Genomic DNA, 57,671 nt, shown 5'->3' on the forward strand with positions numbered 1-57,671 from the left:
CGGATTTCGCTGTGCTTCATCCGGGCTACTTATGATTTGAGGGTATGGGTCAAGATGACTCCTAGCCCTCATAATAGTAGCCTGGATGAAGTGCGAAGCACGTAATCCGGGAAGTCCCGCGAAGCGAGCACTGATTAAAAAGGTACTATGCTGCGCATAGGCTTCCCGGATTTCGCTGTGCTTCATCCGGGCTACTTATGATTTGAGGGTATGGGTCAAGATGACTCCTAGCCCTCATAATAGTAGCCTGGATGAAGTGCGAAGCACGTAATCCGGGAAGTCCCGCGAAGCGGGCACCGCTTAAAAAGGTACCATGCTGCGCATGGACTTCCCGGATTTCGCTGTGCTTCATCCGGGCTACTTTTGATTTGACGGGTATGGGTCAAAAACAAACCTTCTTACTGCTTCTTTCAAATATCTTTAAGGATGACGTACTTATTCTAATTAATTTCTTTGATTGAACGTGAAAATAACTCAGGTTCATAGTAAACCTGAGTTATTTGATTTGGAATTTAGGCAGTAGCTGTATCTGAATTTTCAACTTCACTGGGAAGGTTGCGTATGCGTTGCGCTTCGATTACCAGAACTTTGAAATAATCATAAGACATATAAAAATTACCTTTGTCTCCATACTGTTCACCCCATGAATTGCGAAGGGTAAATAATCCCTTGTGTTGACGGCCTTGATCATCAATTGCAATGGCATCATCATCATATCCGGTAATAACCATTTCATGACCACCAAATAGTGGATTCAAATAGATGTCACGTGCTATTTCAGGAGTAAGCACCCAGGTATCGAATTTGGAGTTATGAGTTCCTATTGCTCCCATGGTACCCAGATCAAAATCCAATAAAAGAACGGCGAAGGTTACCCGGTCGTTTTCATTAAGGGCTGCTTTAATCTCATTAATCGTTTTATTCGTGTCAGTACGTTCCATAATTGCTTGATATATATCAAGAATAGGCGAGAACAATACGGTCTTTTCATTAAGATCCTCGCTTAATTCATGGAATTTTTCTAATGGCATTGCAGTCTCTGGACCTGGTTGTTCACTTTTGGGATACTCAGTTAAACCACCACAACCAATAGCTTTCTGTTTTTCTTTGCTGACTATTCCGAAATGTTCCATTTGACTTAAAGCCAATCGACCAAACGAACCATCCCAACCACTTGGTGCATATCCATTTTGTTCCAGATACATACCTAATTGTAATTGGCATAATTGACTGATGTAATCCCCTTTATTCAAGGCTGCATCAACTGCTGCCGTGGTTGCAAAAGTAACGCAGGAACCAAAGCTTCCTTGATTTAAAACGGGTACATTATTCATGCCCAATTCAATCTTTTGTGGTAAATGTGAAGGGGAGATCAGGGCATTGGATTTGTTGATAGTTGCTATACTTCGCTTATTCAGCGTCTGGATAGCATTTGGAGATAATTGCATTTTAAGCAGTTTAATGTCTTGTTGTTCTGCTTTTGTATTGAGGGATTTATTCTGTGGCGCTTTAAGAGTCTGAGTTATTGTTCCAACTATCTTAAGATCCTGGGCAAATAGATTTGTACTAAGCGCTATAGATAACAAAAACAACTTAGATGTTCGCATTGAGTTAATCTCCGAAAAACGGTACAAGCTTAAATAACGGAGAGCGATCATACTTGATGGATTAAAAATAATCAATATAGCATTTTAATGATCACAGGGTTATTGAACAGGAAAATTAAAGTACTTATGGGGAAAAGGTTCATTGCGTAACGTATAATGCCACCATTCAGAATAATAAGGTTTAAACCCATTACTGATCATCAGTTGTTTTAAAAGTGATCGATTTGCCTTTTGAGATTTACTTAGATTGGTATAGTTGCTATTGGCCGTCACATCAAGGCAATCAAAGCGAGTACCCATGTCGATGGAATTATCATTTAAATAATCCGGTGATTTATCATAACACCGAGTAATAGGATGCGTGGGGATAGTACGATTCGCAGTATCGAGTTGTACCAAGGTTAAGTCTACCGTGCTGCCTCGTGTATGACCGGATGTAAGAGCTATATAATCTCGTTTAAACAGATCTTTTTTAATCTCACGAGGATAATATTCTGGTTTTTGGCGCTCGTCCTTTGAATTTTGACTCCACTTATAAAAATAATTAACCGCTTGTTGCGGTCTGTAACAATCATAAACCTTCAAGGTATAACCTTTGGTCTTGACAGCCTGTTCTACTTTTTTTAATTGCTCCGCAGTTTGTCGGGTAACGATGCAAACACCTCTGAGATAACCAGGAATGGGATTCCCAATAAAATTATTTGAAGTGGCATAACGCATGTCCTGCAGGATGTCTGGAGCAACTTCATGCAGATACACAAAACCTTTCGGCAGGGCATAGAGACTGGAACTTGCAAGCATAATAAGAAGAGAAGCTATTTTTTTCATACAGGTACTGGTAAATATCAATGAGTCTTTCTAACACAACTGGTGATTCTATGTCTAGGATTGGCGATATCATTTAATCGTTAAATGATCTGGCTGTTTTTTATTAAGGAAAGGTTTACTTAATATTTCTGGAGTATAGTTAACATATAAACCGCATTAATTGAATCAGCGAGGCTACCCGCATGCCACACTCACAGTTATATCAAACGATGGTGAACGAAGCGTCTTATCGTGATGAAACAGAGAATAAGTTAATAAAGGAGCAACGTCTTGATAGTGAACGTGTTGTTGACTTAATTAACAACACACCTAACGCTGGCCTGCAGGATTTATACAGCGAGATGGGCGATTTGTTACGTGAAACAAATGACGCTCAATTTGGTATCGTGTCTCAACTTGTTCAAGTAGATGGTGAAGAACAATGGGTACGGGATGCAACTCACTCTGTACCTTTAGAAGAGCGTATGCCCCATAATGCACCCGTTATCGAAGCAAATAATGCCCTGTTGCGCTGTCTTTCCCGTTTACGCCCCATTGATTTTGCCATTAACCAAAAACTGGGTGATCAGGATCCCGGACCGGCATGCCGTGACCGTTTAAAAGTCAATTTTCAGGAGTTAACTCGGGCGGTTTTGGAGACAGCTCAAAGTGGGAAGAGTAACTCTGAGAAATTAAAAGCAATAACAAAACTTGAAACAGAATTTAACAGTACTTTAGTTAAAGAACTACATGAAGCCAATTTAACTCAAGGTTGTGACACTGCGGAGCAAGCAGAGAAACTGTTATTTCATTACCGTAATTTATCAAGCCTGCTGGAAAATCCCGCACGAACCATGGTTACTTTAACCTATGATAAAACGGCACGTGTTTTTCAGCGTGAAACTCAATACCCTGTTACTGAAAAAACACAAGCGCAGCATGATGCAATAAAAGAATTAGCAAAAATTCAGCCTTATCCTTTTAGTGAAGAAAAAAATGCCCACAATTCAAAAAATACAGCCATTCAGGAAGCAGATGCCTTGTTTGTCGATCTGATGGATCAGGACACCACAGCACTCTCTGCTCAAGCGCGAAAAACACATCCTGTTGGAGCAAAAAATGCGTTCATAGTCAAAAATGAACTGATTCCAATGACGGAGGAAGTGTTAGAGGAATCCGATCTCAACACGGTTCATGCGGATCAGGAAAATACTCTTTGGCTGGCACGAATGGGGGTTCCTGTTTATGTGGGTTCTGGTGAATCCAGTAAGGCTGTTGAAGCGCATACCATACAGAATTTAGAGCAAATGCGCATGGCTGCTGAGCGACGAATGAACATTGAGTCTCCAAGGTTACATGTTACTTGCCTGAATACATACAGTCCTCTGGAAAATCAGACGACGATGATTAACAATTTGTACAAAGCAACTCGTAAACAAGGGAATGGTGATGATATTACTTATGCACCAACGAATCCGGACGGCACCTTTCGATCCATGGATGTAGCGCCCAATTTACATTTTGCCGAAGGAGAAGCTCCGGTTGGTACCTTACCCCTTCAAAAGGCTAATCGACTGGCTCAGGTCACTAAAGTTGTACTGGCAGCGGCTCAAAAAGATGCCACGGTAAGTATCGTTCAATGTGCCAGTGGACAGGACAGAACTGGAACTGCTGTTGAAAAATCAACTCAGATTTGGATGCAAAAACGATATGAGCAAATGGGTAGAAATCCAGCCAATATTGAAACAATGCGTGCTGAGGGTGGCAATGCTGCCGAAATAACCACTCATCATATTCATGGCTCTCCAGGAATGAAAACCGATTCCATGGCGAATAATTTTTTTGGAAGCAGCACAGCGTTTTCATCAGCTTCTTCCGAGCAGTTTTATCTTTCCAGCGCAAAGACTAATAAACAGAATAAAGTGGGTAACGTTGATTTTCTTAAAATACCTTCTGATGAAGCCAGGAACCAATATGGAACAAATTTGCGAGAATTTGAACTAAGCCTTGCTGATTTTGCGCGAACCATTTCAGGTGATCAAAAGAAACAGCAGTTATACGACAGTGGGCAAGATGTGTTACGCAACATAAAAAAAATTGCCGCTGAGAACCCTGATTCACGAAGTTTGGCTGATCTTAATGCAACCCTTCCACATTGTACTTATGTAATACAGAATCATGATCAACCTGATAATCCTGAATATCAGGAGAGTATGAGGCGATTGGCCAGTCTCTCACAGCATGTATCAGGAGCAACTTCACCAGGATGGAAAGCTTTGGGTGCAGGATTAATGACTTTTACTTGTTTGGCATTAATTGTAGCGGGTGTTTTAGCCGCAATTCCTACTGGAGGAACCAGCCTGCTAATGACGGTCGTAGGCGCAGCAGGACTTAGCGTTGGGACGGCAGTCGGAATAGGCGTTGGAGCGGTCGCTGTAACAGCGGGGACGGGATTTGCAGCATATAAAGCGGGAAGTGAACATGGGCTTGCTCATTCAATTTCTGAATTCAAGTCCGCACTGCATGAGATTAAGCATGATGAGAAGGTGAATGAAGATCCTTCTCCTCCCAATGATGATATAAGCTATAAACATTAGATTTCTACACTTCATCGTTCGAGATGACGTAATCCGCGTTATGAGAAGATACTATGTCTCAAGCGGGACTTAATTAACTGGATTGTGCCTCTTTAGTTGAACAGAGGACAATCCTTTTATTGTACTGAAGCTTCAATTGTTCCCATTAATAAAAATCAATGGTAGTAGTCGTCACATCTAATGGCCCCGGATCATCGTAATCAAACATCACTGTTTCAACGACCGGCGCGACAGTAACCTGTCTGTATTCAACGATTTCCGTAGATGTATAAACACAACCGGTAGATAATAAGGTAACTCCTATTAACAATATCCATTTCATAGTGAAACCTCTTGTGGTTATTATAAGCAAATTGTAGATTAATTAATCATTAAATGCCAGTTGTGTCATCTCCTTTTATTTTCTCGGATTTTTTTCCATCCACATAATAAAGAAAGGCCAATATCTGAGCGACGGCAGCGTACAGATCCTTGGGAATTTCTTCATTGATATGAATGTTAGCCAGCAGCGATGTCAGTTCCTCATTCTGTTCCAGAGGAATCCCATGCTCTTTTGCTGTAGCAATGATTTGTCGCGCTATATATCCTTCCCCTTTGGCAGTAACTCTGGGGGCGGAAGTCCCATCATACCGTAATGCTACCGCCCTGGTTTTATTTTTTTTCATATGCGTATGTCCAGTAATCGTAAATTCGCAACATCAATGTGATTTTCTTCCAATCCTGCTTGAACATTCCAGTTGCGAAGTTTTAGTCCTAAATCAGCAAGTACCTGTTTCATTTCCAGTTGATATTCATCAAGCGTTTGTAAGGCGGATGCATTTTGGGTATTGATTTTAATATCAATGTGTTTCGCATTAAGAGTTATTGTTGCCTGCAAGGCTCCAAGATGAGTCAGATTGAGGGCAAACGATAGAGACCATCGAGACTGTTGCATAGGCTCTGCTTTATGTTGTTTGATCATCAAAGGAATGACGTCTATGTTTTGCTCGGTTTTTACAGGCAAATCCAGCATCACGAGGTATCCGTTCTTGTGATCATTAGAAAGATGATTAATTTGATTTGCTGTGATGCGCGCTATTACTTGATTGATTTGATCGCGTAATAGATGCTGCAATGCCTCAAGCGACAAGTCCAAAGTGTTCAGCATCATGCCTCTGGATAGAGGTTGAGGTATCGCCCCTGGTAAAGGCAAAGGATCCTGAGCTAATCGTTTTATTTCTGTATCAGGAACCCTGTAGGGATTAACTCTTCTGTCTTCAGGTAAGCAATTTAATAATTTGAAACATTGTCCTTTGAAATCTGATTTTAGTTTTTGCTGCGTTATGCCCCTTCGCCAATCAAGCAAAGTCGACTCCAAAAAAATACCACTCTGATTAATCGCCTGCATGAATTGTTGCGGTAACTGAGTCAGGCCTGTAATGCTGTTTAACAGGGATTTAATCTGTTGATTGAGCGAGTAGGGTAATTGGTCTGATTTCATTAATTCAGTGAGGGTTTGCAGCATATTTGTAGGAGGAGCCTGTTTGGGCAGCGCCTGGAGCAGAGCATTTTGCAATATGGATAGTTCTGGATTCTTCTGTTGCACTTCAAGTATGGTTTCATGGTGGTTTGCAACTACTTTCACTTCGAGCAGTTCTCCCGGAGTAAAATGATGTGAACTTTTGGCATTGAGATTTTGCCCGTTTATATTAATCAGTACCTGATTATTCGTTAATGCGGTGACGACCACCGTTTTGAGGATTTGACCTACATAAAGTTCCGTGGCTGGTTTTGCTAATTTTATTTCCTGGACAGGGGTTAACCTGACGCTTGAGGATTTATTCATTTCAACAGCCATAGGCATTCTTCCGGTTCAATTTGAATCAGTATATACTCAACGTCTTTGTTATCGGCAGAGTTGTGAATTGCTTTAAAATTCACCAGGAAGGGATACCAGGAATTGAACTGAGAAAATCATTACTCTTAATGTAATTGAATATAGCCTTGAGTTCATCTGGTCATTACGCAATTTGAACAGGGTGTGGTGATGTTAGATAGAGCCAGTGTAGTTGATGAGCAGTTTATTAAGCGAGTATTGCAAGGGGATTTCCCGAAGCCCCACAGTACTATGAGCCCCGAAATGGCAGAATTGGATAAAAAAACTGCCATAGAACTTTTTGATTCACAGATTAAATCCCGTTTGCTTGATTTAATTGCCAGACAGTTAAAAGAAAAAGGGTTGTCATTTTATACCATAGGCAGTAGCGGGCATGAGGGTAATGCCGTAATGGGGCAGGTATTTAAGCATACCGATATGGCTTTTTTACATTACCGCAGCGGCGCATTCTATTTACAAAGGGCGAAACAACTTCAGGGTACGGATGGCGTAAAAGATATTCTTTTGTCTTTGGTTGCCGCGGCATGTGATCCGATCTCGGGTGGTCGACATAAGGTATTTGGTAGTGTCCCATTAAATATACCGCCTCAAACATCCACCATTGCTTCTCATTTACCCAAAGCGTTAGGCGCTGCCTTATCCATAACCCGGGCAAAAGAACTGGGTATATCAGGTAATCTGGCTGCGGACTCAGTCATTCTGTGTTCTTTTGGTGATGCTTCGACCAATCACGCATCCACTCAGACTACCTTGAATGCCTGCTCCTGGATTACGCAACAAAATTATCCTTTGCCCATAGTATTTGTTTGCGAAGATAACGGAATTGGCATTTCAGTCCCTACACCATCCAACTGGATAGAGACTTCAATCAGTTCACGCCCAGGGCTGCATTATATTACCTGTGATGGCTTAAATATTGCCGATACCTATGCAAAAGCTCAGGAAGCAGAATATCTGGCTCGAACAAAAAAACAACCCGTGTTTTTACACATGCGCTGTGTCCGTTTGCTGGGACATGCCGGTTCTGATATTGAATCTCAATACGCTACGCAAACCGAAATAGAACGCAGAGAGGCCAATGATCCGTTACTGCATACGGCCGGTATTCTTTATCGGGAAGGCTGGATGACCCTTCAAGCCATGGTCGATCTGTATCAGGATAATAAAGACCTAATCGAGGCTAAAGCAGTGGAGGCGATCAGAGAGCCTCGAATGAGCAGTGCTGAAGAAGTGATGGCTTCAATAATTCCGAAAGTAGAAAAAAAGAAAGGGTATGCTCTTCCGGATGAACCGAGTCGAATCAAGGCATTCGCGGGTGCTTACAATCAGTTGTCTTTAAAGCGCAATATGTGTCAACACATTAACTTTGCGTTGACGGATTTGATGCTGCAATATTCTAATATGCTGATTTTTGGCGAAGACGTGGGTAAGAAGGGAGGGGTCTATCGAGTTACCGCTGATCTTCAGGCTCGTTTTGGTCAACGCCGAGTTTTTGATACTATTTTGGATGAAACGACGATACTGGGAACCGCGATTGGATTGGCTCATAATGGGTTTATTCCGGTACCTGAAATTCAGTTTCTCGCATATTTACATAATGCAGAAGATCAATTACGTGGTGAAGCGTCTACCTTATCTTTTTTCTCCAGTGGCTTATATAAAAATCCCATGGTGTTAAGAATCGCATCTCTGGCTTATCAAAAAGGTTTTGGTGGACATTTTCATAATGATAACTCCATTGCGGTATTGCGCGATTTACCTGGGGTGATTGTGGCTTGCCCTTCAAATGGCCCAGATGCTGCGCGTATGTTACGAACCTGTATGCGCCTGGCGGCTCAGGAAGGTCGGGTAGTCGTGTTTTTAGAACCTATTGCTTTATATATGACTAAAGATTTGCATAGCCCGGGAGATAATGGCTGGCTATTTGATTACCCAGCGCCGAATGAACTGATTGCTCAGGGAAGTGTAGGGGTTTTCGGTGAAGGCGATACGGTTATTTTAACTTATGCAAATGGGTATTATTTATCGCGTCAGGCTGAGAAAGTGTTGCGTGAAAATCATGGCATCAAGGTTAAAATTGTCGATTTACGCTGGCTTAGTCCTTTGCCAAAAGAAGCCATCTTAAACGAAGTGGCTAATGCAAAACGAATTTTAATTGTCGATGAAGGTAGACAAAGCGGCTCAATTAGTGAAGGATTAGTGACATTATTGATGGAAGAAGCTTCATCAGGTTTGAAAATAAAACGTCTCACCGGTAAAGATTGTTTTATTCCATTAGGAACTGCCTGGCATTATTTATTACCCAGTCAGGAAAGTATTATAGAGGCGGTAATCGCATTACAGTCAGATAAAAGGGAGAAGGAAAGTGGACGACTTGTTATTTCTTGATGAACAATTGCATGATGATGAACGCATGATACGTGATAGCGTTGCGCGTTTTGTCAGCAATGACGTAATTCCATTGATGGCTGAATCTTTTGAACATGCCCATTTTCCCCGTGAGTTAATTAAACAATCTGCCGAGCTGGGTTTATTGGGTTTGACTTTGCCCACTCAATACGGTGGATCAGAGGCTTCTTATGTATCGTATGGGTTGGTATGCCAGGAGTTAGAACGGGGCGATAGCGGTTTGCGTAGTTTTGTTTCCGTACAAAGTTCTTTATGCATGTTCCCAATTTTCAAATTTGGAAATGAAGAACAAAAAATGCGTTATTTGCCGGCGATGGCCGCTGGTGAAGTGATAGGTTGTTTTGGTTTAACGGAGCCTGATTCCGGTTCCGATCCAGCAAGCATGCGTACCCATGCTAAAAAAGTAGATGGCGGCTGGATTTTAAATGGCGCAAAAATGTGGATTACTAACGCCCCTATAGCGGATATCGCAATAGTCTGGGCCAAGACGGAGTCTGGGATCAGAGGCTTTATTGTTGATACCCAATCCAAAGGAATGAGTTGTCCTGAGATTAAATTGAAAATGTCTTTACGTGCTTCCATAACGGGTGAGTTGGTTTTTGATCATGTTTTTGTTCCAGATGAAAATCTTCTTCCGGGAACTGAGAAGGGTTTGGGCGCTGCTTTGAGTTGTTTGAGTCAGGCGCGTTATGGAATTGCCTGGGGAGCGATGGGCGCTGCTATGGCGTGTTTTGATCTGGTGCGTGATTACCTGCTGGAACGTAAGCAATTTGATAAACCGCTGGCTTCTTTTCAATTAATCCAGAAAGATCTGGCAGAAATGTATACCGAGATTATTAAAGCACAATGCTTAAATTTACAGATAGGCCGTTTGAAAGATCAACATCGGGAAACACCGACGATGATTTCGCTGGCTAAAGGGAATGCTTGTCGTGAGGCATTGAAAATTTCACGAAAATGTAGGAATCTAATGGGCGGAAATGGAATTAGTCTTGAGTATCATGTCATCAGACATATGCTTAATTTGGAATCGGTCTTTACTTATGAGGGTACTGATAATGTTCATACCCTGGTCATGGGAAGACATATAACAGGTATTAACGCGTTTGGTTAAAGATGTTCTGCTTTTATCGAGTCAGCTCTGATTACCACAAGTTAATTACTTAACAAGTAATTGTTCGATTCAAGTTCTTCTGTCTCTTGATGGAAGAACTTCCAGAGTTTATTCACGTTTACTCTGGAATTAAGTTCAAGATTTCTGAGACATGGGACAGGATTATCCTCTGGATTTACCATTAGTTGTTTTAGGGAAATGCAATATTAGTAAAGGTTTTATTCAGAAAATTACAGGAGTTTATATGATTAATAGATTAAAAGGAGTTTTAATTCTAAGCCTGTCCGTTTTGGCTTTAAATGCAAATTCAAATAATACCTTCGAGAGTAAAGATATTTTGACGCAAAAATGTCGCGATTTGGCGCAGGCTGTTGCTTCTTTAGTATCAAGCCAGGAAAAAAGAGCCTGTGCAGAAAAACTTGCAATGGCATCCATGCAAATTGATATTGCTGGAGACTGGTTAGTCGAAGACGTTTATTCCGCCGCGAAAAAAGAGCTTGATAACGCAGTCTATAGTTTGCAATATGCCGAGTTGAATAATTGCAACAGATACATTCAAATATCTCATTCCAAATTTGAAGCACAAAGAATAAAAAATTCACTATAAAAAATATTTATTTATTTTTTTACCAGATAAAGCCTCTTTAACCGATATTTTGGAGGCTTTACTGCTGCTTAATATCGCACATCATTTAATCAAAAACCATTTTAAGAAATCGAATTAATCAGTGCGTTCTTATTTACCATCCTTCGTCTTAATTGCGCGCATAACTTGTTGAAACAATGAAGTTTTTTTAATATAGATGCCATGGAGCGATTCTTTATCATTTAATTGAATAAAGAGCTGTAATCAGAGTGACGTGAAGTTGAGACCTGATTACGCAGTACGACGTTTTTAGTCCAACACGTTTCTTTGTGAACCTCCAACCTCCGAGCGAGATTAAATCTATTGGATTTTAATTGATGCACAAGGAGGACACCGTTATGTTTAATGGCGTATTACAACGAGTTAAACTGATCTCTATTCTTCTTATCCTGCCTTTCGCGATAAGTTTCGCAACAGCCCCACTAACCTTCACTACTGCTAAAAAAATTGCCTTTGATCTGTTTTCTACGCATCAAATAACGCTGTATTGTGGATGTAAGTATGATAAGGAAAAGAATGTAGATTTAACCAGTTGTACTATGGACACAGCAGCCCCCATTACACGAGCTAGGCGGGTGGAATGGGAGCATATGATGCCGGCATCAGATTTTGGACGCTATCATCAATGCTGGACAGAAAAGTTGTGCGTTAATGAAAAAACAGGCAAAGAATATAAGGGGCGAAAATGCTGTGAAAAAATCGATCCTGAATTCAGAAGAAAGGAAGCCGAATTATATAATCTTTGGCCAGCAGTAGGTGCAGTGAATCAGGAACGTTCCAATTTCAGTTTTGGATATCTGGAAAATAAAAGAGGGTATTACGGTTGTGAATTTGAAGCCGATAAGACTTTAAAAATTGCTGAGCCGCCTGATAGAGCCAAAGGAACAGTGGCTCGAGCCAATCTTTTTATGGCAGATAAATATCAGGTGGAGATAAGTCCTGAACAAAGAGAACTGTTATTGAAATGGAACAGGGAATTCCCCCCGGATTTGTGGGAGTTGGCCTGGGCTGCTGAGGTTGCCAATATTGTAGGGTATGCTAATCCTTACATCAAAGTTGAACAGGTGTCCTGAATGAATCCCCCAATGCCGGAGTCCCGCTCAGGCATTGGGTTGTCCTTTATTGTTCCACACTGTATTTGACCTGCACTATATTAGATCCAAAAGTTTCCGTCTCGATTAGCTTCAAGGTAATGTCTTCTTTAAGTGCACCAAACAAGGGTCGTCCAGAACCGATAAGTACAGGAATGTAGGTAATTGTTAGCTCATCAATCAGTTTTTTAGCTAAAAAACCTTGTACGGTAATCCCTCCATCGATGTACACATGTTTGACTCCTTGTGTTCGAAGTTGCTCAATCAATGCTTCGGGGGATTTTCTGGTTACTGAGACTTGAGAGCTTAAGTGTTCAGGAATTTGAATATTTTGACTGCTCATTACTATAACGGGCAGTTGTCCATAAGGCCATTCTTCGAAAGTTCTGATTTTTTCATAAGATGCGCGCCCCATAATCAGAGTATCAACAGTGGCGATAAATTTTTTATAACCACAATCCTCGCCTTGAGGAACCAGTTCGTGGGACTTCATTAACCAATCAATTGCTCCATCATCTCTGGCAATATAACCATCAAGACTTGTGGCAATAAAAACAGAACATTTGGGTGGTTGCATTACAGGCTCCAATAAATTTCATTAGTTTAATCCAGTGCGGAATCGAATAGTACTTATTTTTCTACAACAAATAGTTCTGAGGGCATAAGGTCTCAATATACCTGAGAAACGTCATCCCGAATGCAATGAGGGATCTCCTGAATGTGGCACTTTGCCTGGATTTGGAGATCCTTCACTACGTTCAGGATGACGTAATACCTAAAGAACACGTCATCCCGAGTGAAACGAGGGATCTCCTGAAGGTGGCGCTATGCCCGCATTTGAATTCAATGCATTCAGAATGACGGAATACCCTGATTTATTGAGCTGTTATCCGATAGAGAATTAACCCTGCGTAAATAATACCTTCTACTGCTATCTCTTTAACTGATTTGAACCTAGAATCATAACATTCCATAAAATTTCATTATTAAAAATGTATATTCAATCCAGCAAGCTCGTGTTTTCTCCTTCCGATTTAACTCAATTCATGGAAAGCCCTTTTGCTTCATGGATGGAGCATTTGGCATTGACTAACCCAGAGTTACTGCCTGAACCAGATGAACGTGATGCTCTTGGAGAGGTGTTACAGGATAAGGGAAATCAACACGAACGAGATGTTTTGGCTGGTTTTCAGCAACAGGGATTAACCATAGCTGATTTACATGACAGCGACGAGCCGTTCCAAGCAACTCGTGAGGCCATGATAAAAGGAATTGATGTGATTTATCAGCCACGATTGGAATTACTGCCTTTTAAAGGTTATGCGGATTTTCTTATCAAAACTGAAGGGGCAAGTCGGTTTGGGGATTATCATTATGAATTGTACGACACCAAATTGTCACAATCAGCCAAACCCTCTTTTTTGATTCAATTATGCTGCTATGCTGAGATGCTGGAAGTGATTCAAGATAGAAAACCCGAGTACATTACGGTTATTTTAGGTACTAAGGAATACAAACGATTCAGAACCGCTGATTACTATTATTTTTATCAAAAACTAAAAGAGCAATTTATAGCTACTCATCAGCACTTTACTCTCGGAAATTGCCCAGATCCGGCTGCATCAAAAAGTTGGGGGAGATGGAGTAATCATGCGGAGCACTTGTTACAACAGGTCGATCATCTGATTCAGGTTGCTACTATTACTTCCGGGCAGATCAAGCATTTGACCAAAGCTGGAATTACCACCATGACTGCTTTGGCGAATACCCATTTGAAACAGGTTAAAGGCATCAAACCTGACATTTTAGAACGCTTGAAGCTACAAGCTAAAGTGCAAATGCAAAGTGAGGGTAAGGCGATACCTGAATTTCAGTTCATTCCACAAGAGCCAGGAAAAAAACAAGGATTGGCTTTATTACCCCCGGCATCAGGCCGCGATATTTTTTTTGATTTGGAAGGTTTTCCTTTGGCAGAAGGCGGTCTCGAATATTTATGGGGCGTGACCTGGCTGGATGAGCAGGGTGAACGACAATACACTGATTATTGGGCACACCATCACGAACAGGAAAAAGAAAGTTTTCGGGCTTTTATTGAGTGGGCATATCAGCGATGGCTGGATGACCCCTCCATGCATATTTATCATTATGCCCCCTACGAAATCTCAGCCTGTCGGAAATTAATGGGCAAATACGGTGTGTGTGAATTTGAAGTAGATCAACTGTTGCGCAATGAAGTTTTTGTTGATTTGTATAAAGTTGTAAAAGGCTCATTAATTATCGGCGAGCCACGTTATTCCATTAAAAATGTGGAGCATTTATATCGAGGCAAACGAGAGACCGAAGTCGGTTCTGGCGGTGACTCGGTTGTAGTTTATGAACGATGGCGGGAAAATCCGGATGGAGATACCTGGCACACCTCTAAAATATTGAATGATATTCGTGAATACAATATTGATGACTGCAACTCAACACTGGAATTGGCCGACTGGCTCAGAACACACCAAACAACTCTGGGAATTACCTATCTTGGTAAAACTGAAATTACTGAAAAAGAAATTACAGAAGAAGTGTCCGAGACGATTAAATTGCGTGATGCGCTGTTGACTCAGGCGGAACAGCTGAGTAATGAAGGACATATAGAACAGGCAAGGATTCATACTGTATTGGCCTGGTCACTTGAATTTCATCGACGCGAAACAAAACCTGTGTTTTGGCGTATGTTTGACCGGTTGGGTTTAAGTGAGGAAGAGCTTCTTCATGACATTGATTGCCTGGCCTATTGCCAGCGTACCAATAAACCCGGATATAAACCGAAACCCACTGCGCGAAATTTGGTTTATGAATATTCCTTTGATCCGGATCAGGAATTTAAAGGGAGTGCGAATGAATATTATATTTTAGGCAAGGAGTATGACGACGGTAAATCTGTTAAAGCCACTCATCATGCAATCGACAGCGATTTGGAACATGGTTTAATCGCTCTGCAGCTCAGGTCTGAGATTAATGAACTGATCACCTTGATTCCCGATGAATATGTGAATCCAGGACCTATACCGGGGGCGATTGCCAAACAGGCTCAGGATTATTTCAAAGGAACACTGTTGCAGTCTGCTTTGCTGGATGTTTTGGCCAGAACTACTCCCAGAATTAAATACCATCCTTCAGGTCAACCAATAGCGCCCAGCCATAATCCGCAAGAGCGTATGCAGCAAATGATTCAGGCAGTAACGCATCTTGATAAAAGCTATCTCACCATTCAAGGACCTCCGGGCGCGGGTAAAACGTATACGGGAAAACATTTGATTGCCGAATTGATTCAAAGAGGAAAGAAAATTGCCATTTCATCGAACAGTCATAAGGCCATTAATAATTTATTAATCAGTACTGCGACCTACTGTGAGAAGGAGGGGATTAAAGGATATTTCTCCTGTACACGCAATACAGACAGCGCGATTGACGTGCTGAATATTGAGGTATTGGAAACAAAAAACATTATTGATTTTATCAGGCCAGGTTGCGTTGTCGGAGCTACAGCCTGGGGTTTATCTCGGGACGAACTGGAATACCAGTTTGATTATTTGTTTATTGATGAAGCGGGGCAAGTGAGTGTTGCTAATTTAATTGCCATGAGCAGAGCTACGGATAACATCATCCTGATGGGTGATCAAATGCAATTAGGACAACCCTCTCAGGGAAGCCATCCGGAAGACAGCGGTTTATCCATTTTGGATTATTTATTACACGATACCCCAACAATCCCTGATAGCATGGGCGTCTTTCTTGGCACTACCTATCGTATGCATTCTGCTGTGAATCACTTTATCAGTGAAGCGATTTATGAAGGCAAACTCGAAACGGCGCCGGCAAATGACAATCAACGAATCAGGGTTCTAGAACATTATCACGGTCCTTTAAATAAAGAGGCCGGCATTGTGACCATCCCAGTGTTTCATGAAGGGAATACACAGGCCAGTGATGAAGAAGTGGAACAAATCGTTCAATTAACCAGAGAACTATTGGGGCGAACGTTTTACACCCATGATGGAAGAGAAAGGATACTTGGCTGGGACGATATTCTTTTTGTGAGCCCTTATAATCATCAGGTGAATAAACTCAAAACAGTTCTGGGAGAACAGGCAAAAGTAGGTAGTGTTGATAAATTTCAGGGACAGGAAGCTCCCGTTGTCTTTTTAACAATGTGTGCCAGCAGCGCGAATGAATCCCCACGCGGCTTAAATTTTTTGTTCGATAAACATCGCTTGAATGTGGCGATATCTAGAGCCCAATGTCTGGTTGTGGTCGTGTATTCGCCCGCGTTATTGGATACAGTACCAAACAGCATTGAACAAATTGCTATGATTAATATGTTTTGTAGGTTAACTGGTTGATAAAAGGTCCATTTGATTGTAATTTGCGCCATTCCCGCGAAGGCGGGAACTTCCAATTAGCCTTAAATTTTTGTTGATAGAATGCTAAATGTACAATTTAAGATGTTTATTGAGATTTCACTAGAATGGCCTTCGCCCTCAGGGAGAAGGTGCCGAAAGGCGGATGAGGGGATCAAACATCATTTATTATTTTCGCGAAGTCGGGAATCCATGCATCAAATTAGCATCTGATTATGCTTACTAAATGGATCATTATGCTCATTTCAGACTGGATCCGCTAGCAAGTAGCGGGAAGTAGGAATAGAAAGTGTAACTATACGCCAAGATATTTTAGTGAGATAAATAGATTAATTGTAAAATTTTTGCAAAATTCATCAGGAACTTTAAAAGTCAAAGATTCTCCTGTATTACTATAAACAAGATATTAATTCCAGGGTTAAATTATGCCAGTACAAAGGAAAAAACTAGAATCACCGAAAGAAGAGCGCGCACGCGCTATAGAGAATAATCCATGCAATATATGCCGATCAATGGGCTTACCCATTTGCCGTGGACATGGCGGTGGCGGAGGCGGCGGCGAATCTGAAAGCAGCAGCCGTGACAGTCAATCGGATGAAGAACAAAAAAATCATGAGATGATGTCTCTGTCATTAAAAAAACCATCATCTTTGGAGAACATTTTTAACAGTGAATTATGGGAATTGACTGCAGATTCCGATTTCATTTATGAATTTAATGATCCCTATGCTTTATTACGCATTACCCTGAATATGGAACTCGGTTCTATAGTGTTCGAGGCAAAAAGAGAGTTGTCTAAAGAAGATCAGGACGCATTGAATGATCTGTTTGATGAAATTGAGAAAGAATTTGATTCGTTTAAAAAGTCACTGGATAAATCCCAGATCCCTCTGGAATCCATGACGCTGACTCGAGAAGCAAATAAATTAACCATCAAGATCCCCAGCCCCAAATTCTACGACACGTTTGTACAACAATTAATGGATAAGAATTTATTGCCAACAAAAACATTCCCATTGCCACAACCAAACAAGTCAGTAGTAACACCCGAGCTGGATCCTGCAGTAGAAGCCCTACAAAAATACACTTCATTACTGCCCAATCCTTTCGACATTACCAATGGCCCTAAATTTACAGGAAGAGATTAGGGGCTATAGGCATTTGGTCCCGAAGCCTGCGTTCCGCGCTTTATGCGCGGAATCCATTCAGTTCCAAATGTGCTAATTGGTCTTTGAAAGCAAGTTCTTAATGGATCCTGCGCATGAAGCGCAGGACGTAGGCAGTGATCATTGAAATGACAACAGCCCCTAGTATTGGAGTTATTTCTAACAAGTTAATCTCATGATTAATCTTCAAAGAGCAAAAATCCAAACATCAAGACATCCCCGGGTGAGAACTACACCTCAATAACCCGGGAAATCAACCCAAGATTCAACACATAGAACACAATCCAGCCTTAAACCCTTGTTATTTTACCCCAACTTAGATATCATTCCCTACCAATCGGGGCGTAGCGCAGCCTGGTAGCGTACTAGCATGGGGTGCTAGTGGTCGAAGGTTCAAATCCTTCCGTCCCGACCATCAATTCCCTTTTAAAATCAGTACCTTGCATCTTCTTAGTTAAACCCTTTAAAAATCAAAAATTCTGCTAGGTGTACTTCTGGGTGTACTTGGGTATTTTTATACTGTTACTTTGTATTTATTAATATTGGAGTTTGATTCAAAATATACCTTTATATGGAAGTACCGTAACTACTTGCACGTCATCCCGAGCGTAGAGAGGGATCTCCATGAATAGGCACTGTGCTACAAAATTGGAGATCCCTCTCTACGCTCGGGATGACGTACCGGGTGAGTAGTTATGAAGTATCAAGATGGAAGTGTTAATTGCTAAAGCTAAGATAAAAATAGAGCTGGCTTGAGCAAGCGTAGGTCGTGCAACAAATTGCCCGACCTACACTAGCTTGTTCCAGATTGACCACCAGGCGATGAGGAATACCGATTAAGTCGTTGTCAGCAAAGAGAACATCGGGCCTTTCATTGCCAATCAATGGAGGAGCCCCACACTGACCCCTATCCGTTTTGTCCCCTTTGATTATTCAGTTTTATAATGCCGGTGTCTATTTTTGATTGCTCTAATATTGAGCCTGTAGTAAAGTTCGCGTCCATTTGTAGTTATGGTAAATATTTAATGAACAGTTTTAAGTTTTTTGTAGAAGAAAGTAATAATCAGGGTTCGAATAGCAAGGCTCCTTGTCAGGTAATTCAGCATGACGACATGGTTCATATTTTATCTCATGCAAAACCAGGTTCCCTGGTGATTTTGGATCTTGATGATACGGTGGGAAGAGTGCCTCAGACTATTGGCCTGGATGCTTGGTTTAGATTTCGAATGCAGCAGTTTATCAATGACGGGCATGACACAGAAGAAGCTTTGCAACGTGCTATTGTTATTTATAATCTTGCCCAGCTCAACTCAACCCACATGATTCAGGTTGATTCTAAAATTAATATTGCCGAACAAATTAACTCGTTAAAAGATAACGGTGTGAAAGTGATTGCCTTGACCGCCAGAAATGGGGCTTTACGAGACAAAACTCTAGAGTTATTGCAAACCCTTGGCGTTTCCTTCAGTGAGGGTGTCTTAAAAGATGGCTCTTTTTCTTTTGATGGTAAAATGATTGAAATTAAAGACGGCGTTATTTTTTCTGATGGAAGAAACAAAGGACTATGTCTAGAGCAGGTCATTGAACAAAATTATTTTGTAATACCTTTCGAATCTTTTATAGAAGTGGATTTTGTTGATGACAGCAAAAGAAATTGTGACTTTGTAGCAGAAAGTTCTACTCGGCTAAAACAACCTGTTAGAGTGTGGCATTACACCTATGCTGAATGCTACCTGGAGTTCGGAGTTTCACACAAAGAAAGAGCATATGTTCAGGAAATTCATTTGGTTGATCATGGAGTCATGTTAGATGATGACGCCGCAGAACGCCTTTTAGACAATCGCTCTCTATAGAAGTTATTACAATTTATTATTAACAATCAATGGGATCAGGCTCGATTGATTATTGTTTCTCATAAAAATTATGATTTAAACAAATTACCCTCAAATCAATCGAGTCTGACCCCATTGATAGTATTTGAGAAAATGTAGGTCGGGCAACAAATTGCTCGACCTACACGAGCTTAAGTGAAAGGAGATACAGATAATATCAACATTATTTTTATCAATGGTTAGTTACATCCTCTCTTGACACAATAGCTTTACGTGATATATTCAGAACTCTTTTCTTAATTTTTGATCTCCATGGTAAATAAATCATCATTGTTGGCTGTTTGTTTGTTTATTTCTCTTCCTGTCATTTCATTTGCAGATAATGCTGATCTAATGAAACTCAATTACAAGAGAGACTTTTGCAATAATCAGGAATATGTAGGGAATCCAGGTTCAAAACGACCACATCTTCATTGCGGATCACACTTTATGTCCTATAAGAAAGCTAATGGAGATCATTCCAATATTGCTGAGGTAGGTAATTGCCTACGCACAAATGCTGTGTTCGATGATATAAAAGCGAATAAACAATCTTTTGCAGATTATCAAGCTATATACAACGCACTAGTTCGCTACCATCAGGCAGGCTGTCCAAATCAATAATCGGAATTGAGGGAACAAGCGTAGCAACTGTCTTGAATTTTCATTCAAGACAGTTGCTACTACTCTTGCTTAATTATGTTCATTAATGAAGGGTAGGTACAAATTTTCCCATCCTTTGGGTGCTGTCATTAACCTATGAATAGATGCCTATTAGAATGAATTCGCTGCGCTCATAGTTTCCTGGATTTCACGTTGTTGCATCCAGGCTACAATTATAAATTCAGGCTATCAAATGCCCGGATGGAATCCGGGAAGTTATGAGCGTAGCGAATTCTATTGTTCATATTCACATAATGACGCTGTCTCTTCGAAAAGAACTATCTTGTATAGTGAAGTGAGTACTGCATTAGAAAAAACAAAAGCAGGAAGTGTATAATGGACATGGCGAAAGGTAAGGTGTGACCTCATTGGCTCCAATGCCAACTGATAAGTACACCAGAGAGCTCTCCAGTGCACTGTGAACCAGGATTACCCTTCATTCCGGTAGCGTTTTGCAGAGAGACTGTCAGAAGAATATAAGTTCCATTCGATAGTACCTAGACTCCCATGACATCCAAGAATTGAGTCATAAACACTGGGGTTATAGAATATCTCTGATTGATTTAAATTCAGGAGTGCATCTTCACCGTCTTTTGATAAGAGAGTAATTATTATCAACCAACCTTGTGCATAGTGTTCTTTCGTAACATTCCACGCACAGTAACAAGAATATCCATCTGAATGCAGACCGCATAAAGTCTGGTCTGATGCTTTGGGAAGGGGTAAATTGAAGTTCTCTTCATTAAATTGAGTAACTCCTAATTCAGACAGGGTGGGGCATTGTATTGAATCATTTTGGGCATGGGACAATATAGTGAAGAAAAATATCCATATTATCATATTGATTTTAATCATTAATTTCATTGTATACCTCGAATTACAGCTAAATTATAACATCTGGAATAGCCTGGTTGGGCAAGGAATTCTACATTGTTGAACGTTAGCTCTCAACTTCAACTCAGTGGTTACACTCGCTAGGTTGACTTGGAGGAGACGTAGCCTGTATTAGACGAAGTCGTAATACAGGAAGCATTACCCCCATTTTTTTTGAATAACATCGAAAAGATCTCTGGTAATGCGGATTTAAAATTATGGGTTGGCCTTGTTTAAGTATTCAGGTTCCATCCTGTATTACGACTTCGTCTAATACAGGCTACGGTTGTTTTCTGCTTTGCAGTTTTTCTTGAATTATTAGAAAAGTACGGTATCTTATTGCCATCATTTTATGGCAAGTCGTGATAAGGAGATCATTAATGTAAACATCCAAGCAGCACACCTGGCTTTAGGAAATTAGCCATTAGTCATTGTTCTTATTAGGGAATAATGAACCAACTTCGATCGATATTATGGAATCAACGATGAAAAAATCTGTTTTATTTATTTGCTTATTATTTACTATCAATATTTATGCTTACAACGTCCGTTTGTTTTTTACCAATAATACGCCCGACACATTCAGGCCTCTCGCGGTAATAAATTATAATAAAGACGGTATCCCCTACGAACAATATATCGAACCTGAAGTCCCTGTAATTGAGGCTTATGCTCAAAATGTAAAAATTGATAAAGATCGAATCGGAATAGATAATTATCTTTTAGTGTGGTTTGAATTAAATGATGAGAACAATCGTTATAAAGACGCATGTCTTGACAGTTATGTACCCATCACCAGAAGTAGTGATATTTATTTTACTTTATCACGTGATTCTGAAGCACCTTATCATTATCTTTGTGAATATAAAATTATTCCACGATAAAGTTATCGGATGGCTTTAACTAAAATAGAACGCGTAGCCTGTATTAGACGAAGTCGTAATACAGGAAGCATTACCCCCATTTTTTTTGAATAACATCGAAAAGATCTGTTTAATGCGGATTTAAAATTATGGGTTAGCCTTGTTAAAGTATTTAGATTCCATCCTGTATTACGACTTCGTCTAATACAGGCTACGGCTCTACGGTTCATAAACCTTTGGAATGCATGGGTGAGGCATACAGACTATAATTAGTAAATCGGTTAGATAATTGTATGTGTTGAGAAAGTTAATGACCGTTCGTGGATTCACTTTTATTGAATTAATGGTTGTGGTTTCTATAATTGGAATTGCTGCTGTATTTGCTATTCCTGCTTATCAAGATTATACAATTAGAGCTCGCGTTATAGAGGGTTTAAAATTAGCGGATACCGCAAAAGTAGCAGTATCTGAGTCAGCTAATTCAAATGGAGTACTCCCTTTGAATGATCTCGGCGCAGGATATACGCCGCCTAATCCTACATCTAATGTATCTTCAATTGCCATAGATAATGGGCTTATAACTATTACTTACACTCCAAATTCAGGTAACGGCACAATAATACTAACCCCGACATTTCATGTTGATTCTAGAGTAATAACCTGGGATTGTACTGGGGGTACATTGGTCGACAAATATCGTCCTGCAAGTTGTAGAGGAGATAATTCTAACGGAAACAGCGAAAACAGCGGAAACAGCGGAAACAGCGGAAACAGCGGAAACAGCGGAAATAGCGGAAACAACGGAAATAACGGAAATAACGGAAATAACGGAAATAACGGAAATAACGGAAATAACGGAAATAACGGAAATAACGGAAATAACGGAAACAACGGAAACAGCGGAAATAACGGAAACAGTGGAAACAACGGTAATTAAGTTCACAATGGAAACGATTAAAGCAAGAAACAAATTAATTAATTATACAATGACTAATTTTCTACCAATAAAATGCCAATAACACTGAGCAGCCTTTTTTGATGAATGTATGAGTACCACATTCTTTATAACTTAAACAATACAGAATTCGAACAATAATGTCATGTTCCCGCTTTATCAGCAAATGTAGCCTGTATTAGACGAAGTCGTAATACAGGGTGCTTTACCCCAAAGCACTTTTTTATATTTAAGAAACGCTTTTCGGGCAAATAAAAAAAGTCTGCAGTACCACTTAACGAAAATAAGTCCAAAACTATGGGGTAGACTTATTCCCGTATTTAGAATCTGTCCTGTATTACGACTTCGTTTAATACAGGACACGTTTGTTGATGACTAAGATATCTTGGCTCGAACTCGAGATGCGATGAATTCCGCAGTTTTATCTACGCTCGTCCTTTTATAATTCCGTGCCAATATAATTTAGGAAATATATATTTTTTTAAGAACCACATGCTTCGGCGTTGTTGGGTCATATCCAACGGAAAGGTTGGCATTAATACGCCATCGTAACCGAACTCAGCAAGAATTACTTTACCAATATCTGTAATTATGGGGCATGCCGAATAACCATCATAGTGAGCTTTAGGAGTCTCGCCTTTGGCAACAGAGAGGATATTTTCCACAACTATAGGGGCTTGTTTGCGAATTGCAGCGGCTGTTTTTGAATTAGGAACACCATTTACATCACCAATACCAAATATATTCTTATAATCGATATGTTGTAATGTATGCATATCTACTTTCAACCAATCTTTCTGAGCACCTGTTTCAACCGCGAGTCCTGATTCTCGAATTAATTTGGAAGCGGTCATAGGGGGAACCACATGCAAGAGATCAAAATGCATCGATATTTGTTGGGTCTCTGATTTCATGACTCCGTCTTGTTCGTATTCACTGGTTTTCTCAAAGAATGCTATGCGTTGTTGGGGATCAAGATTGGTCAAACGATGAGAGAATAGGGTGGTAATTTCTTTTTCAGCAGCAACCTTTGTCAGGCTGTTTGCAAATGAGGGTACGCTAAACATCACTTTTCCAGCGGTTGTAAAGGATATTTTCGTTTGCTGACGTACCCCGTTTTTTCTGAATATAGCATCAGATAAATACATGATTTTTTGGGGTGCACCAGCGCACTTAATCGGGACAGGAGGCATAGTGAAAATAGCCTCCCCGCCTTTAAATTGATTAATCATCTGTGCCGTTTTAGTTACTGATTCTTTATGATAAATACTACAAATTCCATCGCTTCCAATAAATTCAGAACCTGGAATAAGGTCAAAACGAGTTTCCAGTCCTGTAGCCACCACTAAAAAATCATATCGAATCACGGTCTCATTGGCACACTGTACCTGTTGATTTACTGGATCAATCTTTACGACTTGATCAGCAATCCACTCCACTCCTGATGGAATTAAATTCTTTTGTTGTTTTTGGGACGAAGCAAAACTAGTTATTCCAGCTCCTGCCAAAGTCCAAAGAGGTTGATAATAGTGTGTACTTGAAGGTTCAATAAGTGCAATGGTTTGATTTTTCAATGTTCTTCTTAAACGTGCTGCAACTGCTAATCCACCACATCCTCCACCAATAATCAGATAATTATAGTGTTTGTCCATTTAGTTCTCCTGAAAATAATCTATTCCATATGTTAAGTTCGCTGATTTGGCAAAATCCATTTTAATTGGCAATGCTAACCATATAAGGGGTCGGATCCAAATTTTATATTAATAAACAATTTGATACACTAAAAAACATCCTGTTTTTTGGGTTTAAAGTCTCTTGGCAAGCTTAAATTAGCTTCCAGGAATATCATGATTTTTTAAGATATATCAAATTGATGGGGGCAGACTATCACTTATTGGTTTCTTAATTTTTATGAGGCTGAGCTGCATCTTACAAAGAGTTTATATAATCATTTGATTTAATAATGAGTCTGAACTGATTATTATAACAATGATCGCAACTTCAAAAACGCCTCATTAAAATTACCAAATATATTCACACTGAATACGCCCAAATGAGGAAATTCCAAATTCATAATCATAAATATCATAATCGATAATATAAGAGAAAATATGACCAAATGAATCCAGGTTTGTTTTAAATTATCTCTAATTCGATACCCTGCAAGAAAGGAGCTTAAAAGTACAATACAAAATAACAGTAAATAAATAACTAAAGGAGGGTGAATATGTTTATACAGGGTGACTTTATTTTCTAATGCCATCATGTTATTTAAGGTGCGCAAAAGTCCATTGCACGAACTAATCTTTCTTTGAATGCAGGTATCAACAACCAGATGCCATAATTTTTGTTGTGATTGCAAATAAATTTGTCTTTGGTTTTCTTTATCAGCTGCAGTAGAACGATTTTTATACCATTTAATTTGCCCATCCAGGTATTTATTAAATACCTCTTGTGCTTCTTTACGTACAGGCTGAGGCAATACATCTAAAAAATGGCGGGTGGCTATAATGGAGTCAATTTGCTCTATAATTAATTTTCTTTGTTCATCTACTCTTAAATTCGCTCCAGAAAATGTAAATGCTATTAAAAGTCCCATGATGGTATAAATAGTCGCTTCAAATACTTTAATGTCTTCGGTGATTTTGGTTTTTTTTTGAACCTTGACAGAAAATACATTGAATTGATGTGTAGCCACGTATCTGCCTAACAATAAAAACAGCAGAATAATGATAAAGAACATCCCAATAGATATGGAGGAAAATAATAGATATTCTAGATATTCCATAGTTCTATCCCTATATATCAAACAACGTAGCCTTGTTGTAATGCAACCTGAGCAGGGTAACTGTCCTATTGATTCTGATATATTTTATCAGTCATGTAATCACCAATAGTGCATGTATAGTGAATTAAATTATGTTCAATATCATCATTGCACCATTCATAAGTTCACTCTTGTTCATTACAATTCCCTTGATTTTTATTATTTATTGTCGACCCATTAGTGATTATCTTTAACTGGAATGATAGATCATGCCTCTAACATGTGCACTACTAAAGGTAAATATGCTTTGTAATGTTCCAGATTCTTGATTTTAAGGGTGATACAGGCATTTGTATCGGTAAAATATAAAATGTCTAGATCTAATAATAATTCACTCTGTTTTAATTTTTGCCTGCTATAATTAATAATAATATTTATCTGGATTGAATCATGCCTGTTATCTTTTTATCAGAGAATGTCCAAGCTAGTTTGCTGGAAAGTCATAATAAAGGGAAAAGAAGATTTGAAAAAATCCCTTTAATTCAACGTAATTCCACAACCGGATGGCCTCTCTTACAAGTTAGTCTCTTTTCTCCTTCCACAAACGATACCCAGAGATATGAACACGCTTTAGGTGGTGGTAAGTGTCATTTTTTTTATATCGGCGCTTTTAACCTGGCTTGTGCTTTGGCAAAAATACCTGGTCCAATGGAGATTACAGCCGGATATGGTCAAACAGCTAAAAGAGAACAGCTCATAGCTGATAATGTAGGATTGTTCCTGGATAGCTTTAGCATTAAACATCAGGGTATTAATACAACTATAGCCTCTGATTCAGGAGCATATGGAAAAACATTAACTGTTCAGTGCCCAGAGGGAGATTCATCAAAATTACAATTTGCATTATTTGATGTTTTTAGATTTGCAGTAAAGAAAGGCTCAACAATTTCAGATATAGGCCTATGGAAGGATGTTCCTGGATATACTGAAAGGGAGATAAGAGAAAATATAAATGATGACGTTGCTGTATTTGCTGAGGGGCAAATTTTTGTAGATCTTGGCGAATTTCTAGAACAGCAAGTAAAAGATAAAGATATTACCGAATTTTTTAAACATTTATTCAAAGTGGATGAGTTTCTTGCGTTAAATGAACAACATTTGGCATTAGAAAATCCTTCGCCTGTGGTACAAGTTAATGATGTGGTCGGACCAAAGCTGACTGAGCCTGATTTAAAACCAATCCCATCAATTGTTCAGAGGGGGGAAGTCCCTGAATCACAAAGAAGCCATCATGATTTAGCTGAATCTCATCGGGATGTTTCAAATCAACCTGGTGTAAGGAAAAACGAAGGGATTGCATTTGATGATCTTAAATCAACCAACATACACCTAAAAAATATCTATTTTCAAATTAAAATCATGAGAGACTATGGCATATCTCTAACATCCAATGATCTGGATAAAGGAAAAGAAGTTCAGTCTCTTGCGAATGCCTTAGAGACGAAGCTGGATGATTTTTATAAAAATTCCCTGAATAAAAAACCGGATGAGCAGGAGTTATTGAAATTTAAAGCAGATTTTAAAGTACTATTGAATAGTAAAAATGATTTAATGAGAGAACACAGAGAAATTTGGAAACCTATTGTTGCAAATATTCTGATCAGTTTAACTGGAATTGGTTTATTGGCCCTTGCCGGTCATGCTCTATATCAAGCGGCAAAATCTTGGAACAAAAATGAGAAAATTACAGTTAACAAATTAATGTTTTTTGGAAAAACTGAATCAGAGAAGAAAGTTGAAGATATTGAACAAGCAATAGAATCTGCCCCCTCTGATATTAATAAAATAAAATAAAATCAATTCTGATTTCGTTGTCTCACTGTTTTTGTTGTCTGGGGTCTGGTTGTATAACCCCTTTTCCCGTCATGCGGGAAAAGAGGGAGCATGGATAAGGTTTAGTGAGATTAAATCACTATTCCTTCTACTTAAGAGTCATGTTATTAGTAGGTTCAACCCCATGATCTTCTTTCACTCTAGCCACAAATTCTTTGAAAAAGGTGTGAGCAGACTTACCAGATCTGTTATGCAACCTATTCGGATCAGAATTATGGCCATCTGCACCGCTATACGCGGTTTCCATTTTTCTATCACTGCTCACTTTTTTTCTGGCAGCTGTTAATTCTTCGATTTTGCTTGTATCGTTTTTATCAGTAGCTGAAATCAAGCGATCAATTTTGGCTTTTTCTGCTTTTCGCTCATCTGAAAGTCCCTTATGTATAGAGGCATAGTGAGGTATTACAGGATCGTCAATGCGATTTTCTCTTATTTCTTTCCTTGATCTGACAACAATATATTCTCTATATTCTTTGGGAATGTTTTTAAATGCATCAATGGCATCAATTTCCCAATTAGCTAACATAACAGCCAATTTAACGATTGGTTTGAAAATCCACCCTAATATTTTACCTCCAAAGCTTTCTTTATGACCTACAGCATCTCCGGCTTCATTTTTTTCCAGACGTGCATGACCTACCAAAAAATCGGTGATATTTGAAAATGAACGGCTATTGAAGATATTTATAGGTTGACCTAGTTGATGAAAATGATTGGCAACCAAAGATCCAATACCAGCGCCCAGGGAATGGGCCTTCAATGTTATATTTTGTGGGGAAACGCCTTGATCGAGCAAACGTTGTACCTGAGCAATACCATCGGTTACCAAATCATCTTTCGATAAGGCACGACTCGAACTTTGGCCTACGCCTCGAAGATTAAAACCAACTATATTCGCATCTAGGTCTACAGCATCCTGTTGCATCTCATCTACGATATCCTCGTAGCACATGCCATTACCGACAAAATTAATGATATATTTTTGGTATTTAGGCTCAACCTTCTTTTGCGATTCAGGTGTTACCTCAAAGGTATCAAGTTCTGCTCCATCATGAGTAATAACTTTATGTTGTTCGCAGGAGATTTGATCCGTATTATATCGGGAGGCATCTGTAATCTTCCAACGTGAAAAATCTTCGTTTTGAGCTGGTAAAACCAGGCCACTTATAGTCCTTCCTGCTAACTTATTCACACCGAGTTTTAATAGATCCCAGAGTAAAACAGGAGGAAAAACCGTGCGAAGACCAATAAATTTAAACCATTCCCAATTGGTGTATTGAGGTTTTGGTGCTTTATAAATTGCCATTGATTTTGTCCTAAGACATATTAGATGATTAAATTATACACAAATAATATTAAGATAGTATGATGCTCTTCAAGTAATGGTGTGGTACGAAGCTAAAACAAAGTCTTACTTTCTCTGTGTCAAATGTGCATAAACAGACAAATTTATTAATTAATAATTCATACTCCTGAGTTTTTGTAACCATTATTCAATAACATCAATTATTTTTACTTGCTCTAAACCATTCGATGTCGCCAATTTCGCATCATTTAGTCAAGTAAAACATTTACCCTTGCGGAACATATCAATGAGCACCATTTGAATATACAGATACAGTAAAGCTGAGATGGTATGAGAAATTTCGTTTGTCACTTATGAATCACAATGAATTAAAATAAACTTTGTTGATCTGATTGAGGACAATGTGTAGAATCATTTCTTTTTTTATTGGGAAGTTAAAATGCCTAGTTTCTTGAATCTAAAATTATTTAATCCCGCTCTGGTCTATAGTTTTGAGCCAGAGTCTTCACCAGAAGCACTTATCTATGGTGAGGGTTTGAATGAAGCACTTTATAAAATGGAACAATACGAGGACATGCAAGCTGCTTATATTTATGCAGAGGAAATTATATTGCCATGGATTCAAGCAAACGGTCTGGCTGCGCTCACACCGGAAATTTTTGAAGATTGGATACTAAACATACATAAACGAATGGGTAAAACCGTGCTCTCTCTAAGCGAGGAAGGGAAGAGCGGAGAATATTCCAAAATGATGGTGATTCGTTGGCATTTCGGCAGCAATATGATGAATCATTTGGCTATTTATTTCGCAAAGTTATTTAATCCTCAACTGTCAGAATCTGAATTTTTGAATATGCTTGTGAATGAAAATCAGGGCCTTGATTACAACGATGCGAAACAGTTTTTACATATTTTACAACGACTTGAAAAGGATAATACAGCCCCTATTCATTCTACTTTAAAAGAAATTATGAAATTGCAGGAGCCCTTTGTTGGTTTTACTCTTGCTTTAAACCGATTAACCACAGCCGTGCATGATAATCTGTTACCTAAACACGAGCGTGATGTTGTGGAGAAAATAGCCTTATTTGTTGATTATCCGGAACGTTTACCAGGCCAAATGCGCAATTTTGCTGAAACAATGGTTCCACTATGGAAACAACTCAACAACAACGATCTGGTGGCAGTGAGTGAGTTTTGCGCTGAACTTTTTTATCAATTTACTCATATTCACGCGTTTCCGAATGCTAATGGTCGAACTGCAACAGAATTGAATAATATTGTTCTAAGAAGTATCAATTTACCCGATATCCTTATGCGTAAACCCGGTGACCGTAATGCCAATACGGGTAGTTATGCGGAAGCTATAGCCAGCATAGAAAAAGACAGAAGGCCTTTAGCAGCACATATACTTAAATGTATCATTGAAGCACAAACTAAACCATTCGCAGATCCTGCCTTGGCAAAGTTAATTGACACGAGAATGGTGATGCACAAGATTGCATTGCAAATAAAAGCAATTAAGCCAGACTTTGATTTGAATCGAATTACTGAGTTTGTAGTAGATAAAAACCCTGCGCTTCAATTTTTAGATCATTCAAATAATGCCCATTCGCTAATAGCTTGTCAGCTCTTGATAGCAACTGCTCAAGAAGTTTTAACAGCTCTAACGAAAGAAGCCGAACGTAAAAAGATAGCAACTACTTCTGTATCACTTGTTTCGTTTCTTAAGCCCGCTTTCGATCGAAATGCTCTGCAAAACCAGATGGAGGAAATAACTGGATTTAAGGATTGGAAGATTACTAATAAAGAATCCTTATCTATATGGCGTTACTGCGCATCAGAAGCTGAAGCAACTGAAATCGTTAATGGTCTGAATCAGTTGAATTTTTGTGAGGCAAATGTTCGTACAACAGCAGAAAAGGGTAAAAAAATTGTTCTGTGTAGCAACATTAATCTAGAACAATTACAGAGTGCGATCCCATCACAAGCACCCAGTTGTCATTAATACTCCTATCTCTAGAGCAAAAACAATCAGCCAGAAGATTATTTGGCTGATTGTTATATCATTTACAATGATATATGTCATGCGAATGGATTTTCGAAACTTATCTTTAAGATACCCATGTTAACATATGCTAACAAGCTGTAAATATAAATTAAAATTGAGTTTTTAGAGCCGTCATCAAACCAAGATACAATGCCCGGATTATTTGTACTTTAATGAGTGGTATGGTACGAAGGAAATAGATAAAGCAGAAGCTAACTTTATCTGTGTCTAAGGAGCACTAAATGCAGAGAATAAGCACATTCATCAATACAATTAATGCCAGGTCTGAAAAATGAACTTATAAAATTCATTGAATTAGTGCCATAAATGAGGGAGTTTAGACCTTATTTGACGACGTTATTTGTAATCAGCTCTCCAGTTGCAAGACAGCACCAATAAGGAAGATCAATGTTCTCTTGTAACCAGGATAGGCCATCCCGGCCTTTTAGTATACCGATCGTAGCAATACTTCCAGCAATGATGCATTGATCTGCTAATATGGTTAGTGAAGCGATGTATTCTTCGACAGGCCAACCGGTTTTGGGATTAAGGAGATGAGAATAACGTTTGCCTTCTATTTCAATAAAGCGTTCATAGATTCCGCTTGTTGCAATACCGCCCTGCAGAACGTCTAATTGGGCACACGATTTTTTTATTTTTTGAGGATCCTGAATATGCACTGTCCATGTATCATGCTCCGGATAAGGACCAATAATTCGGATGTCTCCTCCTAAATCAATCAGACCACTATCAATCCCATGATTGAGACATAAAGTTGCAACCGCATCGGCACAATATTCTTTAACTATTCCACCAAAATCAATTTCCATATTCTTTTTAGGCAAAGCAAAAGAATCTCCCTTCCATATAACTTTTTCCCAGCCTACCAGGTCTAATAGCTCATCAATATATGCCTGGGATGGTACAGTTTCTTTGTTTTGAACTACTTTAAAATTCCAGGCCTTACGGAGAACACCGGATGTAATATCAAATAATCCATCACTTTGTTGATAACACACATCCGCATAATTAATAATAGCTTTTGTCTCTGCATCCAAAACATTAAAATGACCACTTCCGGCAGATTGATTGATTTGGCTGATAACACTATCTGGTCTATAGCGTGAGTATTTATCATTAAGCCGTCGTACTTCTTTAACGGCTTGCTCAATTACATAAGCGCCAAGCTTTTGTTCAACAGCCATAACTCGTATTTCACAAGGAGAACCCATGGAAGTAAAGCGAACAGCAAGTGGTTTTAATTTGCGCGCGATGGACCTCTTAACCACAACCACAACCTCCACCTCCCAGAGTGATGCCCCCACGTGAGGACTCCAGAGCTTTTTCAATGGTTTTGTTGTTCATATATTCAGGAACAGACCAAGGTTGAAGTGACATGCTTGCTTTGGTGAAATTACCCTTATCCCAAGGTTCTACCTTGGTGCAACTTACACATCCTATAACTGCTAAAAAAAGAAATGCGTGCATTCGCACTGCCGAATAATTAAGCTTTTTCATAAAGAATACCATGTAGTGTAACTATTTAAGGCTAAGGATCGTGATCCTGACTCATAATTCAATACCTATGATATTCATGGGTATTGAATGGATAACTTTAATTTATTAACTGCATTTATAGTATCTTCTCAATAAATCCGGAGAAAACCAAACTCCCAACGTCCCGCCGCTAAGCCGCGGGACATTGGTCACGTTTTTTTCCCGAGGATGTTGAGATTTATTTTACTAATTGTTTGATTGCCTTTAAATTCGCCTCATTATAACCAGGAAATATACCTATTATCTTTTTATCTGGCCCAATCAAATATGAAGTGGGTACTTTCGGCAATCCAAATTGTTTCGCTGAAATGCCTTGGGTATCAAGTAGCTGGGTGAACGATGCCGGGTATTTTTTCAGAAACTGTTTGGCCAACTCAGGATCTTTATCCAAAGAAATTCCAACAACCTTGAAGCCTTTAGAACCTAAGCTATTGGATAATTTAGAAAGAGTTGACATGGATACCCTGCAAGGAGCACACCAGGACGCCCAAAAATCGATTAAAACATATTTTGAATTGATGCCGCCCACATTTACTTTTGCTGATGAATTAGAGACTAAAGGTAAAGTAATATTGGGTACAGAGCCGCCTACACCTACTGCAAAAAGAAGGTTAGAAGCAAAAGCCAGGGTAAGAAACAAGAAACATCCGTATTTTTTCATTACATCCTCCATAGTTATGTAAATCCTAATTAGTATACACCTTTTATTCCAATATAAACTTCAGAGATATTCATTTGTGTAAAAACAGGCTCATGGGGGTTAGTAATTTTCGTACCTCCTAACCGTAATGAAGCTCTTCTTTTTCCATAAGAACCGCCTACATAGATTGTATTTGCGGCACTAAGTTGTTTATTGACTTGCAGTAATCCAGAAATTTGTCCAAATGAAGCGAATTGATACAAATTGGTATAGTAAATCGATGTAGGTGGTAAGGGCGCAAATGGCGGCACTAACAAATTGTAGAATGTACTGCCATTTTGCGAATAATACCGCACTCCAGGCTCCAGTCCCCAGCCATTAGCTAAAGCGAGCCGAAAAATAGTCTTAAAAGTAGAGGAGTTTACTCCCCAGGTATCTCTATAATAACGATAATTCAGATCAATACTTCCCTCATGAAAGGTTGGAAAGTAATGGATGTACCGCCCTGCCGCAGACCAACCAATTTTCGAATCAGGTACAAAATTGGTCTTATACGGATCGCGCAAATACCCTTTATCCAGAAAATAAGTAACGGCAATTTGCCCAATGGATTTATTATCAATAATCTGAGTCAGGCCACTCAATATTTGCCAATTAAAGTTAGTTCCACCAATTCTAGGCGTTACTGCCCCTAGTTGATCAGGTATTACATCATTAGATGTATAACTGGAGCCAAGGATTAATACAGTATTTTTATTATTAATATCCAGATTGGTTTCACCACCAATAAAATTAGATTTATAATCATATTCTCGTGATGCACCGACTTGCAGTTTGGACGTTGCGTTATCACCATAATAATTTAAATCAACAATACCATCATTGCGTTGATCTTTGACTGATGGACCTGTAACGATTTGGCGTACATCTCCGGCGGAATTGATCTGAACATATGAAAAAGGAGTAGCGCTGGTTGTTGCATCACGTCCAACGGTTGCTTTAATATCCATTCGCTCTGTAAATGGGATCTCAAAATAACCATTGATGGTTTCAACTTGATTCATTGGATCAGGACGTAGGGGATTTAAATTATAAGCCCGGTTATTGTGATATACATTCGTTTGAATAAAAGCAACATCCGCAAATAAATTCTTAACCGGCCGGGTCAGCCGGGTAAACACTTTTGAGTCCACACCAAAAACTGAATGAGGGTCATATTCAGAGCTTTCTGCATCTGTACTACTGGCTGCATTGTCTCCAGTTGTACTTTCATCACCCGTAGTAACCGTTCCATCTCCGGCAGTAACTGTACCATCTCCAGTAGTACTAACCACAGTTCCATCTCCTGCAGTTTCCGGATCTGTAGTGGTACTGTCTTTTTTAACTGGATCGCCCTCGATACAAAATATTTTTATGGTTTGTAAGTCCAATGTCTTCTTAACATAAGGTGCGATACATAAGTCTGGTGAACTATTAACTGAAGGAGCATTTATTAAGGGTTCATATTTTTTTTTAAATGCTGAAATATCGGTCGTTTTTGTATCTTGTTGTGCTATTGACGGAGATGCATGATTTAAAGCAGGTAAAAGTACAGCTGCTGCTGACAACGATGACAAAATTGATGGTTTTTTCATGACGCTTCTATCCATTAGCCTGAGTTCATTGGTAAATCCATTTGATAATGCATAGTTTGAAGAAATCAGGGGGTTAAAACTTGTATTAACAAAAGTATTAAGGTGAAGGGCATGCTACTTTTTTTGATAAATAAGTCAAGTACTTATAATTAATAATTTTTTTATTGAATGAGGGAAGATATTGAGATTACATTTTTGGTATCTATTAACCACAAATTTACAATTCAGGGTAATAAATCAGACCTATTTAGTTTAGTGGTCAATACAGCCTAATGGTGCTCTTTTATAATTTTAAGTAATAAGTATTGTTAAATGCATGATTCATGCAAATCTCCTCTGTTGACTTTACCGAGTCAAAAACAGCTGTTGGCACGTGTAAATCATTTAAAAAAACCTCACCACTATAATGTGAACCTTCACCAGCCAGAAGACCTGATTTCATTCCTAAAAAAGTAATCGTAGCTGTGGCAGGAAGTGCAATTCCGGCGATTATGCCAGAACTGGCTTCAATTCCTGTTGGAATTTCGAGTGCTAAAACAGGGTGGGTACCTGAACTTCACTTTAATGGTCCTACTGCGTTATAAAATTAACTGGTAAAGAACGCAAGCAAGTCTTTGTTTACTTCATCTTTGTGCGTGGTACACAAACCATGCGAAGCGCCTTTATAGATTTTGAGTTGAGCGTTTTTAAGTAATTTTGCAGACAACATGGCTGAATCTTCGATAGGAACTATTTGATCATCATCGCCGTGTATAATCAATACAGGTACATCAATCTTCTTTAAATCCTCTGTAAAATCGACCTCGGAAAATTGTTTAATACAGTCAAACACCCCTTTCATACCTGCCTGCATACCCATTAGCCAGAAAAAATCGCGGACACCTTGTGTCACTTTACTGCCTGTTCTGTTCGCGCCATAAAAAGGCTCGCTCAGATCTTTGAAAAATTGAGAGCGATCATTGATGACATTCGAACGAATACTGTCAAACACATTGATGGGCAATCCTTGAGGGTTTTCTTTTGTTTTCAACATCAAAGGGGGGACAGCCCCAATTAATACTGCTTTTGCTACCCGTTTGGTGCCATGGCGAGCTAGATAATGAACTAATTCTCCGCCGCCGGTAGAGTGTCCAACATGAATCGCATTTTTTAAATCAAGAGCTTCGGTAAGCAGAGCAAGATCATCGGCATAGGTATCCATATTATTACCGCTCCAGGGTTGATCGGAACGACCATGCCCACGACGATCATGAGCTATACACCGATACCCTTGCGATGCTAAAAAGAGCATTTGATCTTCCCAGGCATCAGAATTCAGAGGCCAGCCATGACTGAATACTACTGGCTGCCCGCTACCCCAGTCTTTGTAATAGAGTTTTATATCAACAGAATGTTCTTTACCTACGGTAAGATAAGCCATAATCACTCTCCTTAAATTATCCCTTAAAAGTCCAGAAATGGCAGTTTCGAATCATCATTTAAATATGCAGAATTAACCTGCTCATACACCACAATTTATGATGACATAAATTTTAGTACATTCAGGATAAATTAGCACAATAATGAACTTTTACTTTAACTACATTGATTTAAATCGATTTTATTTTGGTATATCAATCTGTTTATATTGTACAAGAAGTGCATGCATCGCCGTTGTCAACTGACTGAGCTGCTTCCAAGGATTGATCAAAAATCATCCTTTTTGATAGGTTATTTTATACGCAGTCAGACATTGATAATTTGGGGAAGGCATTATATCATCTTCGCCCGAGCAGTTTTCCATGGAGGAGCGGATGCAACGCATCAAATGTATTATCGCTGTAGGCCTTTTGGCTATCAATGTTCAAGCCCTATCTTATTCGCAACCACAGGGCCAATTAGTTATCCAGGGTGGAGGTTTTTCCAGCAACACAGGGAAGCCGCAACATATCTATATCAATACTTTGGTTGGTGACCAATACACCGTGACAAGTAAGCATGATAAAAAGGGCTTATTTGGATTAAGTTATCTCATCTCCGGGCCAAATTTTAAAAATGTATTAATAAGTTATGGCGTTAGTGGTTTTTATTTTCCAAAGATAAAAGTTAACGGAGATATTATCCAGGAGAATCTGTTTGCAAATCTGGGATACAGTTATGAAATCAGCCAGGTCCCGATTTATGCAACAACAAAAGCAGTTATAATGAATCATTCAGACCAATTTGGTTTAACTGTTGATGCAGGTATTGGCCCTAATCTCATCAAAACAAAAACTGTTAATACATGGCCTATCAATGGTAGTAATGCTTTACCCGAACGTGTATTTTCAGGAAGAAGTAATACCGCCTTTAGTGCCATGGCTGGCGTTGGATTCCGAATAAATCATGTTTTGGGTAAATTTCCGTTAGATTGCGGCTACCGTTATTTTTATTTAGGAAAAGGTAGTTTCTACAAACGCAGTGACGAATGGTTAAATACATTAAGTACAGGGGATAATTACGCCCAAGCTGTGATTTGTAGCGTCACAGTTTAAGTCTTCTCCTACACTATTTAAGGATAAAAAATGCAGAGATTTATAATAAAAACATCCGCACTGGTCATCGCGTTGTGTTCATCCGTAACATGTGCCACAGGAGATTTTTTTAACCTCAATACCACCGGGATGTCATTTAATATTAAAGCCATAAATAATTACTCTCAAGCAGGCATTAAAATAACGAGCGGACAAAAAATATTTTGTCCTGGATCGACAGCAAAAGGCGGTCATTGCATATTTCCAGCAAACAACATCACATCGCATAACCTGATTGGTATCGAAGGTATTGCGGGTCCTATCAACGTTGAGATGTGTTTAAACGGCTCCGGTCCAGCTTCCTGTGCAACCTACAGTAAAGCTATCGCACCTCTTCGTGGTATTAATTACGATCCGTCACATAGCTCAGCTTATCTCGCAGCCCAACAAGGCAATAATCAACCTGGTATGGCCAGCTCCATTGACAGTGACTTTAATCAAATAAAAAGAAATGGTTTTAACGTTGTCAAAACTTTTATATCAGTTGCCAGTACCATTAATGGACAACAAACTAATCTTGCGAGCATCGCTTGCTCAAAGGGTATAAAATTGATGCTTGGAGTATATGAGTTTCAGACATCTGATGGATGTAATAATAATGCCCCGGGAGGGCAATGTTCGCAATGGACTCAAGACCAGGTTCAAGGCGCTATCAGAAGCGTACAAAATAATCCTGGTTGTATAGTAGGTATTGTTGTTGGTAATGAAGATATTTATGATTATACTTTCACCAATCCTAATACCCAAATTCAACAGCGAATTGCAACAGATATTAGTACAATACAAGCGGCTCTTGGTGCGACAGTACCTGTTGGTACAGCACAACAAGATGGAGCGTTATTAGCATTAGCAAGAAATTATCCTGCCAATGATCCCTACGGGATTATCAAAAAACTCAATTTTGTCGGCGCGAATATTTATCCCTTCTGGAGTGCGCAACAGCCTGTTGCTCCGTCAGCGACGGAATTTGCAAATCGTCTACAAGCCGTGAGAACTGCTTACAGTACGTCTAATGGCCTGGCTAATAATATAAGAGTAGTAGTCACTGAAGAAGGATGGGCAAGTCAAGGTAATGCTGGTCAAAACCCCAATGCAACTGTGCCACAAGAAATTGTGTATTATAAACATTGGGTAGGAAGAGCAGATAAAGATAATTTTGATAGTTACTATTTCGGTTTTTACGATAAAGTACAGCCCAATAACGGAGACGCTGACAACTTTTTTGGGTTATGTACTTACACAGGAACTCAAAAATCCCCAAATTTATTCCCTTGCAGTTAAATTTTCGGTTCTGCCTCAGATCTTTGTGGCAGAACTCATGGTGTATTGCACCTGATTGTGTTTGCTTCATAGATCCCAACTTTTGCGAAGATGACTCGTTTATAAAATATGCAAATCAGGGTTAATTAATATGCATTTTAAACCGTGTGGATCTCTCAGAGGGTGTTCTTGGGATCCATCTTGCATGCTTATCTTTAGCACTTCAAAATTTTATTCATAGCTTATTTTAATGACAGGGTATAAATTGAATAGATAGTATCGATACAATGTTTCTATCGACAACCCAATAAAGTTTTTTGCAAAAGGGCTGAATTTGATATAAAAATATACTTAATCTAGGGCTCTAAAACCAAAGAGAGACTTGAAGGGATGCGCGATGAACACTAGAATCCGGGCGAATTTATTAGTTTACCCACCACTTTTGTTGGGAACACTGATTGTTTTTTTCCTTATAGCCCGCCAGCAGCAACAAATTATCATTGCACCGAGTCAATATTTGATCGGTGGATTATTGATCTGTTTTAATTTATTTGTCCTGACGTATCACTGGTTCGAACATGCTCATCCCAAATACAGCATGAATAAACGCAGGGTTATCGTATTAGGTATTCATCTTCTCGGTGGCAGTATTGAATTAATTTGCTGTATTTTGGGCATTGTGCTGCACTCGCCAGGCTTTGCCCTGGCCGCAGCTTTAAGCGCACTTTTGTTGCACCTGCCCGGTGCGGTCTATATGATTCCAGAAGTTTCTGGCGCCAAAGGAATAATGGTTCCCGCCTACATTTTTGTCGTGCTCCTAAATGGTTTTTTTGCTGTGAGCGTGTTGCTGGATCCTTCACGATTGCCCTGGCTTGTCTGCTTGTTTTTCAGCTTGAACATTTACGTGCTTTGCCGTGTCTTTTATGTGGTCTTTCGTATCGTTGGATTGTTTCCTTATGCGCGATATACGGCTGCTATTCTATTTTCCTGTTTTATGCTACTGCCTATTATTCTTGGTACCGCGGGTAATATTTTGTTAGTCTTTTTTATTCTGATTAATCTGTTTGCTTTTCAAAAACTGCTGCATCGTTCACCGCAACAAATAAACGACATGTACCTCGAACATCAACGCACTGAACTGAACAATGGAGTGATTCCTGTCATCCTCGATAAAAACCGGGTGCAACAGATTATTCATCAGCATCCTGATTATTCCCCCAACACATCATTCACTGATGTGGAACTTGCCAAGTTATTCTTTGATTTAACGGATACCGATCAAAACGGTTACCTCTCCTCAGCAGAATGGCTGGTCATTGCCCAAGATTGGAAGGTTGAATCGCCTTTGAAGGAGGAGTTGTTTTCCCTGATTGCTCGTGAAGAGGGCATTGATTTCATGAGTTTTTATCAAAAAGTATGGTTAATGGGCTCTCATTTTAATAAACCATTCCCGATAACTACCGGGATGTCGAGCAAAGATCAGGCTTATTTTGTTTTTCAACAACTTGATATTTACAATCAGGGTATCATTGGTGAACTGGAATTTAAGCTGTTGTTAACTGAATGGGGACTGTGTGCTGATGAGATCAAGAAGTTCTTGCAAACCATTCCCAACGGATTGAATTTTGAACAGTTTTATGCATCTTGTCCTGCAATCTGGAAGTATTACTTATCATGAAACCCATTCCCGTAGTTTTTATACCCGGTATAAAAGGTTCACGCTTACTTACTGACACGAATCAGTTACGTTGGTTGGGATTAAAACAAGTCTTAAATCTTGATCGCAAACCTCTTTATGCCAGTGAACCCCTGTTCCCTCAAGGCGTCCTAGAACGTATTTTATGGGAGTCTTTTTATGCTCCATTTTTGCATTTAATGCGTCAACGAACAGAGCATTTTTTTATTTTTTCTTATGATTGGCGGACGCAAGGATTGATTGTGGCAGAAGAGCTGCTGCAATTTATTCGAGAGATTAATGCTCAACATGGTCCGGTGTTACTTATTGCTCATAGTTTGGGCGGGTTTATCTCATTGCCGGTCATTCGCAGTAACCCTGATTTATTTCACGCTGCTTTATTTGCCGGTTCGCCTTTTGGAACAGGGATAGATTTTGCTCGAGACATGCATCAAGGAACTCGTATTGGCTTGAATAATCGAATTTTGAGCTATGAAGCTCATTTTTCCTGGTTCTCTCCTTATCTTTTTTTCCCTCTTGACACTGAAAACAATCGAATTGTAGATCACTATGGAAACACGGTTGCACATGACTGGTATGATCCCTTGTCCTGGGAGCGTTTGAATCTGTCGATTTTTCAAAAAAAACTGTCATGGGATCAATTATCAAATGCTCGCCAACATCTACAAGAAGCTTTATCTGTGGCAAAAAGCTTTCGCCAAGAGGTATGCAGAACGGATCAGGTCTCTGCCTTAGCAATGCCTCCACTTGCTGTACTGGCAGGTCAGCATCAGCCAACCCTTGCGCAGCTCATTTGTCAGGTCACAGCGCAAGGATATCAATGGGATTTTCAGAAGGGTTTAAAGGTCCCGGGCGATGGACGGGTGGAATTCACTGCCGCGATGCTTCCAGGCAATCTTAACGCGCAAGTGTTTACCAGTAATTACGGGCATGGACAACTTCTTAATGATTTAACGACTGTTGAGCGGATTTTATCAACATTAATCGAAGGATGATTTTGGTTGGTTTGAAATCCCATTAGCTGATTCAATCTTTAAAAATCCCGGGTAAAGAATTAGCAAAAAAAGGAGTGTGTTGGATATGAATATAATTCAATAATTGTTGTTTGCACTGCGGAGTTAATTCATCCTTATTGCGAATTGTTGCAATGCATTGAAGTAATACCTTATTTTTCTTTATATCTTCATCAGCTTTTTTTTCAAAGTAATTAAGATTTTCCGCTGATGTCGCGAAGGGTGTGGCGTCTTTCCAATCAAGTACAGGATTTAAACGAATATAAATGAGTTTGGGTAACTGATTCTCAGGAATGGTTGACATTTCGTGTATCATAAAAAAACTTAGGTATTCACTCGCTGCTTCGCTGTTCGTCTCAGTAGTTGCAGCAATTAAATTGGGCATCCATTGGGATATCCCCCAATGATAGCTTTCCTGGTTGCTGCTCATTTCCGGATAATTTCCAGTCCCCAGGGAAAGGACTACATAATGTTGTACATCGGGGCAGATTTTTGTAGCCAATCTGACGGTCATATAAGCCGGATTGTTGATAATCAGTCCAAGATCAGCGATATTATATTTGACTTCATGCTCTGGAGAAGAAAAGAGTATGGGAGCAAATATTCCCATTACAGAAGTGGCTCCTGATACTATATCTGCAATGGAATATTGATTTAAAGAATTATCACATTTTATCCAATTACAGAATATGAGTATGTTTTTGTGCTTTATGTCATAAGCAAAAAGTGCAACATGATTGGATAAATTCTTTAATGTATTATTTTTAAAGTGTTCTTTAAAAAAATCATTTTTATTTTGCGAATTGAACAGGGGCAGTATCAGACCATTTAATGAGATTATTCTGTAAAGAAGACTCTGGGAAAAAAAATCAGGAGATTTTTTTCTGTATAAATCACTGATTTGTTGTGCAGTGAAATGATATGAACCGAGATTATCAGATGGTTCTTTTGATAGTGCGGCAACAATAATGGCACCTGTTGATATCCCACCCATTAAATTAAAAATATTCGCAATGCCGTTAGGGTTCTGTAGTTCCAGGTATTTTAAATAGGCTAATGGAATCAGGCCACGTGTACCACCGCCATCAATCGTTAATATAGTATAAAAGTTTTGGGGACACATGTTTTCATTGCCCCCCAGTTGAGTTTGAGCTGCAGTTTCTACCGGATAAACGGTGTTTTGCTCTAATATATGAGAAGAGACATTTTTCATTAATAGGCTAAAAAGAATGATCAGTGCCAATATTATTGAAGACACTACATAAATAATCTTCATTCACTTTGCCTCTGTCTGCTTTGATATCTTGTATAAATAATATAGTTAATGCGATTAACTAGCGCCATCTAAAGTCTGAATTATTTTAACAATAGGTACTCTTTTCTTTTATAAAAAGAGTACCCGCATCATTTATTTTATAATGACATGTGATGTGACAAATTTCAGCTCATGATGCCAAATCAAATCGATCCGCATTCATGACTTTTGCCCAGGCAGCAACGAAATCCAGTACGAATTGTTCTTTGTTATCATCCTGAGCATAAACTTCAGCATAGGCACGCAAGATCGAATTGGATCCAAAAACAAGATCTACTCGAGTTGCTGTCCATCTGAGATTACCGGTTTTTCGGTCACGTATTTCATACACATTGTTGCCTACTGGTTTCCAGGTATTGTTCATATCGGTCAGATTGATAAAAAAGTCGTTTGTAAGAACACCTACACGATCGGTGAGCACGCCATGCCTGGTATTTCCGTAATTTGTGCCCAGGACGCGCATACCTCCTATAAGGACCGTCATTTCAGGCGCGGTAAGTCCCATCAGCTGTGTGCGATCGAGCAAAAGCTCCTCGGAGTGGACAGCAAAATCTGATTTAAGCCAGTTACGATAACCATCATGAAGAGGCTCCAGCACACTAAAGGAATCAGCATCAGTCATTTCGTCTGTTGCGTCGCCTCGACCTGGAGAGAATGGAACGGTGATGTCAAATCCTGCGTTCCTGGCAGCTTGCTCGATACCGACATTACCAGCAAGTACAATCACGTCAGCCACGCTGACGCCAGACTCCGCGGCGATAACTTCAAGAACACTCAGAACTTTTGCAAGACGTTGAGGCTCATTACCTTCCCAGATTTTTTGCGGCATCAATCGGATGCGCGCACCATTTGCCCCGCCTCGCTTATCAGAACCACGGAACGTTCGTGCACTGTCCCATGCGGTACAAACCAGTTCATTAATGCTAAGGCCGCTGGCAGCAATTTTCGTTTTGACAGCAGCAACGTCATAATTTCGGTTACCTGCAGGTACTGGATCTTGCCAAATCAAATCTTCTTTAGGAACGTCAGGTCCTATATAGCGCGCCTTAGGACCCATGTCACGATGAGTCAATTTAAACCAGGCTCGGGCAAATACCTCTGAAAAATATTCTGGATTATTATAAAAACGTTCTGCAATTTCACGATAAACAGGATCCATTTTAATTGCCATATCGGCGTCGGTCATAATTGGGTTGTGACGAATGGAAGGGTCTTCAACATCAACGGGTTTATCTTCTTCTTTGATATTAATGGGTTCCCATTGGTTGGCGCCAGCAGGACTTTTCTTCAACTCCCAATCATGGTTAAGAAGCATATAAAAATAGCCATTATCCCATTGAGTGGGGTGAGTCGTCCATGCGCCTTCAAGTCCGCTTGAAACCGTATTCCGACCAATACCTCTAGTGGTTTTGTTAATCCAGCCAAGACCTTGATCTTCGAGATCAGCGCCTTCTGGAGCTGGTCCTAAAAGTTGTACGTCCCCATTACCATGACATTTGCCTATGGTATGACCTCCTGCTGTCAAGGCAACAGTTTCTTCGTCGTTCATCGCCATACGAGCAAAAGTTACGCGGACATCCTGGGCGGTTCGTAGCGGATCTGGTTGACCATTGACTCCTTCCGGGTTCACGTAGATCAACCCCATTTGCACTGCTGCCAGAGGGTTTTCCAGCGAATCTCGGTTTTGATCATCATAACGTTTGGCGCCTAACCATTCTTTTTCCGAACCCCAATATACGTCCTTTTCGGGCTGCCAAATGTCTTCACGTCCGAATCCAAAACCAAAAGTTTTAAGGCCCATTGATTCATAGGCCATAGTACCTGCCAGGACAATGAGGTCAGCCCAGCTGATCTTGTTGCCGTATTTTTTCTTTACAGGCCATAGCAATCGGCGAGCCTTATCTAAATTCACATTATCAGGCCAGGAATTTAATGGGGCAAAACGTTGATTGCCCGTACCCGCACCACCACGACCATCAGCGATTCGATAGGAACCTGCGGCATGCCATGACATGCGAATCATCAAACCACCATAATGTCCCCAGTCAGCAGGCCACCATGCCTGACTGTCGGTCATCAGCGTACGCATATCGCTTTTGAGTGCGTCAACATCGAGTTTCTTGACTTCTTCACGATAATTGAAGTTCTTAGCCATAGGATTGGTCTTGGTATCATGCTGATTCAATATATCGAGGTTTAAAGCGGCCGGCCACCAATCCATATTTGATATACCTGTTGTGGTAAGACTTCCATGCATTACCGGGCATTGACCCGCAGTGCTCGTATTTTTTATGTCCATACTCATTTTTTATGCCTGATTTATTGAAAATTTAAATATAGCTTAAGAGGGGGGGCGAAGCAATTTGATGAGATCGTATAAAATTTATATAAATCAATAAACTGAGTCCTAAGAAAGTCACTTCACAAGAATTCCGGGTAACATCATCCTGGACGTGGTGCGGTGCCTGTATTGGGAGATCCTTCACTGCGTTCAGGATGACGAAATTAAAGCGTCATCCCGAGTGTAACGAGGGATCTCCTGAGCGTGGTGCGGTGCCAGCATTTGGAGATCCTTCACTGCGTTCAGGATGACGAAATTAAAGCGTCATCCCGAGTGTAACGAGGGATCTCTTGAACGTGGTGCGGTGCCTGCATTTGGAGATCCTTCATTGCGTTCAGGATGACGAAATTGCTAAAGCATGATGGACTGTTACCATCTACTAATCAGGAAGTACTTTTGTCTTGCATTAACCATAAAGCCGGTAGCGTTAATAAAGCCAAAACGATTAAGTAAATCGAAAAAGCACAATTTATAAAAAGATAACTTAAGAACAAAATAATCAGTGGAGCTGTGCCACCAAATAAGGAATTGCTCAGGTTAAAAAATAAAGTAAAACCGCTGGCTCGTTCTTCTGGCGGTAATAGTTCAAGACTCGCGGTAAATACACTCCCAATATAAAGAGCGATGATAATCGCTAAAACACTGCAAGCAAGAGTAACCTGAAGTAACGTACCCACATTAATCAGGTAATTTATTAGCAAACCAGCACATACTGTTGCAATCAAGCTGAGAGCTAATGGAAATTTTCTTCCCACAACATCAGAGATAAATCCTGAAAACAGCAAACATAGGCTATAACAAATCATTGCTACCATAATGACATCCAGCGCTATGTTTAAGGCGTATCCTTTTTGTTGTAAATAGGAAGGCATATAAACAAAGAGAGCATAAAAACTGCCATTGCAAAAAATTGCCAAAAGAAAAATAGCAATCATTGCTTTTTTCCGGTAATGCCAGGCACTTTTTAATGGATGGTGCTGTTTTTTTGCTAAAACCTTTGAAAAATCGGTTAATTCTCTGGTCTTCTTTCGCAAATAAACTCCGACAACACCAACCAGTATTCCCATTAAAAAGGGGAAACGCCACACATAGACGAGCTCCTGTTCAGAAAAAAATAACCAGGTTATTTTGCTGATGATGATTGCCAGCAACAGTCCACAAATAGAACCCAAAGTGACAAAACTAACAGCAAATCCCTTATGACGCATAGTCACATTTTCATAGATGTAAATACTCGCCAATGTCATTTCTCCGGCCACGGAAATACCTTGAACCAAGCGACAGAGCGTGAGCAAAATTGGTGCGATGATGCCTGCGGTTTTATAAGTAGGTAATAAACCTATAAAACTGGATGAAAAAGTCATGATCAGGAGGGTCATCGTCAATGTTTTTTTACGGCCTATAGTGTCGCCTAGATTTCCTAGCCAGTAGGCAGCAAAAGGTCGAACGAGAAAACCTGCTGCAAAAATAGCAAAAGTCGCGATTAAAGCGATGTGCTTATCCGCATCAGGGAAAAAAACAGGCGCTAAAAATGGTGCCATAAAGCCGTAAATAGCATAGTCATACATTTCAAGCAGGGTGCCCATAGATGAAGCTGCAATAATTTTTTTATTCATATGGATAAGGTCTGATCATCAAATGAACCTGTTCGAATTTCCTGGTGAATTGCTAAGTACATCAGATTCTCCAAATTCTTTAATTTCCAAATCATGGATGTGTTTCTTTAAATTTAATATCCGTTCAGCAAAATTCTCATCCTCGATTTTTTGCGTGAGCTCTTGTTTTTGCTTCAAGAGATCTTCTTTGGTTGAGTCATCCATACCAGATGATACTAGTTTTCTGTCAATATCCCATAATTGTTCAATAATAGCATTATTAATGGTTATTAAAGAGGATACCTCCTGCCGTAAGGTTTTAATCTCTACGATGCTTGGTTTGGTTGCATCGAGGTTCCAAAATTTCTGCTTTGACATATTTTTATCCTTTTGCAGTGAGCTAAGATAAAATTACTTAAATTTTATGTGACTGGAATCGGTATCTGAATTTTTATCCGTTTCTCTGGCCGCTTTATCCTCTGTAAATTGTTTCTTTAACATTTTAAATGTATCGGCCGCTTTATTCAGATTAATTTCATATTTATCATCTTTATAGACATGTCCTTCATATCCCCAATGTCGATGTGACGCAAGAGCGTCCTGTACCTTATTCGAGGGACTGGGCGCAGTTATTACATTGGCGCGCATCTCTATAGGGGTGCGTGCTAATGCATGTTCAATTCGCTGTGCTTTTTTCTCATTACCCACAGTCCACCAACGAATATTATCGCGAAACAGGTGTGCCGCATTTTTAACGGCCTGGCACTGAGGGGAGCTTACGGATTGCAGTACTTGTTTTAATTCCTTTTTCATATCTAATAACTCGTTCTCATGCAGACCCGAAGATAATTGTTGACGCATTCTGGTTACATAATCAATTACAATACGGTCATTATTATTTACACGTTGAGAATAAATCTGGTTTAAAAGATCAGTATTTTCAGAAGGCAGGTCAAGTCTTATTTGTAATTTCTGTTCTGACGCAGTCAAAGCAGTCATATGACGCATGACTTCTTCATGAGCAGTCTGATGTTCCTGTTCGTGCATTACCTTTTTATCCCCATTGGCCACAAAAGAGTTCATTTGATTAATTAAACTTTGAGCATCCTCTTGGGCTTGAGGTGTTTTCAAATAAGTTTGAAATGAGAGATTTTGTAACGCGCTTGCTTGCAGTTCTGTTCGTCGATTTTTAATTAATTCAACAAAACGTGAGCCACCGGCTGGTATATATGCATCGATAAAGTGTTCAATAAAACGATCAGGAAGGATACATATTTTGAGCATCGCTTGATTCACCTCATCACGAAATTGCCTGGCATTAATGAGATCCGGATTGACTATTCTGCTGGATACAGATTTGACTTCCTGGTGAGCTAAATCTAACCAGTTAAAAGCATAAAAATCACGGGGGTAGGGTAAATTAGCAATCATTTCAGGAGTTAGACCGTATTTTCTGCCCACGCCACCTCTTTGCCATTCTGCAAAACACCAATCACCATCGATTTTAATCACTCTCCCTTGAGCGTCTAAACCCAGATTGCCGTTTTTAAGATCAACTTCCTCTAAAAACACTGAGCATATCAGTACTTGACCCAGTCCGGTGTACGTTCCATTTGCAAAATTAAGCGGTTCATTAGGTAAATCTCTGTATCCTGGAGCTTCTTCAGACAGTATAAAGTGGGTTCTGGTGTGTGGGTTTTCCAGTAAACGAGTTTCAGGTTGATGCGGAATGATAAGGCGGAAGAATTCCTGGGCCAGGATTTCTATTCTTGCATCGGTCGGGCTTGCTATTTCTTTTATAATCCATTGTTTTGGCGAGTCTTTTAAAACACCCCGTTTGAGTTTATGGGAGTATGCGGCCGTACTGTTTATCTCTTCTTCTGAGAAATGAGCAATAGATGTTGTGATATCTTTTAAAGGCATGCTCAATTCTCGTAAATGTAGTCTATTATTTATTATAGTTGACAATATGAATTGCAGGCTTCTCATAGGGAGCGTATGAATGTCGGATTTCTTTCTGTGAGTCAAAGCGAGTCAGATCCATATACTTTTTTCATCTGATAGATGAAGCCTCTCTGGGTAACCTGATGCGAATACAGGAGATTCCTGAATAACACGATATCTATACAGTACTCAGTAGGTATTAATTGTGTTATAATTTACCTAGTAGCGTAATTTTAACTCATTAGCTAGGTCCTGATTATGAGCATTTATAGCTGTGCAGATGAAATAAAACTAATGCTTAAAAATGGAGTTCATGAACCACAAACAGGATTTATGAAGTATTTGTTGCCGTTTCTCCCTCGATTACCCTGGATATCGGACGAACCTGTTCGACCACTTGAAGATCACGAGAGACTGTTTCTCGAGGATGTTCGAGCCCGGTTGAAATTGATAGGTAAAGATGGTTATAACGAAAGTAAACAAACGGAGCTGGGTGATTTAATTGAAGACATCAGAGAGTATAAGGAAAATCACAGCAACATAGGACTAAATGCATTACTTGGCCATATTATTAACGATTTAACAATCGTTAAAGACGGTCGAAAACCTATCAATCAATCGGATGAGCCTAATCCAGATTCTGAATCTCACCGCATTAAATTATCTCCGTCCCCCGAAGTTAATGAACAATACCAGGCATTGTTAAGTAGTCGCTTATTGGTGAGTAAACTGGCTCAAGGAACGATGAAAGAGCTGGGTACTTCCGGTGGTGAATGTTATGGTTTTACTATGAGTATGGTTGATTCGGATTTAAGTCCATATAAAAACAATGGAAAAAAACAAGTAGAATTTAATAAAACCATACATAATTATCAAAAAAATCAACTTAATCGAGAAAAAGATCAACAGCATATTAAAAGAACACGATTAACCACTCAGACCTTTTGTCCTTCTCTAACGGAACAGGCTGAAAAGTTGTATAAAATTGCATCCGAACATGTAGGTGAGGATTTGTCCGTGACTCTGCAAAGTAAAGTCGGTGCGCATGCAACCTATTTAAGTATTCAGGAAGATCAGAAAATCAGATATGCAGATCCAAATCATGGTGTATTTTTATTTGATAATAAAGAACAGTTTATCTCCGCTTATAAACTGATGTATCAATACCATAATCAACAAAGACCTGATTGTGCATTTACGTTTTTTTCAGTGAGTCAATTAAAGGAAGATAAAAATCACGAATTAGCGGAATCGAATACTCTGGCAGGTAAATGGCGAAGTCTAATGACCGGTTCAAAATATAATTCAGATTCGGTCATTTCAAATCCTGACCTGCTAATACCAGCTACCTTTGGAGCATTGGCAGGAGGAGCTGCAGGCGTATTTGCCGGTGCAGCAATTGGCAGTGTTGTTCCAGTAATTGGAACAGTAATAGGAGCTATAATTGGAGGAATTACCGGTGCAGCGCTAGGTGGTGGGGCTGCGGCAGGAGTTGTCAAAAATGCTCAAAGTAGTGGTCATTTCGGTTTACTTGGACCTTATCATTATATGAGGGTGTTATTGCATGATTTTAGTGAATCGTTTAAAGAACAATTAGGTGTTAAAAGAGAGATTGATGAAATTCCAGCACTGGTTATTCCTGAATCTGATTCTCACTCCAAAATGCTTCGGAGCTTGTGTAGAGAAGGCATGACGCATCCCTCCAGAACACAACAGAATGTGAATACTGAACAAGCAATTACATCGTCACAAAACTCAAATGTGTTAATGATGGCAGAACAACATGCTGATATCCTAACCCCCGACGTTTCAGATAACACTGTTGAAGAGGACATTCAGAGTGATAAAGATAATGATCAGCATTATGTATCGTACTCACCCAGATAAATACGTCACTTCCAAATAACTTCGGGAAACGTCAATCCCGAAGACAATGCTTCCAATTAGCCTTAAGTTATCTTTAACTAAATACTCAATGTTTCATTTCAAATGTTATCGAGATCTCACTAGAATGGCCTTCTCCTTCCAGGCAATATGTGTCAAAAGCCCGTATCCAGATCTCTCTAGAATGGCCTTCTCCCTCCCGGGAGAAGGTGCCGACAGGCGGATGAGGGGATCAAACATCATTCATTAAATAGTTACAGATAACATCCAGGACTAATTTAAATTGCTGCTGTACTTCATTCTTCCAAAACCTAAAAACTTCGTAGCCTATATTATTAAGATAGTTAGTCCTTTTAATCCCTTGTTGGTTGGGCTAAGTATTTTAATTGATAATTTTATAGGGTTTTAGGATCCCCTCATCCGCCTGCCGGCACCTTCTCCCGGGAGGGAGAAGGCCATTCTAGAGAGATCTGGATACGGGCTTTTGGCACATATTCCCTGGAAGGAGAAGGCCATTCTAGTGAGATCTTGATAAGGGCTTTTGGCACATTTCCCGGGAGGGAGAAGGCCATTCTAGTGAGATCTTGATAATGCCAGTCGGCGACTTGTCCAGGGGTAGTGAGAAGTTACAGCAGTTCGATGTTATCTCTAGATATTACTTTGACTGTTCAGGGCTTTAAAGCAGAACTGATTATCTGGTTTAATTCGCTACTATTAATACCACGATTTACATAGCCTTCGCGATTGAATATACCATTTCTTCCAATAATATGTTCACGAGTTGTAGACAGATTTGCTTTTGTAAAAAGTGATTTAGATGTATTTCCGTGCTCCAACTCGTCAAGTAATTTTTGAGCTAATAAGTAATTTGCTTCTCGATTAGCAGCGCGAGATTTAGCAAAAAACCAAAAACCGGCCTCATAATTTATATTACCGTCTTTTCGGGTATGAGAAGAAATGCGTTTAATATAAGACTGTAATTGTTTTTTTATCGATTCGACCTTGTCCCGATTCAGTTGCTCTGATTCATTATTTATTGATGTTGGTGGGGCTTTAGAAGTAACGCTGGGGATTAGTACATGAGTAGCCATTTGTTTAAGAAGCTGGTCATTTTCATACCGTGCACTGACTTCCGTATAACCAATGCCTTGTTCTTTCGCGTATTCAATCGCATCTGTCATGGCAACAACACGTTTATCCTGCAAATCCGATTTGGTGCCAATTAATATAATATTTTTATCATTCGCTTGAGTTTTAACCGAGTTAATGAGTGTTTTAGCTGTTTTAAACGAGGAATCATTTGTTATATCAAATAAAACGAAAATAATCGTGCTCGAGGATATGAACGATAAGTTATTATAAAAGCTAGAGTTAGATTGAGTATCATACATCTCAAATTTAAAATCCATTCCCTCAGCATGTACCGTTCTTATTTGAGATTCTAATATCAAAGGATGAGAATCATCCATTAGAGTCCTGTTTTCCGCTAAATTTAAAATTAATGAGCTTTTACCAGTACCGGGCCCGCCTAAAACAGTTATTTTTGCTCGTTGAGGAGGAGTATTTGAGCCGGCCATAATTCACTTGTTGTGTTAGCTTATTTTGATCATTATAGTCAATAATTGACCATATGGCAATGAACCACTTCAAGTGATTAATTTTTAATGTATTAATTACTGCAATCAAAACCAGTTCCTCATTAATTTTTAATATTCATTATTAAAAATCAACAGCATTACTTAATAATTGATTAATATTTGAGCAATACAATGAAAGGCGTAATACATCATTATCAATTGGAGTAAATTATGGCAGCAAGTACACACGATATTACAGGATTAATAGCACATGATATTAATCTCAATACTTACCCTGAGATGGATCTGGGTTTGGATGATGCAATCACCGAGGTTCAATTTGGAGATATGCATGGCAATACATTAAAAATATTAGCATTATTAAAAACATCTGGAGTTATTGATATCCCTAAAGATAAATACGATGACTTCGTAAAACTCTACACAGATACCTACAATTTAATGGAAGATCATTCCAGAAAAGGACAGACTGCCAATGGGGATTTACGTTACCGCGCCTGGAAACGGTTTGCCAAAGATAATCCTGTATTTACAGCTGAGATGAACATACAGTTTGAAGCGATACTGGCTTCAATTCATGTCATTAACAAAGAGCGTTTTGTGACCTTTCTGGGAGATATTTTGTCAGATCGCGGGGCTAGTGATTATCTTACTCTTAAACTATTGGCACATCTCAAAAAGGAAGGAATGCAATACCGAATTATTTTTTCCAATCATGATCTGGAGTTTGTCTGGCAATATGAACGATTGTTATCAGAGCCTGTAAGCCGTCTGGATGATCGCGATGATCAAATCATGTATCGATACGCAATGGCTACTGACCGGCATCAAGGTGCATCAGTGCATCATTTACTTGCTTGTGTTCGTCAAGAAGTAATCTCTCTTGATGAGTTAACTCAAATTGTAAGAGATGCGTATTATCCGCATTTGGAACTGTTTGGTTATTCATTGCAAAAAGAGGGAGCTGGCATCTATATTCTCAGTCATGCGCCCATGAGCCTTCAAGAAATGGCTTCTCAGGTTGAACAAAAATTTGATATCACCATTAATACGTCTAACCGTAAGAAATTTGCTCAATCTATTGATAAATTAAATACACAATTTAAACACATATTATTAGATGGTGAATTTACATCCGCAGCTCCCTGGCAAGATGATGCCAGCAAAAGACAAAATCCAATTTATCAAATAGTTTGGTCTCGCCATGTATCTTCTGATTCAAGACCTCTTCGTGAAACAGATTTTGATACATTGAAGCCCGTAACTTTTGTGCATGGCCACAGTATGGATAAACGCGGAGCCAATCCAAGACCAGGAGTTCTGACTCTTGATGATGTTGTTGGAAAAGACATGTCTTGCCATAGCGGTATTGTATTTATTGCTGCTTTAGCCCATACGGAGTTAAAAAGTACCCTTGAAGTATCAGAGGCTGCGACTCCTAAAGCTTCGAGGTATCGTTTTTATTCTCCAGAGGCGATAAGACTTGAATCAGGCATTCTGTCTTCAGTCGTCAATAATGAACCAAGAGCGTAATTAATTGCGTCATATCTTCGGGACTTCTAAATAACATCTATTATTTGGAAGTCCCGATCCCTACGAGTACTACGGTTACCTGAGCGAGGTATTGAGTCAATGAATGGTCGATCTCATTGCGCTCAGTTTGATTTATTTTCAATCAGTGCTATTTTTTTATAATACGCTGTAAAGTTTGAGCATATATGTTCAGCCGGATTCGACCTACTTCAAAGTACTCCAGTAATGAGCCTTATTTGATTAAACTGGACATCCTGATTAATAAATACAATGAAAATCAGGTGAACGGAATTGTTGATATTATCAGTCTTCAACAAATCAATGCTGTGGCAGACAAGCTTTATCTAATGGTGAGCACTGATCCTCCCAAAGATTATGGGTCAGATTTTATGAAGTGGTACAATAAAAAAGAGATTAGTCGCGAGTTAAAGAATTTATCGGAAAGTTCAAATACAAAAAGTTCCAAAAAACAACGAATAGCTGATATTAGTGTGGCCGTGCCACATCATAGAAAAGATTTTAGCAGAGTTCCTTCACCAAAAGAGTTTAAAAAAAGGGTGAAAAAAGTATCTTTTTTTTCCTCTGAACCCAAATATTTTTCAGACATCAGATTGCTTTTGCATCAGTTTCACGAACTGGATCCCAACAAACCGGATTTTGATTGGGGAATGGCTTTAGGTCAGCTTGAATTATTACAACAAAAAATAGTGGAAATTCTGATTGATGATCTGGATTTAAATGAAACCCCCGACCGAATCTTATTATCTCGTTTGCTCATGGTAGTTAATCGTACAATGAACGAATTTTTCAGAATGAATTCTGAGTTAAGCAGTCGATACATGCTGCAGACTCCCAATCGAGTTTCTACGATTATTGATCCATATGCTGACGACGATAGACACAATTTACGCCACTTGGTAGCAGAACTGATTTCAACACCCAAACCACTTGAAATCGATGAGTTTTCACTTGAATTTCTGGGCGGAAATAATAATAAAAACTGGAAAATAACCAATCGGAACAATCATGCGAGATACACCTTACGTATAGAAAGGCCAGAATATTATTTTGATCATGATTTACGGCACCGAGTCAAAATGAATCCCAATCTGAGTCGTTACTTAGCTCAGGAGTTTGATTTTTACCCTACTGATGAAATAGCTCATCGTGGTTCGGAGAGTGAATACAATCTTTCAATCACTGAATTTTGTTCGGAAGGAGATGTATTATCTTATCGTCGCAGTATCAATGAGAGCATGTCCCAGGAAGAAATAGTAACAGCAGTGATTGACATGTCGAGGCAGATATTGGATTTTGCTCTTGAATTACAACGAGATCATTTATTTTATATGGATATTAAACCAGAAAATTTTCTCTTGCGTGATAATGGAGAGGTTTTTACTGCAGATTTGAAATCGATATTAAACACGCAAGATATTCAAATCAAGACCAATTTGATTGTCACGACACAAGAAAACGCCCCGCCTGAATACCCGACTGCCCGTAGTTATGATTCTGATCCGTTTATGACCTACCAACTGGGTGTCTTAATGTATTTGTTAATGGTTGGTCCTGATGCTGAAGGGAAAAGAGACCTATTGAACCGTCTTTCAGACGAACAGTCACTGGACTTCTCACTTCCTGTATTCACTGTTGCCGGCGGGGAGGCAATGATTGATTTAATTCGAGCTGCAACCAGACCGATTCCATCAGAACGTATTCCATTACGGCATTTGAGTGAAGCAATCAACCTGGTTCATAATGAACTTAATCAGGAACAACACCATGCTTCTGATTCTGTAGTACCTATCTCTTCAAGATGAAAGTTTTTAGTATCATTATTTGTTGCATTTCATAGATATATCAAACTTGTATTTCAGCTTGATACGCTGTTAGTATATCTCCCTTCGGAAAAAATGCTGAAAGGGATGTCGCTTTATGACTTTTGTTTTAAATCTAAGGAACAATGTAAAATCAACATGCGCTTTGACTCTGATTTTACTGATGAGTCAAGATGTTTACGCGAAAACCATGATCTATGGTATTGATAAAGCCCAAAATTATATCAGTCATGGTAAAGGTCCTTTCTACATACAAGTTGCGTCATTCCGATCTCAGTATAATGCCAACTCATTTGTTCACCAATTAAAAAAACGTACTCCATATTCTGTGAATATGAAATCTCATGGAAGTTTTTATGCGGTCATTATTGGACCTATTGCTTCTGCAAATGAAATGCGAACTATGATTACAAAATATAAGGTACCTTTAATCTCTGCGCGTCCCAATACTTCTCGACAAACCAAACCGATCTTGGCTGCTGCATCCCTAGTTCAGCCTAAAACAGTACAGTCAAAATCATCGCTTGAAAAAGAACCCAGGACTTTATCTCGTAGTCCAACAAACAATTATTTGCGTTCTCATGGCTATATCCAGACTGATCTTGGTTTATCTACATCTCTCGCGACTTCTTCGATGCAAATTTTTAATGGTGCCCTTGATCCTTACCCCGCGAATATGGATTTATTTTCAACTAATAAAAATCATCATGGCGGCATGGCATCAGTAAGTGCTGGTCTGCGATGGAAGCAGGACAGACGTTATTTTCCTGCCTATTCTCTAGGCTTGCGCTATCAGAATTTTTTTAATCAACAAATTGATGGCTCCATTACCCAATATTTTGATCCGGAATTTGTGAATTATGGTTACACCCTTAAGACCAGCTCTAATGTGTTTTCATTATTTTCAAAAATTAACCTTGTCCAATTAAATCGTTTTTTGCCTTATGCATCTTTGGGCATTGGTAGTACCATCAATAGAACCGGTAGATATACTGAGCGCGCGTACCCTGGTATCGTGGCTCGTATCGATAGTCCCAATTTCAACTCACAAAGTTCCACTCAACTCAGTTACAACCTGGGTACCGGCCTGGATTATCAATTAAATCAAAATTTGTTGATGTCCTTAGGTTATGAATATCAGGATTTAGGAGCTATTCGTTCAGGTTATGGACAATTCCCATGGTCAGGCGAGCGACTGTCCCTGAATCATTACAAAACCAGCACTGCGTTAGTCAGCTTAAGTTATTCACCTGGCGCATAAAATAAATGACGGATAAACGCTACCAGTAAATCTGGATTGACCTGTAAGGAGAAAATCTATAATGTTTGGTTTTAAAAGAAACTTATTGCTAATTGCCCTGTCTTGTTTGAGTTACCAGGCAATAGCAACAATTGATCCAGTAGCACAGTCGTTAATCCCGGAAACATTCCCCAGCACAGTCACGGTAGGTGACAGTTTATCCGCTAATTATACCTTGACGAATAATAAAAAATTTCCTGTGAAATTAACCATTACGAGCACCAGTGTAGGTAACGGCATAGTTGTTCAAGATCGCTGTAATGGCACCACGTTGGCCAAAAAAGGCGCTATAGGAAGTCAATGTACCATTAATATTTCTATGGATCCTACTACAGCAGGTCCATTAAGCTGGACAGGGGTGATGCATTATGATTTTAATGCGGTTCCATTAACCCCGATAAGAACTACGGTTATAGAGCAAACAGGTCAAGTTAAAGCGAATACCGATATCGATTTACCTGCTGAATCGGTTGTCAATCATAGCCCGTATCCATTTACCTTTCGTTTTACCAATACTGGAGCTAGCCCCGTTACTGGAAATGGTCAGGTCACAGCCAATGTGAGCTCTTTCGAAGTGGATAGCAATAATTGTATTAACAAGACTTTGGCACCAAATGAGTTTTGTTTGATTACGGGTAATTTTACACCTCTGGCAACAGGATTTGTGAGAATTCAGGGATCATTTCAATACAGTGGAGGCAAATTTACGGCTACTGCCGCTACCGAAACAATTGTACGTGCAGTGACAGGGCAAGTTACTGCCAGAACAGAAATTCCATTACCTAACCCGACTTATGTAAACCAGGGGCCTTATTCATTTCTCTTTAAATTTACCAATAATGGGTCAACCCCCGTTATCGGAACAGGGGTATTTAATGCTCATGGCGCTCCGGTTACCCATATTAATGATTGTATTAATAAAACCTTGCAACCTACTCAATTTTGTACCATTAGGGGAACTTTTTCTCCTGTACAGACAGGCGATGTTACTCTGAATGGCGATTTTAT

General features: G+C 39.3%; 44 protein-coding genes, 1 tRNA gene and 2 pseudogenes (1 of these 47 running past the window's edge). 23 read left to right on the forward strand and 24 right to left on the reverse strand.

Annotated elements, in window-relative coordinates:
* The 3 genes from IZU94_RS18225 to IZU94_RS11465 all read right to left on the reverse strand — a co-directional run.
* Positions 1 to 186, reverse strand: a 186-nt coding sequence (locus IZU94_RS18225) for a hypothetical protein (protein ID WP_238400702.1), incomplete at its 3' end; no start/stop codon positions are given.
* 326 nt (positions 187 to 512) lie between these two features.
* Positions 513 to 1,607 carry a C1 family peptidase gene (locus IZU94_RS11460; RefSeq protein ID WP_203110745.1) on the reverse strand — a complete coding sequence of 365 codons (1,095 nt, stop codon included), beginning with the start codon at positions 1,605 to 1,607 and terminating at the stop codon, positions 513 to 515.
* A gap of 99 nt (positions 1,608 to 1,706) precedes the next feature.
* Entirely contained in the window at positions 1,707 to 2,435 is a 729-nt protein-coding gene (locus IZU94_RS11465; protein WP_203110747.1) for a M15 family metallopeptidase, read from the reverse strand.
* 182 nt (positions 2,436 to 2,617) lie between these two features.
* Here IZU94_RS11465 and IZU94_RS11470 point away from each other — a divergent pair, with 182 nt between their 5' ends.
* Positions 2,618 to 5,011, forward strand: coding sequence for a hypothetical protein (locus IZU94_RS11470; RefSeq protein WP_203110749.1), 2,394 nt, complete (start codon positions 2,618 to 2,620; stop codon positions 5,009 to 5,011).
* 145 nt (positions 5,012 to 5,156) lie between these two features.
* On the opposite strand, the gene IZU94_RS11475 is transcribed toward IZU94_RS11470, so the two are convergent.
* The 3 genes from IZU94_RS11475 to fliK are packed head-to-tail and all read right to left on the reverse strand — an operon-like array spanning position 5,157 to position 6,836.
* Positions 5,157 to 5,333, reverse strand: coding sequence for a hypothetical protein (locus IZU94_RS11475; RefSeq protein ID WP_203110751.1), 177 nt, complete (start codon positions 5,331 to 5,333; stop codon positions 5,157 to 5,159).
* Positions 5,334 to 5,382: 49 nt separating this feature from the next.
* Positions 5,383 to 5,676, reverse strand: a complete 294-nt coding sequence (locus tag IZU94_RS11480) for an EscU/YscU/HrcU family type III secretion system export apparatus switch protein (RefSeq protein WP_203110752.1) — start codon at positions 5,674 to 5,676, stop codon at positions 5,383 to 5,385.
* Positions 5,673 to 6,836 carry a flagellar hook-length control protein FliK gene (gene fliK / locus IZU94_RS11485; RefSeq protein WP_238400703.1) on the reverse strand — a complete coding sequence of 388 codons (1,164 nt, stop codon included), beginning with the start codon at positions 6,834 to 6,836 and terminating at the stop codon, positions 5,673 to 5,675. Before fliK ends, IZU94_RS11480 begins: the two co-directional genes overlap by 4 nt.
* Before the next feature lie 201 nt (positions 6,837 to 7,037).
* Here fliK and IZU94_RS11490 point away from each other — a divergent pair, with 201 nt between their 5' ends.
* The 4 genes from IZU94_RS11490 to IZU94_RS11505 all read left to right on the forward strand — a co-directional run bounded on the left by IZU94_RS11490 (position 7,038) and on the right by IZU94_RS11505 (position 12,129).
* Positions 7,038 to 9,275, forward strand: coding sequence for a dehydrogenase E1 component subunit alpha/beta (locus tag IZU94_RS11490; protein ID WP_203110754.1), 2,238 nt, complete (start codon positions 7,038 to 7,040; stop codon positions 9,273 to 9,275).
* Positions 9,253 to 10,410: an acyl-CoA dehydrogenase family protein gene (locus IZU94_RS11495; RefSeq protein WP_203110755.1), complete on the forward strand. Its 1,158-nt coding sequence runs from the start codon at positions 9,253 to 9,255 to the stop codon at positions 10,408 to 10,410. Before IZU94_RS11490 ends, IZU94_RS11495 begins: the two co-directional genes overlap by 23 nt.
* Positions 10,411 to 10,654: 244 nt before the next feature.
* Positions 10,655 to 11,017 (forward strand): hypothetical protein, encoded by a 363-nt coding sequence (locus tag IZU94_RS11500; RefSeq protein WP_203110756.1) that lies wholly within the window; start codon positions 10,655 to 10,657, stop codon positions 11,015 to 11,017.
* Between the two features lie 377 nt (positions 11,018 to 11,394).
* Positions 11,395 to 12,129, forward strand: a complete 735-nt coding sequence (locus IZU94_RS11505; RefSeq protein WP_203110757.1) for an endonuclease — start codon at positions 11,395 to 11,397, stop codon at positions 12,127 to 12,129.
* A gap of 46 nt (positions 12,130 to 12,175) precedes the next feature.
* On the opposite strand, the gene IZU94_RS11510 is transcribed toward IZU94_RS11505, so the two are convergent.
* Positions 12,176 to 12,724, reverse strand: coding sequence for a dihydrofolate reductase family protein (locus tag IZU94_RS11510; RefSeq protein WP_203110759.1), 549 nt, complete (start codon positions 12,722 to 12,724; stop codon positions 12,176 to 12,178).
* A gap of 415 nt (positions 12,725 to 13,139) precedes the next feature.
* On the opposite strand from IZU94_RS11510, the gene IZU94_RS11515 reads away from it, so the two are divergent.
* From IZU94_RS11515 to IZU94_RS11535, 5 genes are all read left to right on the forward strand, one after another.
* Positions 13,140 to 16,535 carry a TM0106 family RecB-like putative nuclease gene (locus IZU94_RS11515; RefSeq protein WP_203110761.1) on the forward strand — a complete coding sequence of 1,132 codons (3,396 nt, stop codon included), beginning with the start codon at positions 13,140 to 13,142 and terminating at the stop codon, positions 16,533 to 16,535.
* A 443-nt stretch (positions 16,536 to 16,978) separates the two neighbouring features.
* Complete coding sequence (locus tag IZU94_RS11520) at positions 16,979 to 17,701, forward strand: hypothetical protein (protein ID WP_203110763.1); 723 nt, start codon at positions 16,979 to 16,981, stop codon at positions 17,699 to 17,701.
* A gap of 356 nt (positions 17,702 to 18,057) precedes the next feature.
* Positions 18,058 to 18,134: transfer RNA gene (locus IZU94_RS11525), tRNA-Pro, on the forward strand.
* Positions 18,135 to 18,744: 610 nt separating this feature from the next.
* Positions 18,745 to 19,572, forward strand: coding sequence for a DUF2608 domain-containing protein (locus IZU94_RS11530; RefSeq protein WP_203110765.1), 828 nt, complete (start codon positions 18,745 to 18,747; stop codon positions 19,570 to 19,572).
* 291 nt (positions 19,573 to 19,863) lie between these two features.
* On the forward strand, positions 19,864 to 20,214 hold the full coding sequence (locus IZU94_RS11535) for a hypothetical protein (protein WP_203110767.1): 351 nt from the start codon (positions 19,864 to 19,866) through the stop codon (positions 20,212 to 20,214).
* 468 nt (positions 20,215 to 20,682) lie between these two features.
* On the opposite strand, the gene IZU94_RS11540 is transcribed toward IZU94_RS11535, so the two are convergent.
* Positions 20,683 to 21,117 carry a hypothetical protein gene (locus IZU94_RS11540; RefSeq protein ID WP_203110769.1) on the reverse strand — a complete coding sequence of 145 codons (435 nt, stop codon included), beginning with the start codon at positions 21,115 to 21,117 and terminating at the stop codon, positions 20,683 to 20,685.
* A 494-nt stretch (positions 21,118 to 21,611) separates the two neighbouring features.
* Between IZU94_RS11540 and IZU94_RS11545 the strand changes: the two genes are divergently transcribed.
* Both IZU94_RS11545 and IZU94_RS18440 read left to right on the forward strand, forming a co-directional pair.
* Positions 21,612 to 22,010: a hypothetical protein gene (locus tag IZU94_RS11545; RefSeq protein WP_203110771.1), complete on the forward strand. Its 399-nt coding sequence runs from the start codon at positions 21,612 to 21,614 to the stop codon at positions 22,008 to 22,010.
* 289 nt (positions 22,011 to 22,299) lie between these two features.
* Positions 22,300 to 22,704 (forward strand): annotated as a pseudogene (locus IZU94_RS18440) (pilin); the annotation flags it as partial.
* A 665-nt stretch (positions 22,705 to 23,369) separates the two neighbouring features.
* On the opposite strand, the gene IZU94_RS11555 reads toward IZU94_RS18440, so the two are convergent.
* Positions 23,370 to 24,596, reverse strand: coding sequence for an NAD(P)/FAD-dependent oxidoreductase (locus IZU94_RS11555; RefSeq protein WP_203110775.1), 1,227 nt, complete (start codon positions 24,594 to 24,596; stop codon positions 23,370 to 23,372).
* Positions 24,597 to 24,925: 329 nt separating this feature from the next.
* Complete coding sequence (locus IZU94_RS11560) at positions 24,926 to 25,732, reverse strand: bestrophin-like domain (RefSeq protein ID WP_203110777.1); 807 nt, start codon at positions 25,730 to 25,732, stop codon at positions 24,926 to 24,928.
* Positions 25,733 to 26,161: 429 nt separating this feature from the next.
* Here IZU94_RS11560 and IZU94_RS11565 point away from each other — a divergent pair, with 429 nt between their 5' ends.
* The gene (locus IZU94_RS11565; protein ID WP_203110779.1) at positions 26,162 to 27,565 is read left to right on the forward strand and encodes a hypothetical protein; all 1,404 of its coding nucleotides are present in this window, start codon (positions 26,162 to 26,164) and stop codon (positions 27,563 to 27,565) included.
* Positions 27,566 to 27,692: 127 nt separating this feature from the next.
* Here the strand turns inward: IZU94_RS11565 and IZU94_RS11570 are convergent, their stop codons facing one another.
* A complete protein-coding gene (locus IZU94_RS11570) occupies positions 27,693 to 28,910 on the reverse strand; it encodes an alpha/beta hydrolase family protein (protein ID WP_203110781.1) in 1,218 nt (405 codons plus the stop codon).
* Positions 28,911 to 29,349: 439 nt separating this feature from the next.
* On the opposite strand from IZU94_RS11570, the gene IZU94_RS11575 reads away from it, so the two are divergent.
* Positions 29,350 to 30,918 (forward strand): Fic family protein, encoded by a 1,569-nt coding sequence (locus IZU94_RS11575; RefSeq protein ID WP_203110783.1) that lies wholly within the window; start codon positions 29,350 to 29,352, stop codon positions 30,916 to 30,918.
* 386 nt (positions 30,919 to 31,304) lie between these two features.
* Here the strand turns inward: IZU94_RS11575 and IZU94_RS11580 are convergent, their stop codons facing one another.
* From IZU94_RS11580 to IZU94_RS11605, 6 genes and pseudogenes are all read right to left on the reverse strand, one after another.
* Positions 31,305 to 32,249, reverse strand: a complete 945-nt coding sequence (locus tag IZU94_RS11580; protein ID WP_203110785.1) for an FAD:protein FMN transferase — start codon at positions 32,247 to 32,249, stop codon at positions 31,305 to 31,307.
* Positions 32,242 to 32,478, reverse strand: a complete 237-nt coding sequence (locus IZU94_RS11585; protein WP_203110786.1) for a DUF4266 domain-containing protein — start codon at positions 32,476 to 32,478, stop codon at positions 32,242 to 32,244. The genes IZU94_RS11580 and IZU94_RS11585 overlap by 8 nt, the downstream gene beginning before the upstream one ends.
* Positions 32,479 to 32,695: 217 nt before the next feature.
* The gene (locus IZU94_RS11590) at positions 32,696 to 33,178 is read right to left on the reverse strand and encodes a TlpA family protein disulfide reductase (protein WP_203110787.1); all 483 of its coding nucleotides are present in this window, start codon (positions 33,176 to 33,178) and stop codon (positions 32,696 to 32,698) included.
* 29 nt (positions 33,179 to 33,207) lie between these two features.
* A complete protein-coding gene (locus IZU94_RS11595; RefSeq protein WP_203110788.1) occupies positions 33,208 to 34,791 on the reverse strand; it encodes a DUF3570 domain-containing protein in 1,584 nt (527 codons plus the stop codon).
* Positions 34,792 to 35,074: 283 nt separating this feature from the next.
* A pseudogene (locus tag IZU94_RS18320) lies at positions 35,075 to 35,326 on the reverse strand (hypothetical protein); the annotation flags it as partial.
* Between the two features lie 51 nt (positions 35,327 to 35,377).
* On the reverse strand, positions 35,378 to 36,211 hold the full coding sequence (locus IZU94_RS11605; RefSeq protein WP_203110789.1) for an alpha/beta fold hydrolase: 834 nt from the start codon (positions 36,209 to 36,211) through the stop codon (positions 35,378 to 35,380).
* A 373-nt stretch (positions 36,212 to 36,584) separates the two neighbouring features.
* Between IZU94_RS11605 and IZU94_RS11610 the strand changes: the two genes are divergently transcribed.
* The 4 genes from IZU94_RS11610 to IZU94_RS11625 all read left to right on the forward strand — a co-directional run bounded on the left by IZU94_RS11610 (position 36,585) and on the right by IZU94_RS11625 (position 41,294).
* A complete protein-coding gene (locus IZU94_RS11610; protein ID WP_203110790.1) occupies positions 36,585 to 37,304 on the forward strand; it encodes a hypothetical protein in 720 nt (239 codons plus the stop codon).
* 30 nt (positions 37,305 to 37,334) lie between these two features.
* A complete protein-coding gene (locus tag IZU94_RS11615; RefSeq protein WP_238400704.1) occupies positions 37,335 to 38,624 on the forward strand; it encodes a hypothetical protein in 1,290 nt (429 codons plus the stop codon).
* A gap of 376 nt (positions 38,625 to 39,000) precedes the next feature.
* Positions 39,001 to 40,281 (forward strand): hypothetical protein, encoded by a 1,281-nt coding sequence (locus IZU94_RS11620; protein WP_203110792.1) that lies wholly within the window; start codon positions 39,001 to 39,003, stop codon positions 40,279 to 40,281.
* On the forward strand, positions 40,278 to 41,294 hold the full coding sequence (locus IZU94_RS11625) for an alpha/beta fold hydrolase (RefSeq protein ID WP_203110794.1): 1,017 nt from the start codon (positions 40,278 to 40,280) through the stop codon (positions 41,292 to 41,294). Before IZU94_RS11620 ends, IZU94_RS11625 begins: the two co-directional genes overlap by 4 nt.
* Positions 41,295 to 41,325: 31 nt before the next feature.
* On the opposite strand, the gene IZU94_RS11630 is transcribed toward IZU94_RS11625, so the two are convergent.
* From IZU94_RS11630 to IZU94_RS11650, 5 genes are all read right to left on the reverse strand, one after another.
* A complete protein-coding gene (locus IZU94_RS11630; RefSeq protein WP_203110796.1) occupies positions 41,326 to 42,588 on the reverse strand; it encodes a patatin-like phospholipase family protein in 1,263 nt (420 codons plus the stop codon).
* A gap of 169 nt (positions 42,589 to 42,757) precedes the next feature.
* Entirely contained in the window at positions 42,758 to 44,926 is a 2,169-nt protein-coding gene (katG, locus tag IZU94_RS11635) for a catalase/peroxidase HPI (RefSeq protein WP_203110838.1), read from the reverse strand.
* A 425-nt stretch (positions 44,927 to 45,351) separates the two neighbouring features.
* Positions 45,352 to 46,584, reverse strand: a complete 1,233-nt coding sequence (locus IZU94_RS11640; RefSeq protein WP_203110798.1) for an MFS transporter — start codon at positions 46,582 to 46,584, stop codon at positions 45,352 to 45,354.
* An 18-nt stretch (positions 46,585 to 46,602) separates the two neighbouring features.
* A complete protein-coding gene (locus IZU94_RS11645) occupies positions 46,603 to 46,941 on the reverse strand; it encodes a hypothetical protein (RefSeq protein WP_203110800.1) in 339 nt (112 codons plus the stop codon).
* Positions 46,942 to 46,974: 33 nt separating this feature from the next.
* The gene (locus tag IZU94_RS11650; protein WP_203110802.1) at positions 46,975 to 48,486 is read right to left on the reverse strand and encodes a hypothetical protein; all 1,512 of its coding nucleotides are present in this window, start codon (positions 48,484 to 48,486) and stop codon (positions 46,975 to 46,977) included.
* Positions 48,487 to 48,765: 279 nt separating this feature from the next.
* Between IZU94_RS11650 and IZU94_RS11655 the strand changes: the two genes are divergently transcribed.
* Positions 48,766 to 50,394, forward strand: coding sequence for a YopT-type cysteine protease domain-containing protein (locus IZU94_RS11655; RefSeq protein WP_203110804.1), 1,629 nt, complete (start codon positions 48,766 to 48,768; stop codon positions 50,392 to 50,394).
* A 229-nt stretch (positions 50,395 to 50,623) separates the two neighbouring features.
* On the opposite strand, the gene IZU94_RS18445 is transcribed toward IZU94_RS11655, so the two are convergent.
* The gene (locus IZU94_RS18445; protein WP_203110840.1) at positions 50,624 to 50,749 is read right to left on the reverse strand and encodes a DUF559 domain-containing protein; all 126 of its coding nucleotides are present in this window, start codon (positions 50,747 to 50,749) and stop codon (positions 50,624 to 50,626) included.
* 310 nt (positions 50,750 to 51,059) lie between these two features.
* On the reverse strand, positions 51,060 to 51,968 hold the full coding sequence (locus IZU94_RS11665) for a P-loop NTPase family protein (RefSeq protein ID WP_203110806.1): 909 nt from the start codon (positions 51,966 to 51,968) through the stop codon (positions 51,060 to 51,062).
* Between the two features lie 231 nt (positions 51,969 to 52,199).
* Here IZU94_RS11665 and wip point away from each other — a divergent pair, with 231 nt between their 5' ends.
* The 4 genes from wip to IZU94_RS11685 all read left to right on the forward strand — a co-directional run.
* Positions 52,200 to 53,522 carry a Dot/Icm T4SS effector Wip gene (gene wip, locus IZU94_RS11670; protein WP_203110808.1) on the forward strand — a complete coding sequence of 441 codons (1,323 nt, stop codon included), beginning with the start codon at positions 52,200 to 52,202 and terminating at the stop codon, positions 53,520 to 53,522.
* 185 nt (positions 53,523 to 53,707) lie between these two features.
* On the forward strand, positions 53,708 to 55,345 hold the full coding sequence (locus IZU94_RS11675) for a protein kinase family protein (RefSeq protein ID WP_203110810.1): 1,638 nt from the start codon (positions 53,708 to 53,710) through the stop codon (positions 55,343 to 55,345).
* Between the two features lie 181 nt (positions 55,346 to 55,526).
* Positions 55,527 to 56,624, forward strand: a complete 1,098-nt coding sequence (locus tag IZU94_RS11680) for an SPOR domain-containing protein (protein WP_238400706.1) — start codon at positions 55,527 to 55,529, stop codon at positions 56,622 to 56,624.
* Between the two features lie 61 nt (positions 56,625 to 56,685).
* Positions 56,686 to 57,671: the 5' portion of a hypothetical protein gene (locus tag IZU94_RS11685; protein ID WP_203110814.1), read on the forward strand. 2,101 nt of this gene lie beyond the right edge of the window; 986 of the gene's 3,087 nt are visible here — the first part of the coding sequence; its start codon is at positions 56,686 to 56,688; the stop codon falls past the right edge of the window.

This window comes from Legionella bononiensis (genome assembly GCF_016786215.1).
Lineage (GTDB): Bacteria > Pseudomonadota > Gammaproteobacteria > Legionellales > Legionellaceae > Legionella > Legionella bononiensis.

What these genes read in the sequence shown, in the direction of transcription:
- IZU94_RS11460 (WP_203110745.1), bottom strand. Translation starts at nt 1,607, where the DNA reads ATGCGAACATCTAAGTTGTTTTTGTTATCTATAGCGCTTAGTACAAAT.
- IZU94_RS11465 (WP_203110747.1), bottom strand. Translation starts at nt 2,435, where the DNA reads ATGAAAAAAATAGCTTCTCTTCTTATTATGCTTGCAAGTTCCAGTCTC.
- IZU94_RS11470 (WP_203110749.1), top strand. Translation starts at nt 2,618, where the DNA reads ATGCCACACTCACAGTTATATCAAACGATGGTGAACGAAGCGTCTTAT.
- IZU94_RS11475 (WP_203110751.1), bottom strand. Translation starts at nt 5,333, where the DNA reads ATGAAATGGATATTGTTAATAGGAGTTACCTTATTATCTACCGGTTGT.
- IZU94_RS11480 (WP_203110752.1), bottom strand. Translation starts at nt 5,676, where the DNA reads ATGAAAAAAAATAAAACCAGGGCGGTAGCATTACGGTATGATGGGACT.
- fliK (WP_238400703.1), bottom strand. Translation starts at nt 6,836, where the DNA reads ATGAATAAATCCTCAAGCGTCAGGTTAACCCCTGTCCAGGAAATAAAA.
- IZU94_RS11490 (WP_203110754.1), top strand. Translation starts at nt 7,038, where the DNA reads ATGTTAGATAGAGCCAGTGTAGTTGATGAGCAGTTTATTAAGCGAGTA.
- IZU94_RS11500 (WP_203110756.1), top strand. Translation starts at nt 10,655, where the DNA reads ATGATTAATAGATTAAAAGGAGTTTTAATTCTAAGCCTGTCCGTTTTG.
- IZU94_RS11505 (WP_203110757.1), top strand. Translation starts at nt 11,395, where the DNA reads ATGTTTAATGGCGTATTACAACGAGTTAAACTGATCTCTATTCTTCTT.
- IZU94_RS11510 (WP_203110759.1), bottom strand. Translation starts at nt 12,724, where the DNA reads ATGCAACCACCCAAATGTTCTGTTTTTATTGCCACAAGTCTTGATGGT.
- IZU94_RS11515 (WP_203110761.1), top strand. Translation starts at nt 13,140, where the DNA reads ATGTATATTCAATCCAGCAAGCTCGTGTTTTCTCCTTCCGATTTAACT.
- IZU94_RS11520 (WP_203110763.1), top strand. Translation starts at nt 16,979, where the DNA reads ATGCCAGTACAAAGGAAAAAACTAGAATCACCGAAAGAAGAGCGCGCA.
- IZU94_RS11530 (WP_203110765.1), top strand. Translation starts at nt 18,745, where the DNA reads ATGAACAGTTTTAAGTTTTTTGTAGAAGAAAGTAATAATCAGGGTTCG.
- IZU94_RS11535 (WP_203110767.1), top strand. Translation starts at nt 19,864, where the DNA reads ATGGTAAATAAATCATCATTGTTGGCTGTTTGTTTGTTTATTTCTCTT.
- IZU94_RS11540 (WP_203110769.1), bottom strand. Translation starts at nt 21,117, where the DNA reads ATGAAATTAATGATTAAAATCAATATGATAATATGGATATTTTTCTTC.
- IZU94_RS11545 (WP_203110771.1), top strand. Translation starts at nt 21,612, where the DNA reads ATGAAAAAATCTGTTTTATTTATTTGCTTATTATTTACTATCAATATT.
- IZU94_RS11555 (WP_203110775.1), bottom strand. Translation starts at nt 24,596, where the DNA reads ATGGACAAACACTATAATTATCTGATTATTGGTGGAGGATGTGGTGGA.
- IZU94_RS11560 (WP_203110777.1), bottom strand. Translation starts at nt 25,732, where the DNA reads ATGGAATATCTAGAATATCTATTATTTTCCTCCATATCTATTGGGATG.
- IZU94_RS11565 (WP_203110779.1), top strand. Translation starts at nt 26,162, where the DNA reads ATGCCTGTTATCTTTTTATCAGAGAATGTCCAAGCTAGTTTGCTGGAA.
- IZU94_RS11570 (WP_203110781.1), bottom strand. Translation starts at nt 28,910, where the DNA reads ATGGCAATTTATAAAGCACCAAAACCTCAATACACCAATTGGGAATGG.
- IZU94_RS11575 (WP_203110783.1), top strand. Translation starts at nt 29,350, where the DNA reads ATGCCTAGTTTCTTGAATCTAAAATTATTTAATCCCGCTCTGGTCTAT.
- IZU94_RS11585 (WP_203110786.1), bottom strand. Translation starts at nt 32,478, where the DNA reads ATGAAAAAGCTTAATTATTCGGCAGTGCGAATGCACGCATTTCTTTTT.
- IZU94_RS11590 (WP_203110787.1), bottom strand. Translation starts at nt 33,178, where the DNA reads ATGAAAAAATACGGATGTTTCTTGTTTCTTACCCTGGCTTTTGCTTCT.
- IZU94_RS11595 (WP_203110788.1), bottom strand. Translation starts at nt 34,791, where the DNA reads ATGAAAAAACCATCAATTTTGTCATCGTTGTCAGCAGCAGCTGTACTT.
- IZU94_RS11605 (WP_203110789.1), bottom strand. Translation starts at nt 36,211, where the DNA reads ATGGCTTATCTTACCGTAGGTAAAGAACATTCTGTTGATATAAAACTC.
- IZU94_RS11610 (WP_203110790.1), top strand. Translation starts at nt 36,585, where the DNA reads ATGCAACGCATCAAATGTATTATCGCTGTAGGCCTTTTGGCTATCAAT.
- IZU94_RS11615 (WP_238400704.1), top strand. Translation starts at nt 37,335, where the DNA reads ATGCAGAGATTTATAATAAAAACATCCGCACTGGTCATCGCGTTGTGT.
- IZU94_RS11620 (WP_203110792.1), top strand. Translation starts at nt 39,001, where the DNA reads ATGAACACTAGAATCCGGGCGAATTTATTAGTTTACCCACCACTTTTG.
- IZU94_RS11625 (WP_203110794.1), top strand. Translation starts at nt 40,278, where the DNA reads ATGAAACCCATTCCCGTAGTTTTTATACCCGGTATAAAAGGTTCACGC.
- IZU94_RS11630 (WP_203110796.1), bottom strand. Translation starts at nt 42,588, where the DNA reads ATGAAGATTATTTATGTAGTGTCTTCAATAATATTGGCACTGATCATT.
- katG (WP_203110838.1), bottom strand. Translation starts at nt 44,926, where the DNA reads ATGGACATAAAAAATACGAGCACTGCGGGTCAATGCCCGGTAATGCAT.
- IZU94_RS11640 (WP_203110798.1), bottom strand. Translation starts at nt 46,584, where the DNA reads ATGAATAAAAAAATTATTGCAGCTTCATCTATGGGCACCCTGCTTGAA.
- IZU94_RS11645 (WP_203110800.1), bottom strand. Translation starts at nt 46,941, where the DNA reads ATGTCAAAGCAGAAATTTTGGAACCTCGATGCAACCAAACCAAGCATC.
- IZU94_RS11650 (WP_203110802.1), bottom strand. Translation starts at nt 48,486, where the DNA reads ATGCCTTTAAAAGATATCACAACATCTATTGCTCATTTCTCAGAAGAA.
- IZU94_RS11655 (WP_203110804.1), top strand. Translation starts at nt 48,766, where the DNA reads ATGAGCATTTATAGCTGTGCAGATGAAATAAAACTAATGCTTAAAAAT.
- IZU94_RS11665 (WP_203110806.1), bottom strand. Translation starts at nt 51,968, where the DNA reads ATGGCCGGCTCAAATACTCCTCCTCAACGAGCAAAAATAACTGTTTTA.
- wip (WP_203110808.1), top strand. Translation starts at nt 52,200, where the DNA reads ATGGCAGCAAGTACACACGATATTACAGGATTAATAGCACATGATATT.
- IZU94_RS11675 (WP_203110810.1), top strand. Translation starts at nt 53,708, where the DNA reads ATGTTCAGCCGGATTCGACCTACTTCAAAGTACTCCAGTAATGAGCCT.
- IZU94_RS11680 (WP_238400706.1), top strand. Translation starts at nt 55,527, where the DNA reads ATGAGTCAAGATGTTTACGCGAAAACCATGATCTATGGTATTGATAAA.